57 protein-coding genes (1 of these 57 cut by a window edge) are annotated in these 57,112 nt (G+C 55.5%); 38 read left to right on the top strand and 19 right to left on the bottom strand.

Annotated features, from left to right (window positions below; genetic code table 11):
* On the bottom strand, positions 1-475 hold the 5' portion of the coding sequence (locus PT964_RS18900; RefSeq protein ID WP_274364904.1) for a hypothetical protein. The gene continues 2 nt to the left of window position 1, outside the view; the window shows 475 of its 477 coding nt (coding positions 1-475); the start codon lies at positions 473-475; the stop codon is cut by the window's left edge — 1 of its three bases falls inside, at position 1.
* 7 nt (positions 476-482) lie between these two features.
* The gene (locus PT964_RS18895; RefSeq protein ID WP_274364939.1) at positions 483-806 is read right to left on the bottom strand and encodes a YtrH family sporulation protein; all 324 of its coding nucleotides are present in this window, start codon (positions 804-806) and stop codon (positions 483-485) included.
* A 160-nt stretch (positions 807-966) separates the two neighbouring features.
* Here PT964_RS18895 and PT964_RS18890 point away from each other — a divergent pair, with 160 nt between their 5' ends.
* The 8 genes from PT964_RS18890 to ppk1 all read left to right on the top strand — a co-directional run bounded on the left by PT964_RS18890 (position 967) and on the right by ppk1 (position 12,220).
* The gene (locus tag PT964_RS18890) at positions 967-4,716 is read left to right on the top strand and encodes a DNA polymerase III subunit alpha (protein ID WP_274364938.1); all 3,750 of its coding nucleotides are present in this window, start codon (positions 967-969) and stop codon (positions 4,714-4,716) included.
* A gap of 80 nt (positions 4,717-4,796) precedes the next feature.
* Entirely contained in the window at positions 4,797-5,285 is a 489-nt protein-coding gene (locus tag PT964_RS18885) for a phosphatidylglycerophosphatase A family protein (RefSeq protein WP_274364903.1), read from the top strand.
* A gap of 362 nt (positions 5,286-5,647) precedes the next feature.
* Complete coding sequence (locus PT964_RS18880; protein ID WP_274364902.1) at positions 5,648-5,836, top strand: glutamate decarboxylase; 189 nt, start codon at positions 5,648-5,650, stop codon at positions 5,834-5,836.
* An 83-nt stretch (positions 5,837-5,919) separates the two neighbouring features.
* A complete protein-coding gene (gene accD, locus PT964_RS18875; protein WP_274364901.1) occupies positions 5,920-6,789 on the top strand; it encodes an acetyl-CoA carboxylase, carboxyltransferase subunit beta in 870 nt (289 codons plus the stop codon).
* Entirely contained in the window at positions 6,779-7,741 is a 963-nt protein-coding gene (gene accA, locus PT964_RS18870; RefSeq protein WP_274364900.1) for an acetyl-CoA carboxylase carboxyl transferase subunit alpha, read from the top strand. Before accD ends, accA begins: the two co-directional genes overlap by 11 nt.
* Positions 7,742-7,858: 117 nt before the next feature.
* Positions 7,859-9,613, top strand: a complete 1,755-nt coding sequence (pyk, locus tag PT964_RS18865; protein ID WP_274364899.1) for a pyruvate kinase — start codon at positions 7,859-7,861, stop codon at positions 9,611-9,613.
* A gap of 65 nt (positions 9,614-9,678) precedes the next feature.
* Positions 9,679-10,119, top strand: coding sequence for an acyl-CoA thioesterase (locus PT964_RS18860; RefSeq protein WP_274364898.1), 441 nt, complete (start codon positions 9,679-9,681; stop codon positions 10,117-10,119).
* 7 nt (positions 10,120-10,126) lie between these two features.
* Positions 10,127-12,220, top strand: a complete 2,094-nt coding sequence (gene ppk1, locus PT964_RS18855; protein WP_274364897.1) for a polyphosphate kinase 1 — start codon at positions 10,127-10,129, stop codon at positions 12,218-12,220.
* 5 nt (positions 12,221-12,225) lie between these two features.
* Here ppk1 and PT964_RS18850 read toward each other — a convergent pair whose 3' ends face one another.
* On the bottom strand, positions 12,226-13,746 hold the full coding sequence (locus PT964_RS18850) for a Ppx/GppA phosphatase family protein (RefSeq protein ID WP_274364896.1): 1,521 nt from the start codon (positions 13,744-13,746) through the stop codon (positions 12,226-12,228).
* Positions 13,747-13,951: 205 nt separating this feature from the next.
* Between PT964_RS18850 and citZ the strand changes: the two genes are divergently transcribed.
* The 9 genes from citZ (at position 13,952) to PT964_RS18805 (ending at position 24,819) form a co-directional block, all read left to right on the top strand.
* Entirely contained in the window at positions 13,952-15,067 is a 1,116-nt protein-coding gene (gene citZ / locus PT964_RS18845; RefSeq protein WP_274364895.1) for a citrate synthase, read from the top strand.
* 114 nt (positions 15,068-15,181) lie between these two features.
* Positions 15,182-16,483: an NADP-dependent isocitrate dehydrogenase gene (gene icd / locus PT964_RS18840; protein WP_274364894.1), complete on the top strand. Its 1,302-nt coding sequence runs from the start codon at positions 15,182-15,184 to the stop codon at positions 16,481-16,483.
* A 41-nt stretch (positions 16,484-16,524) separates the two neighbouring features.
* Positions 16,525-17,466, top strand: a complete 942-nt coding sequence (gene mdh, locus PT964_RS18835; protein ID WP_274364893.1) for a malate dehydrogenase — start codon at positions 16,525-16,527, stop codon at positions 17,464-17,466.
* 639 nt (positions 17,467-18,105) lie between these two features.
* Complete coding sequence (locus tag PT964_RS18830) at positions 18,106-18,540, top strand: hypothetical protein (protein ID WP_274364892.1); 435 nt, start codon at positions 18,106-18,108, stop codon at positions 18,538-18,540.
* Positions 18,541-18,648: 108 nt separating this feature from the next.
* Positions 18,649-18,867, top strand: a complete 219-nt coding sequence (locus PT964_RS18825) for a hypothetical protein (RefSeq protein ID WP_274364891.1) — start codon at positions 18,649-18,651, stop codon at positions 18,865-18,867.
* Between the two features lie 69 nt (positions 18,868-18,936).
* A complete protein-coding gene (locus PT964_RS18820) occupies positions 18,937-20,481 on the top strand; it encodes a fumarate hydratase (protein WP_274364890.1) in 1,545 nt (514 codons plus the stop codon).
* A gap of 1 nt (position 20,482) precedes the next feature.
* Entirely contained in the window at positions 20,483-22,273 is a 1,791-nt protein-coding gene (gene pnpS / locus PT964_RS18815; RefSeq protein WP_274364889.1) for a two-component system histidine kinase PnpS, read from the top strand.
* Between the two features lie 66 nt (positions 22,274-22,339).
* Positions 22,340-23,059 carry a response regulator transcription factor gene (locus tag PT964_RS18810; protein WP_274364888.1) on the top strand — a complete coding sequence of 240 codons (720 nt, stop codon included), beginning with the start codon at positions 22,340-22,342 and terminating at the stop codon, positions 23,057-23,059.
* A gap of 170 nt (positions 23,060-23,229) precedes the next feature.
* Positions 23,230-24,819, top strand: a complete 1,590-nt coding sequence (locus PT964_RS18805; protein ID WP_274364887.1) for a methyl-accepting chemotaxis protein — start codon at positions 23,230-23,232, stop codon at positions 24,817-24,819.
* 73 nt (positions 24,820-24,892) lie between these two features.
* On the opposite strand, the gene cyoD is transcribed toward PT964_RS18805, so the two are convergent.
* The 5 genes from cyoD to PT964_RS18780 form a co-directional block, all read right to left on the bottom strand.
* On the bottom strand, positions 24,893-25,216 hold the full coding sequence (gene cyoD, locus PT964_RS18800; protein ID WP_274364886.1) for a cytochrome o ubiquinol oxidase subunit IV: 324 nt from the start codon (positions 25,214-25,216) through the stop codon (positions 24,893-24,895).
* A gap of 1 nt (position 25,217) precedes the next feature.
* On the bottom strand, positions 25,218-25,829 hold the full coding sequence (gene cyoC, locus PT964_RS18795) for a cytochrome o ubiquinol oxidase subunit III (RefSeq protein ID WP_274364885.1): 612 nt from the start codon (positions 25,827-25,829) through the stop codon (positions 25,218-25,220).
* Positions 25,829-27,802, bottom strand: a complete 1,974-nt coding sequence (locus tag PT964_RS18790) for a cbb3-type cytochrome c oxidase subunit I (RefSeq protein ID WP_274364884.1) — start codon at positions 27,800-27,802, stop codon at positions 25,829-25,831. The genes cyoC and PT964_RS18790 overlap by 1 nt, the downstream gene beginning before the upstream one ends.
* A 23-nt stretch (positions 27,803-27,825) precedes the next feature.
* On the bottom strand, positions 27,826-28,794 hold the full coding sequence (gene cyoA, locus PT964_RS18785; protein ID WP_274364883.1) for a ubiquinol oxidase subunit II: 969 nt from the start codon (positions 28,792-28,794) through the stop codon (positions 27,826-27,828).
* A gap of 216 nt (positions 28,795-29,010) precedes the next feature.
* Complete coding sequence (locus PT964_RS18780) at positions 29,011-29,292, bottom strand: hypothetical protein (protein WP_274364882.1); 282 nt, start codon at positions 29,290-29,292, stop codon at positions 29,011-29,013.
* Between the two features lie 245 nt (positions 29,293-29,537).
* Between PT964_RS18780 and PT964_RS18775 the strand changes: the two genes are divergently transcribed.
* From PT964_RS18775 to PT964_RS18745, 7 genes are all read left to right on the top strand, one after another.
* A complete protein-coding gene (locus PT964_RS18775) occupies positions 29,538-30,509 on the top strand; it encodes an AAA family ATPase (protein WP_274364881.1) in 972 nt (323 codons plus the stop codon).
* 6 nt (positions 30,510-30,515) lie between these two features.
* Positions 30,516-31,616 carry a DUF58 domain-containing protein gene (locus PT964_RS18770; protein WP_337995050.1) on the top strand — a complete coding sequence of 367 codons (1,101 nt, stop codon included), beginning with the start codon at positions 30,516-30,518 and terminating at the stop codon, positions 31,614-31,616.
* Complete coding sequence (locus tag PT964_RS18765) at positions 31,613-32,941, top strand: DUF4129 domain-containing protein (RefSeq protein ID WP_274364880.1); 1,329 nt, start codon at positions 31,613-31,615, stop codon at positions 32,939-32,941. The genes PT964_RS18770 and PT964_RS18765 overlap by 4 nt, the downstream gene beginning before the upstream one ends.
* 33 nt (positions 32,942-32,974) lie before the next feature.
* A complete protein-coding gene (locus tag PT964_RS18760) occupies positions 32,975-33,580 on the top strand; it encodes a pentapeptide repeat-containing protein (RefSeq protein WP_274364879.1) in 606 nt (201 codons plus the stop codon).
* A gap of 478 nt (positions 33,581-34,058) precedes the next feature.
* Positions 34,059-34,448 (top strand): hypothetical protein, encoded by a 390-nt coding sequence (locus PT964_RS18755; RefSeq protein WP_274364878.1) that lies wholly within the window; start codon positions 34,059-34,061, stop codon positions 34,446-34,448.
* A gap of 16 nt (positions 34,449-34,464) precedes the next feature.
* On the top strand, positions 34,465-35,100 hold the full coding sequence (locus PT964_RS18750; protein WP_274364877.1) for a gluconate 2-dehydrogenase subunit 3 family protein: 636 nt from the start codon (positions 34,465-34,467) through the stop codon (positions 35,098-35,100).
* The gene (locus tag PT964_RS18745) at positions 35,100-36,677 is read left to right on the top strand and encodes a GMC family oxidoreductase (RefSeq protein ID WP_274364876.1); all 1,578 of its coding nucleotides are present in this window, start codon (positions 35,100-35,102) and stop codon (positions 36,675-36,677) included. The genes PT964_RS18750 and PT964_RS18745 overlap by 1 nt, the downstream gene beginning before the upstream one ends.
* Positions 36,678-36,743: 66 nt before the next feature.
* Here PT964_RS18745 and PT964_RS18740 read toward each other — a convergent pair whose 3' ends face one another.
* A complete protein-coding gene (locus PT964_RS18740; protein ID WP_274364875.1) occupies positions 36,744-37,784 on the bottom strand; it encodes a phosphotransferase enzyme family protein in 1,041 nt (346 codons plus the stop codon).
* An 831-nt stretch (positions 37,785-38,615) separates the two neighbouring features.
* Here PT964_RS18740 and PT964_RS18735 point away from each other — a divergent pair.
* From PT964_RS18735 to PT964_RS18720, 4 genes are all read left to right on the top strand, one after another.
* Positions 38,616-39,146 carry a GNAT family N-acetyltransferase gene (locus PT964_RS18735; protein WP_274364874.1) on the top strand — a complete coding sequence of 177 codons (531 nt, stop codon included), beginning with the start codon at positions 38,616-38,618 and terminating at the stop codon, positions 39,144-39,146.
* Positions 39,143-39,985 (top strand): DMT family transporter, encoded by an 843-nt coding sequence (locus PT964_RS18730; protein ID WP_274364873.1) that lies wholly within the window; start codon positions 39,143-39,145, stop codon positions 39,983-39,985. The genes PT964_RS18735 and PT964_RS18730 overlap by 4 nt, the downstream gene beginning before the upstream one ends.
* 21 nt (positions 39,986-40,006) lie before the next feature.
* Positions 40,007-40,975 (top strand): D-2-hydroxyacid dehydrogenase family protein, encoded by a 969-nt coding sequence (locus tag PT964_RS18725; protein WP_274364872.1) that lies wholly within the window; start codon positions 40,007-40,009, stop codon positions 40,973-40,975.
* A 67-nt stretch (positions 40,976-41,042) separates the two neighbouring features.
* The gene (locus PT964_RS18720; RefSeq protein ID WP_425262767.1) at positions 41,043-41,489 is read left to right on the top strand and encodes a DUF441 domain-containing protein; all 447 of its coding nucleotides are present in this window, start codon (positions 41,043-41,045) and stop codon (positions 41,487-41,489) included.
* Here the strand turns inward: PT964_RS18720 and PT964_RS18715 are convergent.
* Complete coding sequence (locus PT964_RS18715) at positions 41,466-41,888, bottom strand: cupin domain-containing protein (protein ID WP_274364871.1); 423 nt, start codon at positions 41,886-41,888, stop codon at positions 41,466-41,468. The two genes, PT964_RS18720 and PT964_RS18715, sit on opposite strands and share 24 nt — an antisense overlap.
* Before the next feature lie 182 nt (positions 41,889-42,070).
* Here PT964_RS18715 and PT964_RS18710 point away from each other — a divergent pair, with 182 nt between their 5' ends.
* From PT964_RS18710 to PT964_RS18680, 7 genes are all read left to right on the top strand, one after another.
* Positions 42,071-42,520: an Hsp20/alpha crystallin family protein gene (locus PT964_RS18710; RefSeq protein ID WP_274364870.1), complete on the top strand. Its 450-nt coding sequence runs from the start codon at positions 42,071-42,073 to the stop codon at positions 42,518-42,520.
* Between the two features lie 67 nt (positions 42,521-42,587).
* Complete coding sequence (locus PT964_RS18705) at positions 42,588-43,007, top strand: hypothetical protein (protein ID WP_274364869.1); 420 nt, start codon at positions 42,588-42,590, stop codon at positions 43,005-43,007.
* A 128-nt stretch (positions 43,008-43,135) separates the two neighbouring features.
* Entirely contained in the window at positions 43,136-43,717 is a 582-nt protein-coding gene (locus PT964_RS18700) for a TetR/AcrR family transcriptional regulator (RefSeq protein ID WP_274364868.1), read from the top strand.
* 18 nt (positions 43,718-43,735) lie between these two features.
* The gene (locus PT964_RS18695; RefSeq protein ID WP_274364867.1) at positions 43,736-44,248 is read left to right on the top strand and encodes an HXXEE domain-containing protein; all 513 of its coding nucleotides are present in this window, start codon (positions 43,736-43,738) and stop codon (positions 44,246-44,248) included.
* Positions 44,249-44,332: 84 nt separating this feature from the next.
* Complete coding sequence (locus tag PT964_RS18690) at positions 44,333-44,962, top strand: bifunctional 4-hydroxy-2-oxoglutarate aldolase/2-dehydro-3-deoxy-phosphogluconate aldolase (RefSeq protein WP_274364866.1); 630 nt, start codon at positions 44,333-44,335, stop codon at positions 44,960-44,962.
* A 2-nt stretch (positions 44,963-44,964) separates the two neighbouring features.
* On the top strand, positions 44,965-46,440 hold the full coding sequence (locus tag PT964_RS18685; protein ID WP_274364865.1) for a sialate O-acetylesterase: 1,476 nt from the start codon (positions 44,965-44,967) through the stop codon (positions 46,438-46,440).
* 178 nt (positions 46,441-46,618) lie between these two features.
* Entirely contained in the window at positions 46,619-47,512 is an 894-nt protein-coding gene (locus PT964_RS18680; RefSeq protein ID WP_274364864.1) for a peptidylprolyl isomerase, read from the top strand.
* A 186-nt stretch (positions 47,513-47,698) separates the two neighbouring features.
* Here PT964_RS18680 and PT964_RS18675 read toward each other — a convergent pair whose 3' ends face one another.
* The 6 genes from PT964_RS18675 to PT964_RS18650 all read right to left on the bottom strand — a co-directional run bounded on the left by PT964_RS18675 (position 47,699) and on the right by PT964_RS18650 (position 50,573).
* Positions 47,699-47,995 carry a spore coat protein gene (locus PT964_RS18675; RefSeq protein ID WP_274364863.1) on the bottom strand — a complete coding sequence of 99 codons (297 nt, stop codon included), beginning with the start codon at positions 47,993-47,995 and terminating at the stop codon, positions 47,699-47,701.
* Positions 47,992-48,207 (bottom strand): hypothetical protein, encoded by a 216-nt coding sequence (locus PT964_RS18670; protein WP_274364862.1) that lies wholly within the window; start codon positions 48,205-48,207, stop codon positions 47,992-47,994. The genes PT964_RS18675 and PT964_RS18670 overlap by 4 nt, the downstream gene beginning before the upstream one ends.
* Before the next feature lie 21 nt (positions 48,208-48,228).
* A complete protein-coding gene (locus PT964_RS18665) occupies positions 48,229-49,365 on the bottom strand; it encodes a zinc-dependent alcohol dehydrogenase (RefSeq protein ID WP_274364861.1) in 1,137 nt (378 codons plus the stop codon).
* Positions 49,362-49,748 (bottom strand): spore coat protein, encoded by a 387-nt coding sequence (locus PT964_RS18660; RefSeq protein ID WP_274364860.1) that lies wholly within the window; start codon positions 49,746-49,748, stop codon positions 49,362-49,364. Before PT964_RS18660 ends, PT964_RS18665 begins: the two co-directional genes overlap by 4 nt.
* A 13-nt stretch (positions 49,749-49,761) precedes the next feature.
* Positions 49,762-50,007 (bottom strand): spore gernimation protein GerQ, encoded by a 246-nt coding sequence (locus PT964_RS18655; RefSeq protein WP_274364859.1) that lies wholly within the window; start codon positions 50,005-50,007, stop codon positions 49,762-49,764.
* Positions 50,008-50,129: 122 nt separating this feature from the next.
* Positions 50,130-50,573, bottom strand: coding sequence for a spore coat protein (locus PT964_RS18650; RefSeq protein WP_274364935.1), 444 nt, complete (start codon positions 50,571-50,573; stop codon positions 50,130-50,132).
* 235 nt (positions 50,574-50,808) lie between these two features.
* On the opposite strand from PT964_RS18650, the gene PT964_RS18645 reads away from it, so the two are divergent.
* A complete protein-coding gene (locus PT964_RS18645; protein ID WP_274364858.1) occupies positions 50,809-51,897 on the top strand; it encodes a PRK06851 family protein in 1,089 nt (362 codons plus the stop codon).
* A gap of 34 nt (positions 51,898-51,931) precedes the next feature.
* Here the strand turns inward: PT964_RS18645 and PT964_RS18640 are convergent, their stop codons facing one another.
* From PT964_RS18640 to PT964_RS18630, 3 genes are all read right to left on the bottom strand, one after another.
* The gene (locus PT964_RS18640) at positions 51,932-52,165 is read right to left on the bottom strand and encodes a hypothetical protein (protein WP_274364857.1); all 234 of its coding nucleotides are present in this window, start codon (positions 52,163-52,165) and stop codon (positions 51,932-51,934) included.
* A 172-nt stretch (positions 52,166-52,337) separates the two neighbouring features.
* Complete coding sequence (locus tag PT964_RS18635) at positions 52,338-52,859, bottom strand: DoxX family protein (protein WP_274364856.1); 522 nt, start codon at positions 52,857-52,859, stop codon at positions 52,338-52,340.
* A 109-nt stretch (positions 52,860-52,968) separates the two neighbouring features.
* Positions 52,969-53,862, bottom strand: coding sequence for a proline iminopeptidase-family hydrolase (locus tag PT964_RS18630; protein WP_274364855.1), 894 nt, complete (start codon positions 53,860-53,862; stop codon positions 52,969-52,971).
* A gap of 299 nt (positions 53,863-54,161) precedes the next feature.
* On the opposite strand from PT964_RS18630, the gene PT964_RS18625 reads away from it, so the two are divergent.
* The gene (locus tag PT964_RS18625) at positions 54,162-55,865 is read left to right on the top strand and encodes a sigma-70 family RNA polymerase sigma factor (RefSeq protein ID WP_274364854.1); all 1,704 of its coding nucleotides are present in this window, start codon (positions 54,162-54,164) and stop codon (positions 55,863-55,865) included.
* Positions 55,859-56,977, top strand: coding sequence for an ABC transporter substrate-binding protein (locus PT964_RS18620; RefSeq protein WP_274364853.1), 1,119 nt, complete (start codon positions 55,859-55,861; stop codon positions 56,975-56,977). The genes PT964_RS18625 and PT964_RS18620 overlap by 7 nt, the downstream gene beginning before the upstream one ends.
* Positions 56,978-57,112 lie beyond the last annotated feature (135 nt).

Genomic DNA, 57,112 nt, shown 5'->3' with positions numbered 1-57,112 from the left:
AATTCGCTACCACCTGGGTTGCCTTTACGAACACTCTCAGCTCGGTCTGATTGACCGACAGCATCGTGACCCGTACGCGGTATGTCGAACCGTTGATGTCCCGATACTCATGCCCGTCGACCAGCGCCCTGTACACGGTAGGGTCGATGCTGGCGGGATTGCCTACGGCGAATTCGAGATTTTGCAGTATTCTTGCCTCGAGCTCGCTGGCGATTTTTCTTTCCAAAGCCTCCCCCTCAAAGGTGACGCTTGTTTTTTTAATGACATACCGTCTGTTTTTCAGCTTTTCCAGATTGGCGACATCTTCTTGCAAACGGCTGTTTTCCGCCTGCAGTTGGATGTTTTGCTCGATTACGATTTGGTAGTTGTTCGATTCGACGATCATCATCGCGACGGCTCCTACGACAATGCCTGCCAGCACCAAGCCGACCGCCTGCATGAAGCCGGGCGAACGGCCGAAATTCGGAACTCTCAACGGCCGCTCACCCGCCCCGGCACAACCACTTCACGAGCTCCGTGCCTGAGTAGGCGCCCGCGAACGCGCATAGAATGAGCAAGATTTGCTTGAAGGCAGGCGATAAATATCCTTCTTGCATGTTGTATTCGATCATTCGGATCGGATCGATGGTTCCGCCGACCGCCACGACAATCGCCCATATTTTGACGTTCTCGGCCAGCATGCGCATCGTTGTCGCAGGCGGCTGCATCGTCAGGATCGAGCTGACGCCCGCCAGCATCGCAGCGCCGAATACAACGCCAAAGGCGACGAAAAAATCTTGCACGGCCTTCGTCAAAAAGTCCGTAATTCCCATCGGTTCCACCTCGAATCCAGGTCTCTCTACTAAATCTATGGGACAAGGCGTCGCCGTATGCCCTAAACTTCGAATGCACCCTTTAACCCGAATTCGCAATAAAAACTTCCTTTGCGGGAGCTTTTCTTTTACAATGGAAAGAGGTGATGCGAACATGGGTTCCTTTGTTCATTTGCATGTGCACAGCGAATACAGCTTGCTCGACGGCGCGGCTCGGGTGAAAGATTTGGCCAAGCGGGCGGCTTCTTTGGGCATGTCTGCGCTGGCGCTCACGGATCACGGCGTCGTTTACGGGGCGGTGCCTTTTTATAAGGCTTGCCTGGAAGCCGGCGTAAAGCCGATCTTGGGCTGCGAGTTTTATGTGGCCGGGACAAGCATGAAGGACAAAAGTCCGCGAGAAGACAATCCGACCTACCATTTGGTGCTGCTTGCGAAGAACAACGAAGGCTATCGAAATTTATTGCGGCTTTGCTCTGCGGCGCACTTGGACGGGTTTCATTATAAGCCTCGAATCGATTTTGAGCTGCTTTCGCGCCATGCGGAAGGGCTTGTTTGCTTGAGCGCCTGCCTGAAGGGCGAGGTGCCTCAGAAGCTGTTGGCCGGGAAAAAGGATGAAGCGCTGGCGACGGCGCTGCGATATAAGCAATTGTTCGGCGAAGATTATTTTATTGAGCTTCAGGATCACGGGCTGCTGGAGCAGCGGAAGTTGCTGCCGCAGCTTGTCGAAATTTCCCGGGAAAGTAACGTACCGCTCATTGCGACGAACGACGTTCATTATATCGAACGCGAGGATGCGGCCGTGCAGGATATTTTGATGTGTATCGGCATGGGCAAAAATGTGGACGATCCGGCGCGGTTTCGGTATAACACGGATCAGCTGTATATGAAAAGCGAGGAAGAAATGTCCGCTTTGTTTGCCTACGCACCGGAAGCCGTATCGAATACGGCGGCGGTGGCTGAGCGCTGCCAAGTGGACTTGGAGCTGGGGCGGAGCATTTTGCCCGCCTTCGAGCCGCTTCCGGAAGGTACGGATGCGCCGGCATACTTGAAGGCATTGTGCGATCGGGGGCTGCTGAAGCGCTACGAAGAAGATGCGCGCTGGCGGGAGGAGACGTTCCGCGCGTCCGCCGCGGATCGGCTTGCTTATGAGTTAGAAACGATCGAACGGATGGGGTATGCGGATTACTTTTTGATCACATGGGACTTCATTCGTTACGCGCACAGCCGCGGCATCATGACCGGACCGGGAAGGGGATCCTCGGCAGGGAGCTTGGTGGCGTACGTGCTCGGAATTACCGATGTCGATCCGCTGCGGTACGGGCTGCTGTTCGAACGGTTCTTGAACCCGGCGCGCGTAACGATGCCGGATATCGATATCGACTTTAACGATGAGCGGCGCGACGAGGTTATCGATTATGTCGTGCGGAAATACGGCCGCGACCGTGTGGCGCAAATCATTACGTTCGGCACGATGGCGGCGCGGGCTGCAGTCCGCGATGTCGGGCGCGCGATGAATTTGTCGTACGGCGACGTCGATCGTGTGGCGAAGCTTATTCCGAATGCGCTCGGCATGACGATCGAGGAGTCGCTCCGCACCGTGCCGGAGCTGAAAGAATGGGCGGAGCGGGACGCGAAAATCGGCGGTTTGGTGAAGATGGCGCTGAAGGTGGAGGGGCTGCCGCGCCATGCGTCGACGCACGCGGCCGGCGTCGTCATTTCGCGCGATCCGCTGACGAATGTCGTCGCGCTGCAGGAGGGTACCGCCTCCACGCCGCTGACGCAGTTTTCGATGGAGCATTTAGAGGCGATCGGGCTGCTGAAGATGGACTTTCTGGGCTTGCGGACGCTGTCCATCATTGATCGGACCTTGGAGTCGGTTCGCGAGCTGCGCGGGATCGAGTTGGATTTGCGCTCCGTGCCCGACGACGATCCGGCGACGTATGAGATGCTAGGCTCCGGGGGGACGACGGGCATTTTCCAGCTCGAGTCTGCGGGAATGCGCCGCGTGCTGAAGGAGATGAAGCCGACGCATATAGAGGACATTATTTCGGCGAATGCGCTGTTTCGTCCCGGCCCGATGGAGTTTATTCCGAAATATATCGCCGCCAAGCACGGGCGCATTGCGGTGGAGTATCCTCACCCGACGCTCGAGCCGATTTTGAAGGATACGTACGGGATCATTGTCTATCAGGAGCAGATCATGCAGATCGCATCGGTGATGGCGGGCTTTTCGCTTGGGGAAGCGGACTTGCTGCGGCGCGCCGTATCGAAGAAGAAGCGCGAGGTGCTCGACGAGCAGCGCGCGAAGTTCGTGGCGGGCAGCCTGAAGCAAGGGTTTACCGAGCATGATGCGAACGTCGTTTACGATATGATCGTCCGCTTTGCGGATTACGGCTTTCCGCGCGCTCATGCGACCGCGTATGCGGTGCTGGCGTTTCAGACCGCTTATTTAAAGGCGCATTACCCGGTCGAGTTTATGGCGGCGATGCTGACGGCCAATATGGGCAACCACCGGAAGGTGGCGGAGTATGTCGACGAGTGCCGCCGGATGGGCGTGCCCGTGCTGCAGCCGGACGTGAACGAGAGCGGCGTGCTGTTTTCGCCGGTCGTGTCGGCTGCCGCGGCTCGAACCGATGCTGCCGGTGTGCCGAATGCGATTCGGTTCGGACTGGCCGCCGTGAAAAATGTCGGCACGCAGGCAATTGAGGCGATTTTGGCCGCACGTTCGTCCGGAGGGCCGTTCGAGGATTTGATCGATTTGTGCCGCCGCGTCGATTTGCGCGTCTGCAACAAGCGGGTGCTGGAGTCGCTGATCGCCGCGGGTGCCGCGGACGGGCTTCCGGGACACCGGGCGCAGCTGCTCGCCGTCCTTGACGAGGCGGTGGACGCGGCGGCGAAGTGGAAGAAGGAGCGGGAGGACATTCAAATTTCGCTGTTCGGATTGTCCGAGCATACGAACTGGACGGTAGAGCTGCCGAACGTGCGGGAGATGACCCGCATGGAGCAGCTGGAGCACGAGCGGGAGCTGCTCGGCTTGTATGTGACGGGCCATCCGCTGGACGCTTACCAAGATTGGTACGAGAAGTGGGATATGCTGCCGATTCACCGGCTTCACGAGCTGGCGGAGGGCACCGAGGTCGTCGTATTCGGCATGGTGCTCTCGGTGAAGCCGATCGTTACGCGCAAGGGGCAGCAGATGGCGTTTGTAGAGCTGGAGGATCGCGTGCATAAGGTGGAGGTCGTGCTTTTTCCGGAGACGTGGAAGCAAGCGTCCTCCATCGTCGGCAAAGGCGTTATTGCGGCGATGACCGCCAAGCTTCAGCACGGGGACGAGGATGTGAAGCTCATTGCGTCGCATGTGTTCGCCATGGACGATCCGGCGTTGATGGCGCGGATTCGCGGCGGGACGGTCAGAGCGCCCGCGCGGCGTTCCTCGTATTCCGCCGGGTCCGTGTCCGGCAGGAGAGACGGCGGCGGTTCCAATGGCACTGATGGCGCTAAATCCGGCGGTTCGGCCGATTCTCGCGCCCCGGCAAGCGGCGCAGGGATCGCGGCCTCCCGTCCTCCGGCGGGCGGCGCTGGGACGAGGCGCTGGGAAACGATGGCGAACGGTCAGCTCGCCCGGGCCGGCGCGGAGACCGATGTGCCCGGACTCAGCAGGAGGCAGCATGCCGGCGACCAGACGTTATTTATCAAAATCGCGGAAGACAAGGAGACGCCGGGCAATTTGAGGCGCCTTCAATCGCTGCTGAAAAAACACCCGGGGCGCGTCAACGTGGCGCTGTTCTATGAGAAAAACTCGCGGCTGCTCGAGCTTAGCGTCGATTACCGTGTGGACGCGGAGCCCATTCTATTAAAGCTGATCGAACGTTTGCTAGGAGAGGGTACGACGAAAATAAAATAGATTGTAAGAACATTTTCCTCCTTAGGCGCATACACTTCTAGTCAGGACCGGCACACGATTGCGCTTAAGGAGGATGATTCATGCCGCCAATTTGGGTCGTTGATATGCTTCGCAAACGCGGAATCGAAATTGAGATGATCGGCGAAATCGTATACAACCTTCAAAAACCGTATAATCCCGATTTGCAATTGGAAGATTGCAACGATAGTGTGAGAGTCGTACTCGAAAAGCGCGAGGTTCAGTATGTGCTCTGCACAGGGATCGCGCTCGACGAGCTGGCGGAGAAGCGGCAGCTCCCCGAGCCGCTGCAGAGCATCCTGGATTGCGACGAGTCTTTGTACGGCGTCGATGAAACGCTCGCCCTCGGGATCACGAATGTGTACGGGATGATCGGATTGACGAGCTTCGGTTATTTGGACAAAGTGAAGCCCGGCGTCATCGGTGAGCTGAACAACCGAAAGAACGGCGTGCACGTGTTTTTGGACGACTTGGTTTCCGGCCTTGCCGCCGCGGCATCCGCCAGAATCGCGCACAACGATCCTAAGGCGAAGACGTATGGCGTTGATTAGAAGGCGGCGTTGCTGCGGCCGGTTCCGGTGACGGGCCGGCCGCGGTTCGGTGGAATGGGAGTCCCCAAAATTTCCGTTGGAGGCGGTCGGTAAGGCGGCGCGGTAGAGTACAGTGGAACAAAGTTCCGATTGATGTGCAAGCGGAGAAGCTCCATCTACCGGACCGAGCAGACGGCGAGCGGGTGCTGCCAAGCGGAGTATGACTGTTCGGCCGCCCCCGAAAGCGGACAAGCGCTCGCTTCCTTGCCCAGAAATCCGCGAATATGTTATGATTGTGCCGTTGCATATATTTGTTTGGATCAGGCAAAGGACGCACAGGCCCACAAGTTGTACAGGCTTACCGACGTCGGGAGGTTGCCACGATGTGGACGGTTATATATATTGCCCCCACGGCAAAAATTGCGGAACGAATTAAAACCAAATTAACGGAAGAAGGTTTTCTTGTTCAAGTCCGCGCAATCAACTTGACGAAGCAGCAATATGAAATATTAGTGCCGGAAGGCGAGTTGGACGAAGTGCAAGAGGTGCTCAGCACCATTCTGCACATGTAATACATGGTTTAGCGTTGACAAAGCCGGGCGCCTTATGGCGCCTATCGGGCTTTGAAGCGAAGAACGCTATAGTGAGGTGTACCGTGATCAGAGATTGGTTTTCACACAAAAAGAAATATGCGACTGTCCCCTCTCCCAACTCGAAACGCGACATACCCGAAGGAATTATGAACAAGTGTCCCAAATGCGGCACCATTCAATTCAGCAAAGAATTCGAAAAAAACTTGAAAGTATGCTCCTCTTGCGGCCATCATTCGAAGCTTAACGCTTTTGAACGCATCCAAATGCTGATGGACGAGGGGAGATTATTTGAATATGACGCCGATATGATTTCGGAGGATCCTCTTAACTTCCCCGATTATGCCAAGAAGCTCGAGCAGCAGAAGGAAAAAACGGGCCTTCTGGACGCTGTCGTAACGGGTGAAGGAACGATAGGCGGTTTTCCCGTAGTGCTGTGCGTCATGAGCTTCGATTTCTTTGCAGGCAGCATGGGCTCCGTTGTAGGAGAGAAGATTACTAGGGCGATCGAACGGGCAACCCAGAAGGATTACCCGCTCATCATCGTATCCGCCTCCGGCGGCGCGCGGATGCAGGAAAGTATTCTGAGCTTGATGCAGATGGCGAAGACTTCGGCTGCCGTTCAACGTCACAGCGACCGCGGAGGTCTTTATATTTCGGTCTTGACGGACCCGACCTTCGGGGGCGTGCCTGCAAGCTTTGCGATGCAGGGCGATATTACTTTAGCGGAGCCTGGGGCTATTATCGGCTTTACCGGCCGCATTGTCATCGAGCAGACGATCCGGCAGAAGCTGCCCGACAATTTCCAGACCGCGGAGTTTAACTTGAAGAACGGGCAAATCGACAAGGTCGTTCACCGTAAAGATTTGCGCGCGACGCTGACGCAGCTGCTTGACATCCATTCGGTGAAGGAGGAATCGGCGTATGGCGGGTGACATGCCGTTCGAGCGTCCTCTCGCAGAGCTGCGGAAGAAAATTGACGAGTTAAAGGCATTCGGCAAAGAGCGAAACATTGACTTCAGCGACGAAATTGCAAGACTCGAAGAACGTTACGCGAAGCTGGAGCAGGAGTTGTACGTCAACATAACGGCGGCCGACCGCATGCAGCTGGCCCGCCATCCGCAGCGTCCGACGACACTTGATTATATTAATCACATTTTTACGGATTTCATAGAGTTTCATGGTGACCGGCTGTTCGGCGACGATTTGGCCATTGTCGGCGGAATCGCCAAGCTGAACGGAGTTCCGGTGACGGTCGTAGGGCATCAGAAGGGGAAAGATACGAAAGACAACATCGCCCGCAACTTCGGCATGCCGCATCCGGAAGGCTTCCGTAAAGCGCTCCGGCTCATGAAGCAGGCGGACAAGTTCAACCGTCCGATCGTTACGTTCATCGATACGCCCGGCGCATATCCGGGCGATGCGGCGGAGCAGCGCGGACAGTCGGAGGCGATCGCCAGAAATTTGCTGGAGATGGCCGGTTTGGGCGTTCCCGTCATCGGCGTTGTGATCGGCGAGGGCGGCAGCGGCGGCGCGCTTGCATTGGGCGTAGCCAACCGCGTGCTTATGCTGGAGAATGCGATTTATTCGGTCAGCTCGCCGAACGCGGCGGCCTCAATCCTATGGAAAGACGCATCCCGTGCGGGGGAAGCGGCCGAAGTAATGAAAATCACGGCGGAGGACATGCTCGGCTTTGATATTATTGAAGAGATTGTCCCGGAGCCGAAAGGCGGCGCCCATCGTGACGTCCAGGAGACGGCCGCGGCCATAAAAACCGCTATCGAGAATCATCTTGCCCGGCTGAAAGGATTGACGGCTGAGGAGCTTCGCCAAGATCGATATAATAAATTTAGGAAAATAGGCAAATTTACCTATATACAACATTGATCCATCGCCGCCGCGGGGGGCGATACCATTATTCTCTCCCGGCGTTCTTTTGTGCGTAAAAGCCCTTCGGGGTTACATATAAACGCAGCACGAATGGATAAGGGAGGAAATCATACTATGCGTAAAACAAAAATCGTCTGTACTATCGGCCCGTCTTCCGAATCTCCGGAAAACATCAGGAAATTGATCGAAGCCGGCATGAACGTCGCCCGCCTTAACTTTTCCCACGGTGATTTCGACGAGCACGGAGGGCGCATCAACACGATCAAAAAAGCCCGCGAAGAGCTGGGCAAAACGGTCGCCATATTGCTTGATACGAAAGGTCCGGAAATCCGGCTCGGCAAGCTGAAAGAGGAGCCGATCGAGCTTGTTCAGGGCGATCGCATCACGCTTACGACCGAAGATATTCTCGGCGACAGAAACCGCATTCCCGTCAGCTACAAAGGCCTTGCGGACGATGTAAACCCAGGCTCTACGATTTTGATCGACGACGGTCTGATCGGCCTGCGCGTCGATGAAGTCCAAGGCACGGAAATCCACTGCACGATCGTAAACAGCGGACCGATTAAAAGCCGCAAAGGCGTTAACGTTCCGGGCGTGCGCATCAACCTTCCGGGCATTACCGAGAAGGACGCGAACGACATCGTGTTCGGCATCGAGCAGGGCATCGATTTTATCGCCGCCTCCTTCGTCCGCAAAGCAAGCGACGTATTGGAAATTCGGGCCATTCTCGAAAAATATAACGCAACGCATATTCATATCATTTCGAAGATCGAAAACCAGGAAGGCGTAGACAATCTCGCGGAAATTTTGGAGGTGTCCGACGGCCTGATGGTGGCGCGCGGCGACCTGGGCGTAGAAATTCCCGCCGAAGAAGTGCCGCTTGTCCAAAAGCGCATGATCGAAATGTGCAACCGCGCAGGAAAGCCGGTCATCACCGCAACGCAGATGCTGGATTCCATGCAGCGCAACCCTCGTCCTTCCCGCGCGGAAGCGAGCGACGTCGCGAACGCGATTTTTGACGGCACCGACGCAACGATGCTATCCGGCGAAACGGCCGCAGGCAAATATCCGGTCGAATCCGTCCTTACGATGGCTCGCATCGCCGAACGCACGGAAGCGGCGCTCGAATACCGCGAAATTTTCTTGAAGCAAAGCAACGCGCAGCAAACGAACGTAACCGAAGCGATCTCTCAAGCGGTTGCCAATGCGGCGCTCGATCTTGACGCGAAAGCGATCATCACGTCGACCGAGAGCGGTTATACGGCGCGCATGGTATCGAAATACCGTCCGAAAGCGCCGATTATCGCCGTAACTCCGGACGAATCCGTTATGCGCAAGCTGTGCCTCGTATCCGGCGTCATTCCGGTGAAGGGCGAGAAGGTGCAAAATACGGACGAGATGATCGAGATGGCGATTCAGTCCGCTCAACGGATGGGCCTCGTGAAGCTCGGCGATCTGATCGTCATTACGGCCGGCGTCCCGGTCGGACGCTCCGGAACGACCAACCTGATGAAAATTCACCATATCGGCGAAATGCTGGCCAAGGGCCAAGGCATCGGAACGCAAAGCGCTACCGGCAAAGTCGTGTTCGCTCGTTCCGCGAAGGAAGCGTTGGACAAGACGACGGAAGGCTCCGTGCTCGTAACGGTTTCCACCGATAAGGATTATGTCCCGGCATTCGAAAAGGCCGCCGCGGTCATTACCGAAGCGGGCGGCATCACTTCCCACGCGGCCGTCGTAGGCGTAAGCCTCGGCAAACCGGTGATCGTAGGCGTGGACAAGGCGATGGAGAAGCTGTCGGAAGGAGCCGAGGTTACGGTGTATTCCGAGGTCGGCGTCATTTATTCGGGAAAAGCGAACATTTTGTAATCAGACGATAGCATTAAAAAAAGGCGGCGCCCTAGAGCGCTGCCTTTTTTGGGGAGGAGAACGAGTTGACCCGACAAAGCGGCTGGCATACGCACCGATTGCGCGTACGGTATGCCGAAACCGACCAAATGGGCGTCGTGTATCACGGGAACTATTTAACTTGGTTTGAAATCGGCCGCACCGAGTTTATTCGGGACCGGGGGCTAGCCTATAAACAGGCGGAGGAGCTTGGCTTGCGCATGCCGGTTGTGGACGTTCATGCACGCTATCATGCGCCGGCCAAATACGACGATCTGGTCGAAATCCATACCCGGATCAAAGACGTCGGCGCGGTGAGGATGTTATTCGAATATGAGGTCCGGCTGGCGGACGACCCGAAAACTCTGCTTGCGACGGGTGAAAGCGAACACGTCTGGGTGGATGGAGACTGGAAGCCGGTGCGCATTGCGAAGGCGGCCCCGGACATTCACCGAATGCTTCTTGCAATGACGGAAGAGGTGGGGTGACTCGTTTATGGCGAAACATGACGGATCGAGCGCGAACGCGGACAACCCGTATATCAACCGCGAGCTGAGCTGGCTGCACTTTAACCGCAGAGTGCTGGAGGAGGCGCAGGACGACGAAACCCCCTTGCTGGAACGGGCCAAATTTTTGTCGATCGTATCCTCGAATTTGGACGAATTCATGAGCGTCCGCGTCGCGGGCGTGATCGATCAAATCAAAGCGGGCTATCAGAAGAAAGATTTCTCCGGCTTTACCCCCTCGCAGCTTGTGAAGCGCATCATGAAACGAACGGAAGAGCTGGTGCGCGACCAATACCAAACGTGGCGCGAGTTGCGGAAGCTGCTGGAGAAGCAGGGCATTTGTTTCGTCGACTCGTTCGACGAGCTAAATGTCGTTCAGCAAAAGGCGATGGACCGGTTTTTCCACGATATCGTCTTTCCGGTGCTGACGCCGATGGCGGTCGATCAGAGCAGGCCTTTTCCGCTTGTCCATTCGCACGGCTTGTATTTGGCCGTCGTGCTACATAAGGACGGGGACGGGCCGGAGGAAGAGCCGTACTTCGCTTTGGTTCAGGTTCCTTCGAATTTGCCGCGGTATGTTCAAGTTCCCCAGCGGCTGAACAGCAGGAAGAGCGAATTTATGCTGATCGAGCAAGTGATCGAGCGTCACATCCCTGCGCTGTTTACCGGGTATACGCCGATTTCGGTGAACGCCTTCCGGCTTACGCGCAATGCCGATATGACGTTGAACGAGGAAGGCGCGGAGGATTTGCTGGAGGAAATCGAGAAGGAGCTGCGCAAGCGAAAATGGGGCTCTCCGGTACGGCTTGAGATCGAACGGGGCATGCATCCTTATGCGCTGGAAATGCTTCAATGGGAGTTTGAAGTACAAGAAGGCGTTTTTGAGTTCGACGGGCCGCTCGATTTAAGCTTCCTAATGAAATTCGCCGATTCGCTGCCCGGGCGCGACCAGCTTCGCTTTAAGGACTTCCAGCCGGTATACCCCGAAGAATTGACGGCGCAGGACGAAGAACAGCCCGACCTGTTCGGCGTTATCGCGAAGCGCGACGTGCTGGTCCAGCATCCGTTCGAATCGTTCGATGCCGTCAGCGATTTTATTACGCAGGCTGCCCATGACCCGAAGGTGCTTGCGATTAAGATAACCTTATACAGGGTCAGCGGGAATTCGCAGCTCGTCCGATCGCTGGCGCTCGCGGCCGAGGCCGGCAAACAGGTGACGGTCGTGGTAGAGCTGAAGGCGAGATTCGACGAAGAGCGGAACATCGCTTGGGCGAGGCGGCTGGAGAAGGCCGGCTGCCATGTCGTGTACGGGCTTGTCGGGCTGAAGACGCACTGCAAAATCACGCTCGTCGTGCGTCAGGAACCGGGCGGATTGCGCCGATACGTCCATGTCGGCACCGGGAATTACAATGACGCCACCGCCAAGCTATATACGGACGTAGGGCTGTTCACGAGCCATCCGGTGATCGGCGAGGACGCCTCCGCACTGTTCAACGAAATGACAGGGTATTCGGCCCCGAGACATTGGAAGGCGTTCGCCGTGGCGCCGGCCGATCTGAGAGAGAAGCTGTTCGAGCTGATTCGGGCCGAGGCCGACAATGCGCGGGCGGGCAAGAGCGCTAGGATTGTTGTAAAAATTAACTCTTTGTCTCATAAAGAGATGGTTGACGAGCTGTATGCGGCTTCCCAAGCGGGCGTCAAAGTCGACCTGATCGTCCGAGGGGTATGCTGTCTCCGGCCCGGAGTGCCGGGACTCAGCGACAATATCCGGGTCATCTCGATTGTGGACCGGTTTTTGGAGCATTCGAGAATTTATTATTTTGAAAACGGCGGCGACCCCAAAGTGTATATTTCGAGCGCCGACTGGATGACCCGGAATTTGACCCGGCGCATCGAGCTGATGTGCCCGGTGTTTGACCCGAGGCTGCAGGAAAGCCTAATCAATACGCTCCACTTGTGCCTCGAAGACAACGTGAAGGCTCGTGAGCTTCAGCCGAGCGGCGTTTACATCCGTCTGCGGCCCGGCGATACGCCCAGAAGAAGCCAGTTTGCGCTTGCCTTGAACAATTGGAAGCTGCGGTAGGCGAATTAATTTTCGGATACGCGCAGCTTTAATTTCCATATTTTATTGAAGTCCTTCTCAAGCGATGCGACCTCTCTTCGTTCAATGTCCCAGCTGCGGCGCGCGCCGGCGGTTAAGACAAGCTCTTTGTCTTTGATTTTGACCGAAAGCATCGAAATCGGCTGCGTTTCGCTCCGGTCGAGCGCCGCCGCAAGCTGAAGGAGAGAGCCGAGGCGAACGATCAGGCCGGCATCTCCTTCTTCAAGCAAATCTCGATATTGAGCAATGTAGGGCTTGGACCGCTTTTCGCTCTTATACGATGCAATGAGCGCGCACAGGACAATCTCTCTATGGGTCAAGCCGTCGATGCGCGAGTGTGCCAGCAGGTAATACGTATGGGCGTGAAAGTTGTAATAGTTGATGGATATCCCGATGCGATACAGCAGCGAGGCGGCGTGAAGGTACACGGAGGCGGCATCTTCCATTCCATGAATGTTCCGCAGCTCGCCGAACAGCTGATGGGCGATCCGGTTGACCTGACTGACGTGCTTGAGCGAGACGGCAGGGTGAAGCGACAATATATTGCCGATGCTATGTTCCAGCACGCTGCTAAATTGCGGCTTTCCCGGCCGCAGCAGCTCGAAAAATACGCCGTCCCGCAGCCCGGCGCCGCTGATGATGCAGCTTGCGGCGTTCACTCTTTTATAAACGGTATGGAGAATATGCAGGCCGGGAACAATAATGTCCGCACGGTCTTTTGACAATCCGTCTATTTTTTTCCGCTGGTCCAGCGGCGTCTTTTGGAGCGAATCGAGCACGGCTTCCAAGTCTTCGCCGGCCATTCGGTAGTTGTGGGTAATGGGCAGGCTGTATTTTTTGCGCCGCTGATCGATTTTACATAAGCTGCGAACGGTTCCGCCGAGGCAGACGAGCGGCAGTCCCATATGCTGCGCGATCCACGGCTCCGAAGCAAGCGCATCTTGAACGATCGTGCGGATCGACTTTGCGCCTTGCTCGTCCAGCTCGCCGTTTTTGCCGAACCGTTTCATCATGTTGACCGCTCCGAACGGAAACGAAACGCTTCGAAGGAGGCGGCGGCCGAGAAACAGCGTAATTTCCGTGCTCCCTCCTCCGATATCGATAAGCAGCCCGTCATCGACGGCGATGGTGTTGATCATCCCGAGAAAACCGTAGCGTCCCTCTTCCTCGCCGGAAAGGACGTCGATAGCCAGCCCCGATCGTTGCTTTAAGGCTTCTATGATGTGCGGCGAGTCGGCGGCGTTTCGGATGGCCGCGGTGGCGACGGCGCGGATCCGGTTCGTTCCGTGTACGGAGCAGAGCGCGCTGAAGCGGCTTAATATGCCGGCGATATAGTCGAGGTCTTTTTCGGAAATGCGGCCGTTGCCGTCCAACCGCTCGCTTAAACGGGCGCTTTCTTTGCTCTCGTCGATGACACGGTAAGCGCCGCTCGAGGTGATCTCGTAGATGACGAGGCGAATGGAGTTGGATCCGATATCGATGATGCCCAAGCGTTCAGAGTTGTCCATAATTCCTCCCGAATGCGTAAGAAAGAGATTCAGTCAGCTATATTGTATCCGAGTCCGCAAGCTAAAAAAATAGTTGTGATAAATCCAATTTTGAGCGTGATAATGAACTTTTATGCCCGAATTTGTTTCTTTCGCAACTCAATATAAGGTATCATGAAGTAAGTTAATCATTCAATTTGAAGATTTGCGCAAAGGAGTGTGCCCCATGACGGTCACCAAAGGACTCGAAGGCATTGTCGCAACGACATCTTCGGTCAGTTCCATCATAGACGGTGTTCTTACGTACCGTGGTTACAACATTGACGACCTGGCGGAGAACGCGAGCTATGAAGAGGTTGTTTACTTGCTCTGGCATGGCAAGCTTCCCAATAAAGCCGAACTTGAAAAGCTGGTTGACGATTTGAGCAGCAATGCTCCGGTTCCCCAGCAAATTATCGATCAGATCAGCTCCTGCCCGAAGGGCGCCAATTCGATGGCCGTGCTTCGTTCGGCCGTTTCGGCGCTTGCGCTGTTCGACGAGGAAGCGAACGATATGAGCATCGAAGCGAACTTGAAGAAGGCTGTGCGTCTTCAAGCGAAGCTGCCGACGATCATTGCCGCGTTCTCCCGCATCCGCCAAGGGCTTGAGCCTGTAGCGCCGAAGGCGAAAGCCAAAGTGGCCGAGAACTTCCTCTACATGCTCACGGGCAAGGAGCCGGAAAAAATCGCAATCGAGGCGCTCGATAAGGCGCTGGTGCTTCACGCGGATCACGAGCTGAACGCGTCCACCTTCGCGGCGCGCGTAACGGTAGCGACGCTGTCGGACATTTACTCCGGCGTCACTTCCGCGATCGGCGCTTTGAAGGGCCCGCTGCACGGCGGCGCGAACGAAGCGGTCATGGCGATGCTCGAAGAAATCGGCAGCCCCGAGAACCTCGAGAAATACATTCAGGACAAGCTGGATAACAAAGAGAAGATCATGGGCTTCGGTCACCGCGTGTACAAGAACGGCGATCCGCGCGCCAAGCATCTGCAGAAGATGTCTTACGAGCTCGGCAAGCTTACGGGCAATATGAAATGGTACGACATGTCCGTAAAAATCGAAGAGATCGTAACGGGCGCGAAGGGCCTCAAGACGAACGTCGACTTTTACTCCGCTTCCGTATACACGGCGCTTGAAATTCCGCGCGACCTGTTCACGCCGATCTTCGCGATTTCCCGCGTATCCGGCTGGACGGCGCACATTCTCGAGCAGTACGAGAACAACCGCCTCATCCGCCCGCGTGCGGAATATGTCGGCCCGACGGATCAGAAGGTTATTCCGATCGAGAAGCGCGCGTAACAAGGCATAGCATTGCAATACAGCTTATTGAATAGCGGGACGTTCGTGCCGGAAGACGTGTACGGACTCCCGCTCCCTTTTGAACTTTAATTATCTTTTAGGAGGAAATGACACATGGTGAAATTCGAACAGTATTCTTTACCTACGGAAGGCGAGCGCATTACGATCGAGGCGAACGGCAAGCTGAACGTTCCGAACCGCCCGATCATCCCGTTCATCGAAGGCGACGGCACGGGTCCGGACATTTGGGCGGCTTCCCAGCGCATTCTTGATGCGGCGGTAGAGAAAGCATATAAAGGCGAGAAAAAAATTGCGTGGTACGAAGTTTTTGCAGGCGAGAAAGCATTCAATAAGTTCAACAGCTGGCTTCCGGCCGACACGCTGACGGCGATCCGCGAATACATCGTAGCGATTAAAGGTCCTCTTACGACTCCGGTCGGCGGCGGCATCCGTTCCTTGAACGTGGCGCTTCGCCAAGAGCTTGATCTCTACACTTGCTTGCGTCCGGTCCGTTACTTCCAAGGCGTCCCTTCGCCGGTGAAGCGTCCGGAGCTTGTCGACATGGTTATTTTCCGTGAAAACACAGAGGACATCTATGCAGGTATCGAGTACCAAGCAGAGTCGGCCGACGTGAAGAAAGTGATCGAGTTCCTCCAGAACGAAATGGGCGTCAAGAAAATCCGCTTCCCGGAAACGTCCGGCATCGGCATTAAGCCGGTTTCCAGAGAAGGCTCCACTCGACTTGTTCGCGCAGCGATCGAATACGCGATCAAGCACGGCCGCAAGAGCGTTACCTTGGTACATAAAGGTAACATCATGAAGTTTACCGAAGGCGCGTTCAAAAACTGGGGCTATGAGCTCGCGGAAAAAGAATTCGGCGACAAAACGTTCACATGGGCGCAATACGACCGCATTAAAGAAGAGCAAGGCGCAGACGCGGCTAACGCGGCACAGAAGGCTGCCGAAGCGGAAGGCAAAATCATCGTTAAGGATGCAATCGCCGACATCGCTCTGCAGCAAGTATTGACTCGTCCGAAGGACTTCGACGTCATCGCGACGCTGAACCTCAACGGCGACTATTTGTCCGACGCGCTTGCGGCGCAAGTGGGCGGCATCGGCATCGCACCGGGCGCGAACATCAACTATGTAACGGGCCATGCGATCTTCGAAGCGACTCACGGCACGGCTCCGAAATATGCCGGTCTTGACGTAGTTAACCCGGGCTCCGTAACGCTCTCCGGCGTTATGATGCTTGAGCACCTCGGCTGGCTTGAAGCTGCGGATCTGATCTACAAAGGCATGGAAAAGACGATCGCCGACAAGACGGTTACGTATGACTTCGCACGTCTCATGGAAGGCGCTACGGAAGTAAAGACGTCCGAATTTGCAAACCTGCTCATCAAAAACATGGACTAACGGACATACTATATCAATCTATGTAAGGAGGAACCTTAATCATGGCCATTCGACGCGCGAAAATTACCATTGTCGGCGCCGGCTTCACCGGTGCGACAACGGCCCTTATGCTTGCTCAGAAACAACTCGGCGACGTTGTACTCGTCGACATTCCGCAGCTTGAGAATCCGACGAAGGGAAAAGCGCTCGACATGCTTGAGGCTTCCCCCGTACAAGGATTCGACAGCAACATTATCGGCACGTCTTCCTACGAGGACGCGGCCGGCTCCGACGTCGTCATCATCACGGCCGGCATCGCGCGCAAGCCGGGCATGAGCCGCGACGATCTCGTGAACACGAACGCAGGCATCGTGAAATCCGTCTGCGAGCAAGTGAAAGACAAGTGTCCGAACGCATATGTCATCATCCTGTCCAACCCGGTAGACGCGATGACCTACGTTGCATATAAAACGCTGGGCTTCCCAAGAAACCGCGTCATCGGCCAATCCGGCGTGCTTGATTCGGCACGATATCGCACCTTCATCGCGCAAGAGCTGAACGTGTCGGTGGAGGACGTTACCGGCGTCGTGCTCGGCGGACACGGGGACGACATGGTGCCGCTCGTGCGTTACACTTACGCCGGCGGCGTGCCGATCGAGAAGCTGATTCCGCAAGAGCGGATCGACGCAATCGTGCAGCGCACCCGCACCGGCGGCGGAGAAATCGTCAACCTGCTCGGCAACGGCAGCGCGTACTATGCGCCGGCCGCATCGCTCGTGCAAATGACCGAAGCGATTCTTAAGGACAAGAAGCGCGTTCTTCCGGCGATTGCTTTCCTTGAAGGAGAGTACGGCTACAACGACCTGTTCATGGGCGTACTCACGGTAATCGGCGGCGACGGCATCGAGAGGATCGTCGAGATCGAACTGACGGACGCCGAGCGCGCGGCGCTTGATAAATCTGCGGTGTCCGTCCGCAACGTGATCAAGATCGTTAACTCTTAATCGAATTGACGGAAACGTACTATAGCCGGCCTCATCCGCATGCAGCGGACGGGGCCGGTTTTGTATTGCCCCTGCGGTGCTTACGGACATCACAGACGCTATTTGGCCAATTTGCCCGCCGTCATTCCGTTAACGGACACCACAGACGCTATACCTTGATTTTTGGCGCTGATCCCTGCTTTTTCGAGGCAAAAGCTGCAGTGGTGTCCGTTAAAACTGCAAGTTTCGTTCAAAACGCCGAATAACTGCATCTATGACCGTTAGAACGAGCCGTCAACCATCCGAAGCAGGAGCAACAATCTCAGGTATCGTACCCATCAGCATATTATCACCATAACTCCGGCAGCCGTTTTTCCATTATTGGGTTGGAAAGTGAGGAAAGTAAACCGGAGTCATGTATATAAATGGTTTGAAAGTGAGGAAAGTGAACCGGAGTCATGTATATAAATGGTTTGAAATACGGTTTGCTCCCCAAAGTACGAGAAAAAAGCGTACACCGCACCCACGCATGAAATAAGGCGAAAATAGTACAAATGCCGTTCCCTCGGCTTTGCGGGCGCACGAAAAATTGTACTGGTCCCGCGAGTCGGATATACTTAAGGCTGGAACATTTTTCACATTGGATGGAGGGTATCGGTCGTGAACTACGTACTGTTTCTGCATGTACTCGGAGCCGTCGCTGTCGGATTTTACTTGCTGCTGCCGTTCGTCGCGCCTCGGCTCGCCAAACTCGAAGGCGGCAATCAAGTCGGATTGGCTCAAGGGCTTTACGGCTTCAATCGTGTCGGTCAATGGCTGCTTGTCGTCCAGTTTTTGACCGGAGGCTATTTAATCAGCAAATATGATTTGTCGGTTGCTTGGATGGTCGTCGTCATCGTCGTGTTCATCGTGCTCGGAGCGATGGCGGGGATGCTCGGCGGACCGCTGAAGCGCATCATCTCGGCAGGCGGCAAGCAGGATGCGAAGAAGGACCTCTCCAAGTTTTCCGCGTTCAGCACGATCGCAGCAATATTGCTGTTCGTCCTGCTCATTCTGATGTACTTGCCGCGTTTCGGCATTTGGGGTTTGGAATAAACGAAATACTGCGTGAAGGGCTGCCTTTTTGTTAGCACAATGTTAACGGGAGGCGGCCTTTCGTGTATACTAGGGGATGTGAAATTCCATACAAGGAGTGAGGTCGTTATGGCGGCAAGCAAGGCGCAGAAGCAGCGCAGAAAGGCCGAGCGGGAAGGCCGAATGAATCCCGAGTCGTTGCGGGCGCAGTGGAACGGAGTAAATCCCGTGTCGAGAGCGACGCCGACGAAGGCGGAAGCATTGCGGAAACAAATATCAAAGCACAAATTGAAGCGGAACGGTTGTCCATATGACGACGGTTCCGTTTTTTGTTTCAAGGCGGGATAAAGAATTTGCAGGGCGTTTTGTGATATGATAGCTTGTGTAACAGTTTTTTGGGAGAAGGGGACGGACAGGATGAAGCATTTCGAACAAAGCATGTACGATTTAATTGTTGAGACATCCACCAATTTGCCGGCAGACGTCCGCCGGGCGATCAAAGAGGGCGCGAAGCGCGAGAACACAGGCACCCGTGCGGCGCTGTCGATGGCTACGATTGCAAACAATATTACGATGGCGGATACCGGCGTATCTCCGATTTGCCAAGATACCGGCATGCCGACCTTTATCGTTCATACGCCGATCGGCGCAAACCAAATCGAGATGAAGAAGGCGATCCGCAGCGCGATTTCGCGGGCCACGAAGGAAGGAAAGCTTCGCGAAAATTCCGTCGATTCGCTCACCGGCGCGAACAGCGGCGACAATCTCGGGCCGGGCACGCCGGTCATTCATTTCGAGCAGTGGGAGCGCGACGACATCGAGGTGAAGCTGATCCTTAAGGGCGGCGGCTGCGAAAACAAAAACATCCAATACAGCCTCCCGGCGGAGCTTCCGGGACTCGGCAAGGCGGGCCGCGATTTGGACGGCATCCGCAAGTGCATTATGCACGCGGTTTACCAAGCGCAAGGCCAAGGCTGCAGCGCCGGCTTCATCGGCGTAGGCATCGGCGGCGACCGCACGAGCGGCTACGAGCTCGCCAAGCAGCAGCTGTTCCGCAAGGTGGACGACGTAAACCCGATCGAGGACCTTCGCAAGCTGGAGGATTACGTTCTGGAGAACGCCAACAAGCTCGGCATCGGCACGATGGGCTTCGGCGGGGAAGTAACGCTGCTCGGCTGCAAAATCGGAGTCATGAACCGGCTTCCTGCGAGCTTCTTCGTATCCGTCGCATACAACTGCTGGGCGTTCCGCCGTCAAGGTGTGCTGATCGACGCGGCGAGCGGCGGCATTAACGAATGGGTTTACGAACGCGGCTCCGCGGTTTCGATGCAGGACGACGGCGACGCGGCTCAGAAGGCGGCGACGGCTAAAGATGCGGATCGGCGCGAGGTCGTGCTTACGACTCCGATCACGGAAGAGCAAATTCGCCGGCTTCGGGTCGGTGACGTCGTCATACTGAACGGGCGCATGTTCACCGGACGCGATGCCATTCATAAGCATCTGATGGATCACGACGCTCCCGTCGATCTGAACGGCGCCGCGCTGTATCACTGCGGCCCGGTTATGCTGAAGGACGAAGCGGGATGGCATGTGAAGGCGGCCGGTCCGACGACTTCGATTCGCGAGGAGCCGTATCAAGGCGACATTATCAAGAAGTTCGGCATCCGGGCGGTCATCGGCAAAGGCGGCATGGGAGCGAAGACGCTTAAGGCGCTTCAAGAGCACGGCGCGGTGTATTTGAACGCAATCGGCGGCGCGGCGCAATACTATGCGGAAACGATTAAAAGCGTGGACGGTGTCGATTTTATGGAGTTCGGCATACCCGAAGCGATGTGGCATCTGAGCGTGGAAGGCTTTGCGGCGATCGTCACGATGGACTCTCATGGAAACTCGCTGCATGCGGATGTGGAAAAAAGCTCGCTCGAAAAACTGGAGACGTTCAAGGAACCGGTATTCAAATAATATGAATATGTTTCGCAAACGATTAACGATAATTTTTATCATTATCATCGGCCTGTCGAATATAGCGGCAGGCATTTTTACCATGTCGGTGCTGCGCGACTCCCAAGTCCGTTCCATGGAGGACAGCTTGAAGGAACGGCTGCGGGTGTATTTGTCCACCGTCGATTGGGAAACGGTAATGCACCGCTCGATCGGCGGCGAAGCGTTCGCCTATGAGGCGAAACGCACGGCTCGAAAGGTCGGCTCGCGGGTTACGTTCTTCGATAAGAACGGCAATGTGCTGGGGGACTCGGCCGGGCTTGCGCCGACGAAAGGCGGGGAAACGGAAGCGTCGCCGGAGTTGAGAGACGCGGCTTCGGGAGACTACGGCATCGATATTCGCCCGTCGGAGGACGGGAAGGAAAATATTATGTACGTAGCCGTACCTACTGCGTTCGGAGCTTCCGGGGTAGGCTTCGCCAGGTTCGGGGAAAGCATGGACCATCTGCACCAGGAATGGTTCCGGAGTGCGACCGTGCTGCTGATCGGGCTGCTGATCCTGCTGCTTCTAACCGCTATCATCGCGTACCGGATCTCGCAAGGCTTGACCAAGCCGCTTGAGAAAATTACCCGTGTCGCTTATCAAATTACGAACCTGAATTATAAGGCCCGGGTTTCGATAAAAAATCAAGATGAAATCGGCCAGCTCGGTCAAGCGATCAATACGATGGCGGAAAGTCTCCAATATCAGATGAACCAAATCCAAGAGGACGAAAGGCGCCTCAAGAGCGTGCTGGAAAACATGCTGAGCGGCGTCATTATGATCGACAAGGACGAAACGGTCGTATTGATGAACCGGTACGCCGAGGAGCTGATCGGCATTGCCTCGTCTGAGCTGCTGGGCCGCCGATATACGGCGGTGAAATCGCAATACGAGCTGCTGCGGATGATCGAGGAATGCCAGGAGAAGAAAGAAAACATTCGGGACGAGGTTGTATTTTATTATCCCGAGGAACGGACGATCGACATTCATCTCGTGCCGATGATGTACGGGGAAGAGTACGCGGGCATCGTCATCGTGCTGCACGACATATCCGCCATTCGGAGGCTGGAGCGCGTGCGCAGCGAGTTTGTGGCGAACGTCTCCCATGAATTGAAGACGCCGATCGCAGCCGTCAAAGGGTTTGCGGAAACGCTGCTTGCCGGCGCGCTGAACGATCCCGACACGGCCAAAACGTTCCTGCAAATCATCTACGAAGAAAGCGAGCGCCTGAACCGGTTGATCGCCGACGTGCTCGATTTGTCCCGTATCGAATCGAAGCGCATCCCGCTTCATTTCTCTCCTGTGGAGCTGAAACCGTTCGTCCAGCGTGTCGTTAGCATGATGAGCACCGAAGCGGCCAAAAAGCATATAAAGCTCGAGCAACGCGTCGGAGAACACTTATTCATCGAGGCGGACGAGGACCGGCTCCGCCAAATCATTATAAATTTGATGGCCAACGGGATCGGCTATACGCCGGAAGGCGGTACGGTGAGAGTCATCATTGAGCCTGTATACGGCGAAGAGGAAGAGCACGACAAAATGCGGCTCATTGTCGAGGACACGGGGGTCGGCATCCCGAAGAAGGATCTCAGCCGCATCTTCGAACGGTTTTACCGCGTGGACAAGGCGCGGACGCGTACGTCCGGCGGCACGGGACTGGGCTTAAGCATCGTGAAGCATCTGGTGGAGCTCCATAAAGGAACGATCCGAATTGAAAGTACGGTCGGCGTCGGATCGCGGTTTATTATCGAGCTTCCCGTGCTTCATTAACTCGTTTGACGCTATACGAGTATGGTAAGATGGATCTAATAATGTCTTCCTGGGTTGGGGGTATCCATGTCACAACGAATATTGGTCATCGAAGACGAACCGACCTTATCCCGCCTCCTGTCCTACAATTTGACGCAAGAGGGGTATATCGTTCATACGGTTGACGACGGCAGCGAAGGGTTGCGGGAGGCGCTTCGCGGGCAAACGGACCTGATTATACTGGATATAATGCTCCCCGGCTTGAACGGACTGGAGGTGCTGACGAAGCTCCGGCAGAAGGGCCGCCAGACGCCGGTCATCATTCTGACGGCCCGCAACGCGGAGAATGACGTGGTGCAGGGGCTGAAGCACGGAGCGGACGATTACATTACGAAGCCGTTCGGCGTCGCCGAGCTGCTTGCGCGGGTTAGCGCCGTCCTGCGGAGGACTAAATCTTCCGTCGATGAAGACGATGCGGAAACAGGGGCGGAAGCGCCTCACGAGAAAGTAATCACAGCCGGCGATCTGAGCATTTACCCGGAGAAATACGAGGTTTATGTCGCAGGCGAATCGATTCCTCTCCGGCCTAAGGAGTTCGAAGTGTTATTGTACCTCGTGCAGCGACCGGGCATGGTCATTACACGCGACGATTTGATGAACATCGTGTGGGGCTTCGACTATGTAGGCGGACAGCGTACGGTCGACGTGCACGTCAGCTCCTTGCGCAAGAAATTGGAAATGAGCCAGCAAAGCGTGCATATCGATTCGATTCGCGGAGTCGGCTATAAGCTGGTGATCGGGAAGTAATGAAGTAATAAACCGCGAGCTTAGGCGAACGCAATCCCCGGCGGAAGATATTTATCCGCTGCGGGATTTTTTTACGTGCTCCGAAATATACATTCGCGCGTTTCAATTTCAATTTACTGTCGAAATTTGTCATATATAATGAGTGATAAACATCAAGAGGGGTGCTTATCATGAAATGGTTTTACAATATGAAAACGTCAACAAAACTGATCTCATCTTTTGCTTTCATCGCCATTCTGTTGGCGGTCGTCGGTTTTTACAGCTTGAGCAACACTAGTAAAGTGAATCAACAATTGAACTTGATGTACGATGTTAACGTAATTCCTCTTACCTATTTATCCGATGCATCGGTCTCCTATCAGCAAATTAGAGCGGTTATACGCGATTATAATTTCCTGTCCACAACGGAAGAAGAAAATAAAAATTATGAATCCCAAATACAAGATTTAATTGATAAAGTCGACGAGTCGATTCGCCTATACAGTAATACAAAATTAACGAAGCAAGAGGAGGATTTGCTCGGCGAATTCCATACCGATTGGGACGGTTATCGGGAGGTGTTGGATCAATCGATTGTAACCGCACGCTCCAACGATCTCGAAGGGTTCCGGGACATATTGCCCGAGATCGGAAAGCGGGGACAAAAGGTGGACGGAGTATTGAAGGAGCTCGTTGCCTTTAACGTCCAGCTGGCAAATAGCCGAAAAGCGGAAGCGGCTCACGTGTATTCCTTATCCCGCTCCATCACCGTTGCGGTCATAGCTGCGGCTTTGCTTTTGAGCATCGGCTTCGGGTATTTCATATCCCGCGTCATTTCGCGGCCGCTGAACCGTATGGTGCAATTGGCCGGTAAGGTTGCGAACGGCGATTTAACCGAAACGACCGACATCGATACGAAGGATGAGGTCGGAAGGCTGGCGAGTTCGATGAACGGCATGGTGCTGAACCTGCGAAAAACCGTCTACGGAATATTGGCGTCGGCAGAAAGTGTTTCCGCAGCGGCTCAGCAAATATCGGCCAGCACCGAGGAGATCGCCGGAGGAACGACGAATCAAGCATACGCGGCTCAAACGATGAACGAGCTGTTTAAAGAACTGTCCACCGCCATCAACTCGGTGGCGAAAAACGCGGAGCAGTCGTCGGAGTTGTCCAACAAAACGCTCGACATTGCACAGGTCGGAGGCAAGGTGGTACGCTCCTCCATCGACGGCATGAATCAGGTGAACAATCATATATCAAAGCTGGAGCAGGATTCGAACCGGATCGGTGAAATTATCGAGGTGATCGACGACATTGCCGAGCAGACGAACCTGCTGGCGCTGAATGCGGCGATCGAGGCTGCCCGTGCGGGAGACCAGGGCCGCGGCTTTGCGGTAGTGGCGGATGAAGTGCGAAAGCTGGCGGAGCGCAGCGGCGAAGCTACGAAGCAAATAACAGCCATCATTAGAGGCATGCAGGAAAATACGAAGCAAAGCGTGAAGTCGGCTTTAGAGGGCGTTGCGCAATCGCAGGAAACGGGCGAGGCATTCGAGCGAATTGTCGTTATGGTGAACCAATCGGCAGATAAGGCTGCGGAAATTGCCGCGGCGAGCGAGGAACAGGCAGCTCAATCGGGCGAGGTGCTCACCGCAATCGAAAGCATTTCGGCGGCTGCTCAGGAAGCGGCGGCAAGCAGCGAAGAGACGGCTACTACCGCTCAGTCGCTCGCCCATTTGGCTGACGAATTGAATCGTTCGATGTCCAGTTTTAAACTGAGCTGAGTTTAAAGTACACAAAAGGCTGCCTCGGTCAAACGTTGACCGGAAGGCAGCCTTTGTTCAAAAATCGTAATCGTTAATGCGCGACCTGGTTGTACATCATAATCCAGATGGAACCGGCAACGATCGTCACCAGGATGACGCCCCCAAGAACAAGAGCCGTCATGTTCCATTTGGAATCTTCGCCTTCCTTCAAGTGCATGAAGAAGACGAGCTGCACGGCGAATTGGAGCACGGCCATCACGAGGATGAGAACCGTCGCCGCCGTTTTATTCAGCATGCCGCCGAGCACGACGACGAGCGGAATAACGGTCAGCACGATCGACAGTACGAAGCCGATGACATAAGATTTCAGCGAACCGTGAGCTTGAGCCTTCGAGCCGTGGTTTGTTCCGGTCATCTTACATCACCCCCATCAAATATACGACTGTAAAGACGAAGATCCAGATGACGTCAAGGAAGTGCCAGTATAGGCTGAGCACCGTAACCTTGCGCTTCGTTACCGAAGTGATGCCGCGTTTGTTAAGCTGGAACATCAGTCCGATCATCCAAACCAAGCCGATCGATACGTGCAGTCCGTGCGTTCCGACGAGCGCATAGAAGCCGGACAGGAAGGCGCTTGTCGTGATCGCCGCGCCTTCGTTCACCATGTGCACGAATTCCGTCAGTTCAAGAGCGATAAAGGCGGCGCCCAGCAAAGCTGTAACCGCCAGCCAGCCGATCAACTGATTTTTTTTGCCTTGATGCATGGCCAAAACCGCAAGGCCGCTTGTAAAGCTGCTGGTAAGCAGGATGAACGTTTCCGCGATGATGCCCGGCATCTGAAACAGCTCGGAGGCTGTCGGACCGCCGCTCGTGTTGTTATGAAGCACGACATAGGTTGCAAACAAGGTGGCGAACATGAGTGCGTCCGTAATCAGGAAAATCCAAAACCCGAGTATTTTCAAAGACTCCTGATCGTGATGCTCATGGCCGTGATGATGGTCAGCCGTATGAGAAGCCGTGTGCGCCATTATACGTTCGCCTCCTTATACCCGGCAGCAGGCAGCTTAATATCCTCTACCGGAATGTAATAATCGTCGTTGTACGTGAAGGAGCGAGCCAGCATGCAGATGGCGATGCCGATCATCGCCGGAATCGTCAGCCACATCCAGTTCCATACGAAGCCGAAGCCCGCCAAGAACCATAGGAACGACTTGATGAACGGGATTCCCGAGTTTTTCGGCATATGAATCGGCTCCAGCGGCGGAACCGGTGCGGGCGGATTGCCTTGCGCCAGCCGCTGCTTTTGCTCCCACCAGTCGTCAACCTCGGAAACTTGCGGAATAACCGCGAAGTTGTAAACCGGCGCGGGCGACGGAATGGACCATTCCAATGTACGGCCGTTCCATGCGTCCCCCGTTACGTCCTTCTTATGGTGGAAGATGCTGTAGGCAATTTGCCAAACCTGGAACAGGAAGGCAAGCCCCATCAGGAAGGCGCCGACCGTCGAGATCAGGTTGAGCGGGCCCCAGCCCATGTCGAAATCGTACGTGTACACGCGCCGCGTCATGCCCATCAAGCCGAGCACGTATTGCGGCATAAAGCAGACATAGAAGCCGATGTTCCAAAACCAGAACGCCCATTTGCCGATCCGCTCGTTCAGCGTAAAGCCGAACATCTTCGGCCACCAGTAGTAGAGGCCTGCGAAGTAACCGAATACGACGCCGCCGATCAGCACCTGATGGAAGTGCGCGATCAGGAAGTAGCTGTTATGGAACTGGAAGTCTGCCGGAGCGACCGACAGCATGACGCCCGTCATTCCCCCGACGACAAAGCAGAAAATAAATGCGACCGTCCACATCATCGGCGTCGTGAACGTAATGCGGCCGCGGAACATCGTAAACAGCCAGTTAAATATTTTTACCCCCGTCGGAATCGCGATAATCATCGTCGTGACGGCGAAGAACGCATTGACGTTGGCGCCGGAGCCCATCGTAAAGAAGTGGTGAGCCCAGGTGAAAAAGGACAAAATACTAATGCTGATCATGGCCCAAACCATGGAGGAGTAGCCGAACAGCTTTTTCTTCGCGAACGTGGCGACGACCTCGGAGAAAATACCGAAGGCCGGCAAAATAACGATGTACACCTCGGGATGTCCCCACATCCAAATCAGGTTAATGTACATCATCGGGTTCCCGCCGCCGTCCAGCGTAAAGAAATGCGCGCCGAGGAAGCGGTCCAGGAACAGCAGCGCCAAGGTGACGGTAAGAATCGGGAATGCAAAAATGATCGTGATACAGCTGGAAAGCACCGACCAGGAGAACAGCGGCATCTTCATCAGCTTCATGCCCGGCGCGCGCATCTTTAGAATCGTAACGATAAAGTTGATGCCCGTCGCCAAGCTTCCGATCCCCGATATTTGAATGCCCCATATATAGAAGTTCTGTCCGAGGCCCGGGCTGTGCGACAGCTCCGATAACGGGGTATAAGCGAGCCAGCCCGCATCCGGAGAGCCGCCGATGACGAACGAAACGTTAAACAGCATCGCGCCCCAGAAAAAGAGCCAGAAGCTAAGCGAGTTCAAGAACGGGAACGCTACGTCGCGCGCGCCGAGCTGCAGCGGCACGACGATGTTGAACAGACCGAACATGAGCGGCATCGCCATGAAAAAGATCATGATGACGCCGTGCGTCGTAAATACTTGGTTATAGTGCTCCGGCTGCAGGAACTGCATATTCGGCATGGCGAGCTGCAGTCGCATGAGCAGAGCGTCGACCCCGCCGCGGAACAGCATAAGAATTGCACAAATAATGTACATGATGCCGATTCGTTTATGGTCGACGGTCGTGATCCATTCGCGCCAGAGCCAGCCCCACTTCTTAAAGAAGGTGAGAACGAACACGACGGCGACGAGCGTTAGCGCGATGGCGACCTGCGCTCCAAGGATCATCGGGTCCCCGGTCACGAAAAACTCGGAGGAAAACTGTTTTATTTTATCCCACATATAAGGTCTCCTTTCTCGGCCGGTTAATGACCGGTATGCGCATCGTGCGTCATGGTAGATTCCATTTCCGTATTTTCGGAAGCTGAGGATTGCATATTGTCATCTTCGCTTTGGGCGGGCGCATGGTGGTGACCGTGGCCTCCCGGGGCATATTTGGTTACAACCTTTTCAAACAAGCCTTTCGGGAACGAGGAGTACTCGGTTTGATCGGAAATGCCCGGCTCGGCAAGGGCGGTGTAACCTTCCAACGTCAACGCCGGCGCGTCTTGCTTCACCTTGTCAACCCAAGCGTCAAACTCTTTCTCGCTTGTCGCGTGTACGTCGAACCGCATGTGGGCGAACATCTCTCCGGTAAAGTTGGCTCCGCTGCCGAAATAGACGCCCGGCTCGTCGGCTTGCAGGTAAAGCGTCATGGCCATGCCGGACATCGTGTAAATTTGGCCGCCGAGCTGCGGGATCCAGAACGAGTTCATCGGCGCATCCGAGGTGAGCTCGAATTTTACCGGCACGTCTTCGGGTATATAAAGGTAATTGACCGTTGCGATGCCCTGCTCCGGATATTTGAACAGCCATTTCCAATCGAGCGACGTCACTTGAACGACTAAAGGCTTCTTATCCGATTGAATCGGCTTCGAAGGCTCCAGCGCGTGAGTGTTCTGCACCGTGATGACGGCGAGTATCCCGATAATAATGACCGGAATCGCCCACCAAGTCGCCTCCATTACCGTGTTGTGCGACCAGTTCGGGCGGTAAGCCGCCTTGCTTCCCGGCTTGTCGCGATAACGATAGACGATGAACCCCGTGAGGGCGAACACCGGAATCAGAATGATCAGACAAAGAATCGTAGTTACGATAATCAGATCCTTCTGAGCCTCGCCGATCGGGCCTTTCGGGTTCATGACGATAATCTGCTCGCTGCAGCCTGAAAGTAAGACGGCCGCAGTCAAGATGAGAAGACCGAGTGTGAGCCATCTCATACTTCTTTTGCGCATGCTAATCCTCCCCTTGCTAACGCTAACGTTTCGCTCGTTTTTCGGTTGCCAATAGCTGTGAATTAGTTCACTAATAGCATATCAGCTTCGTAGCGAAAGTTCGCCCCACTTCACAAATACGTTAAGATGTCGCCTTATTTCGTTAAAAGAAAAGTCACATAAAAGACAACAACCCCCCAAGAGAGGTCTCTTGGAGGGTTGCACCGCGTTAGTAAGCTATCGGTTGACGCCGCCGTCGGGCGTTTCGGATCGTTCGGACCGGGCGTGTACGAGGTGAATCGCAGTCCGGATGACATAAATGTGAACGCTGGCGACCATAAATCCGACTCCGACCATCAGCGAGGCGTTCTGATCGCTGAAATGATTAATATTCCATAAGCTAAGAACGAGTCCGATGATCAATGCGGCCCAAGCCGCTCCGGTCATCAGCTTGACGAGGCGCTTGACGCTTGCTTTCTTATCGGTTTGTTCGCGTGCCCGAAATACGTTCGTCGTCATATTTATACACATCCCTGTAAGTGCTTTCGTACATCCAGTATACCACGAAACGAGCGGATTGTTCAAAAAATATTCAAAAATTAGACATAAGGCGTTCAAAAGTTTGAGCAGGTTAAGGCGTACGGCGCGGCAACAGGCATGATTGTTTTGACGGTTACCGGAATTTATTTGTCTGTACAGCCCGTCGCGATTTGGTAAAATGGGGTCAGTCGTAATTTCCCTACCATTAACAAAGGCGGTGCTTCATGGAACTGAACCAAATCGTGCGTTGGATCGGCGGCATCAGAGATTCGATCGGCAAGGTCGTCGTAGGCAAGGACAATGTGGTGGATCTGCTGCTTTCCTCGCTGCTCTCCGGCGGTCATGTGCTGCTGGAGGACGTGCCGGGAACGGGAAAGACGCTGCTTGCCAAAGCGACGGCCCGTTCGCTGGACTGCACTTTTAAGCGCATACAATTTACCCCGGACCTTCTTCCCTCGGATTTGAGCGGGATTAACTATTTCAATCAAAAAAGCGGAAATTTCGAGTTTCGGCCCGGTCCCGTGTTTGCGAATATTTTGCTCGCGGATGAAATCAATCGCGCGACGCCCCGCACGCAATCCTCTCTGCTTGAATGTATGGAGGAGAGGCAGGTTACGATCGACGGCGTGACGCATCGGCTGGAGGCTCCGTTCTTGGTGATCGCCACTCAAAACCCGATCGACAATCAGGGCACCTTTCCGCTGCCGGAGGCGCAGCTCGACCGGTTTTTGATGCGAATTTCGATGGGCTACCCCGACAGCGAGGAATCGGTCGGCATCTTGAAACGGTTTCGCGCCGCAAATCCGCTGGAGTCGCTTGAGCCGTCGGCCACTGCGGCGGAGGCGGTGGAGGCGTCGGCGTTCGCGGCGAACGTATACATAAGCGACGAGCTGCTCGGATACATCGTGCGAATCGCCGAAGCGACGCGGACGCATCCCGAAGTGGCGCTCGGCGTAAGCCCCCGCGGCTCCCAGGCGTTAATGAAGGCGTCGCAGGCTTATGCGCTCGTGAAGGGCCGGGATTTCGTGACGCCGGACGATATTAAAGCCGTCGCGGTTCCGGTGCTGGCCCACCGCATACTGCTTCAGGGAGCGATTCGCGGAAGGGAGCGCCGGTCGGAGGAAGTCGTGCGAAAGCTGCTGAACGAGCTGGAGGTTCCGGCGGAAGCCGCAGCCGGCGCGGCGGCGCGAAGGTAGTCGTTTATGCGGATCGAGCTTCCTTGGCTGCTCGTATATTTGGTGCTCGTTCTCACCTTCATCGCTTGGATTTACCGCCGCAATGCGCTGAAGAAGGTGGCGTATTCGCGGCACTTCTCCAAAGCGTCCGCCTTCGAGGGAGAAGAGATCGAGATGGTCGAACGAATTGTGAACCGAAAGCTGCTGCCGCTTCCGTGGGTTCGGCTTGAGTCGCTCATCCCGCGCGGGCTGCTGTTCGGCAAACAAGCGAATTTGGATGTGCGCAGCGGCGAGCTTTACCAAAATCATATCAGCCTGTTCAGTTTAAGGTCTTATCGCCAAATTATCCGCAGACATAAAGTCAGGTGCGCCCACCGAGGGTATTACCGCCTGGATACCGCTACGATGACCGCGGGTGACCCTGTCGGCCTTAACAGCGTTTCGAGGCGGTTTCCGCTGTCGCTCGAGCTTCTGGTCTACCCGTCCGCCGTCGCGCTTGAGGAGCTGCCGCTGCCGAATCACAGCTGGCTGGGCGAGCTTGCGGTTCGCAGGTGGATCGTGGAGGACCCGTTTCTTTCGTCGGGCGTTCGCGAATATCGTCCCGGCGACCCGCTGCAATCGGTCAACTGGAAGGCGACGGCGCGCACGGGTGCGCTGCAGGTGCATAAGAAGGACTACACTGCGGACCACCGGCTGATGATCTGTCTAAATTTTGAAACGAGCGAAACGATGTGGAAGGCGGTCATCGATCCGCCGCGCATCGAGCTCGGCATTCGCTATGCCGCTTCGGTGGCGGCGTATGCGATCGGGAACGGGATTGAAACCGGGCTTCTTTGCAACGGCCGGATAAAGACGGGGACGAAGGAGGCGGTACGAATCGATCCGTTCGGCGGCTCCGGCCAATTGACCGATTTGCTTGCGGCGATGGCGAAGCTGGAGCTGGAAACGGCCGCCGCGCTGGACTGGCTGCTGGAACAGGAAGTCCGCAGCGGAGCGCAGGATACCGACTATTTGATCATCACTTGCCATCGGGGAGAGAAGCTGCTGCGCCGGGCGGAGGAGCTTCGGCAAGCCGGCAACGGGGTAGAGTGGATGATGATACCGGAAATCGGGGAGGGCGGCCAATGAGCGAGCATCGAAGTTCAGTGTGGAAGCATGCGGGCGCTCTATGGCTCGCAAGCGCGGTCGAGCTGCTCATGCTTCTGCCCGCCTGGCTGCTTGTCGACGCCTATTCGGCGCCTCCTCAGGCCGCGCGTCTTTGGATGCTCGGGCTGCCGGCGGTGTCGCTTGCAGGAGTGCTGTTAACCGCATGGCTCCCGATCGAAGCGGTCTGGAAGCGGATTGTAACCGCCGCGCCGGTCGCCGCTCTGTTCGCGCTGCTGACCGCGTACGGAGCGGAATGGCTTTACTGCATTCCCATGTTCGTCGCCGGCTTTACAGCGGCAACGCTTAGCTTCACAGTGTACCACCGGATGTGGGAGTCGAAGCTGTATTGGTTCGGTCTCGGCTTTTATTTTGTCGCGTCGATTGTTTTCGGCTTAATGCCTCAGCTCAGGCCCGATGTGCCGCTGCTTACCGCCGCCGGCTGCTTGAGCGCGGCCATTACCGTGTTTGCGTCCAACGGCGCGGTGCTGCGTCAGGCGACGCTGGCTACGGGCCGCAGGCAAGCCGTTCCCGCGCAGCTGCGCACGCATAACCGCACCGTCGTCCTTGGCCTGCTGCTTCTTTCCGCGGCACTTACCGCCGGGCTCGGCGATACGATCGGACGCTTCGTGCTGGGCGTCATCAAAGCGCTGCTGGGGCTGTTGCTGCGGGATAAACAGCCGGAGCTCCCGCCGCCTCCTCCGGAGGAGAAGCCTGCGCCGATGCCGCAGCTTCCTCAGACGGATGCGGGCCCCAGCCTGTTGATGAAAATATTGGATATGGTCTTTTACATTATCGGGTATGCGCTGCTGGCCGGTTTGGCCGCCGTCCTGCTGTATTGGCTTTACAAGAACGGCGGAGGCATAGTGCGCCGGTGGATGCGCGCTCTTCTTGCGTGGCTTCGAAGGTCCGCTCCGGCGGAACAAGGCGAAGAATATACCGACGAGGAGTCGGACGTGCTGACGTGGGAGTCGGCGAAGCGAAGCTTGTCGGGCGGCTTGCGCATGCTGGAGAGGATCGCTTCCGCGCTGCGGCCCGAACGGTGGGAGACGATGAACGGCCGCGAGCGCGTACGGTTCCTATACCGGCGATGGCTGCGCCCGCTGGCGGGCCGCGGATATGAAGCGAAGCGTCATCTGACTCCGGCCGAAACGGTCCGCGACGCCGCAAGCTGGGCCGAGCGCGCGGGCGTCCGCATCCAAGGCGATGACCGGCGGCTGATCGAGCTTTATAATAAAGCGAGATATTCCAACGCCGACATTACGAAGGACGAGGCGGAGGAGCTGCGGCGGAGCATGAACGGCACGTGACATCAGCCGCAAAGAGGAGGCACCGCGACAACAATGTATCAGCACATCGACGAAACGTTCGAGGGAAAAGATTTCAGCGGCGCCGACCTTAGTATGGGGGAGCTGCGCAATTGCAGGTTTACGAAATGCAGGTTTCGCGGGACGGATATGAAAGAGGCGGCGGTTTCGGGCTGTCAGTTCGTCGACTGCGATTTTACGAATTCGAGCATGAACGGCTCCGTATATACCCATACCGCTTTTACGAACTGCCGATTCGCGGGAGCGAATTTGTTCGTGGCGAAGTTCGAGCAGTGCAAAATGACCGGCTCCGATTTTAAAGAGGCGAGACTGGACGGAGTTTCGATCGCCGGCGGCGATTGGTCGTATACGAATTTGCGGCACGTCAACTTAGCCAAACAAGACTTGCGCGGCGTCCGCTTTCTTGAGGCGGATTTGTACGAGTGCAATTTGGAGAAGGCGGATTTGCGGAACGCGGATTTGACGAAGGCTCATTTGGCGAAAGCGAAAGTGAGCGGCGCGGACTTCAGAGGCGCGGTTATGGACGGCATCGACTTTAAGACGATCGATCTGAAGGGAGCCCGGCTCGATATGCTGCAGGTTGCCGCATTTGCCCGGTCTTACGGGATCAAAATCGATTAACGGAATAAACCTGCCGTGGAGAAAGCCTCGCGTCAGGTTTTTTGTTTACAGTGCTAACGGACACCACAGACGCTATATCGCCGATTTGCCTACCGCCATTCTTCTAACGGACACCACAGACGCTAAACCCCGATTTTTGACGCTGATCCCTGCTTTTTCGTGGCAATAACTGCAATGGTGTCCGTTACAACTGCAAACTCCGTTCAAGACGCCAAATAACTGCATCCCTGTCCGTTACGTTAGAGCAGCCACCGGCCATCCGAATTTGATAGGTCCGATACCGAGATTGCCGCTCCAAACCACAAAGTCCTCTGTTTGCCGGATTGCGCAGCACGCGGCGCCGTTAGGCGGCTTTTTTATCACGGCAGCCTTTTCAAAAAATATTGCGCGGGGCTCCTTTTAATAGAATGAGGCGAACGTTACATAAAAAAGGACATGGTGGAAATCATATCCGAAAAAGGGTTTGGGAGGCGTGCACATGAATTGGCCGGGATGGCCGCTTGATCGCGTGGTCATTTTGTTCGTGGGATTGGCGTTTTTGCTGGTGGGAATCCAAGTGGCGCTGCTGCATTACAGGCAAAATTTCCACCATAAGGCGATGTGGTCGCCCGTGATTTCTTCGCCTTTGTTGTTTGCCGGTGGCATTTTGCTAGCGTTCTATAACACGGGGTGGACCGTTAATCTTTTTATGATTCTAATGGGAATCGGAGCGCTCATCGGATTGGGAGGCTTTTATTTCCACTGGCGGGGCGTGGGGGTTCGGGTCGGAGGGTATGAGCTGCGAAACTTTTTGATCGGGCCGCCTATTGTTATGCCGCTGCTGTTTACCGCTCTCGGCGTGCTCGGCATATTGGCCGTGCTATGGTGATGGGGGGCGGGAGCATATGAGCAAAATATTGCCGACGAAGACGCATTACAGCAGCTATAACGTAATGGATGAGCAGGAGCATTGGGACGACCACACCCGCGGGATTGTGAACAGCCGTCTGGAGCCGGGGGGGTCGTTACAGTTTTTTACGGAGAAAGAGGCTGAGAAAATGTTCTCCGTATGCATGCGTTTGACAGGTGACGAGCGAGGGGACATCATCCGGTACATCGTGTATCATGCGGACCAGACGCTGAGCAACACAATCGGCGAGAGCGAACGGAAGACGAACGTCCCGAAAGGGGAGGAGCTTGTACGAAGCGGGCTGTCCGCGCTGGAGCAGGCTTCGCAGGAGCTGTTCGGACGCCCCTTCGTCGATGCGGAAGCGCAGCAGCAGCGGGACTTGCTGGCGGGCATCAGCGAGGAGCGGGGACAGCCGGAGCATGCGTGGGCGAGCGTTCCGCAAAAGCCGTTCTTCAAGAAGCTGCTGAAGCTTGCGGTCGAAGCTTATTATTCCCACCCGGTCGTATGGTCGGAAATCGGCTACGGCGGCCCGGCTTATCCGCGCGGTTACGTACGCACCCAGTTGGGACAGCTGGATCCGTGGGAGGCGCATCGGGACAAGCCTGAACGGAAAGAGACGGGTGATGCGTGATGCTGCAGCGTAAATATGCGGGTGAAGAAGCGGACGTCGTCATCGTCGGGGCCGGAGTGGCGGGCGGAATCATCGCCAAGGAGCTGGCCGAGGCGGGGATGAAGGTTGTCCTGATCGAAGCGGGGCCGTTCTATGATCCGCAGGACGATTTCGCCAGCGACGAGCTGTCGATGCAGCGGCTGGGTTGGCAGGAGACGCGCATCGTCGACGGGCAAAACCCGCTGAAGATGGGTCATAACAACTCGGGCCGCGGAGTCGGGGGCACCAGCCTTCATTGGACGGGCGTGTCGCTGCGGTTTCACAACGCCGATTTCAAGGCGAAGACGATCGACGGCGTTGCGGACGATTGGCCGATCGACTATTGGAACTTGGAGTCGTATTATGACCGGATCGAACGGGAAATCGCCGTTTCCGGCCCGAAGCATTTCCCTTGGGGCGAGTTTCAAGGCCCTTATCCGTATCCGGAGCGGGAGCCGTTAAGTCCGAACGCATACTTGTTCCGCAACGGCTGCGAAAAGCTCGGCATCCGCTCGGTCGTCGCGCCGCTGGCGATTTTGTCGGCGCCATTCGAGGGCAGGCCGCCTTGCATTAACCGAGGCTTTTGCAATCAGGGGTGCATGCCCAACTCGAAATACAGCTCGCTGATCGTGCACATCCCGAAGGCGCTGCGCGCGGGGGCGGAGCTGCTTCCGGAATGCATGGTCACTTCGATCGATATGGGCAAGGACGGGAAGGCGAAGGGCGTCACGTTCGTCCATAAGGGAATCGAATATCAGCAGCGGGCGAAGCTTGTCGTCGTTTCGGCCTACGTCGTCGAAACGCCGCGGCTGCTGCTGAACTCGGCGACCTCGGCATTCCCGGACGGACTGGCGAACAGCAGCGGCTGGGTCGGCAAAGCGGTCATGACGCACAGCAGCTACGACGTGTACGCTTGGTTCGAGGATGAGATCCGGTTGTACAAGGGGACGCCGGTGCTTGCGACTACGCAGGAGTTTTACCGCACCGATCCGGCCAACGATTTTGTGCGCGGGTATACGCTGCATGCGCACGGGGCGCGGCCGGTCGCTTTCGCAAGCGCGATCTCCCAGCACGAAGGCGGCATGCTGTGGGGCGAGGAGCTGCGCCGCACCGCGCTCGATTACAATCACTACGGGCGCATTACGATGGTCGGAGAGGTGCTTCCGAGCGAGAAAAACACGGTGACGCTGTCGCACGAGAAGGACGAGCTCGGGCTGCCGCGGGCGAAGGTGACGTTCAGCTACGGCGACAACGATTTGAAGCTGATCGACCACGCGGTGAAGACGATGAGCTCGATTATGGAGGCGGAGGGCGGCAGGGTCGACTTTGTCGTCTCCGACACCGCTCATCTGATGGGAGGCTGCCGGATGGGGAAGGATCCGCAGTCGTCCGTGGTCAACTCGTACGGTCAGACGCACGACATTCCGAACTTGTTCGTATGCGACGCAAGCGTGTTCGTCACTTCAGGGGCGGGCAACCCTACGGAGACGGTGATGGCGCTTGCGCTGCGGACGGCGGATCATATTAAGGAGAAAGCGGCGCGGTTCGAGCTTTCTTGAGGAGGGCATAGACAGAGGTTCAGACGGAGTTAGTTTGAACCTCTATTTTTTTGCCGTGCGCCGAGTTTAGGCGAATGCTTCCTGCCATCTGTCTAATTCACTTACGATCCGAAGGGCCCACTCCACTTCATCCAGCATGTTCGACGCGTGACGCTGCGCGGCTTCCTCATCGTCCAGCGAGGCAATCCACCCGCCGATCGACCATAACGGCTGCCGTGCGATCGCAAGCGGCAAAGCCCGACGTTCCGCCGACGACAGCCTCTCCCCCAAACCCGAATCGTATGCATCGGTAAGACTCCGTAATTTACTCAATCGTTCCTCAGTTACGGGTTCGATCGAGCAATCGAAATAATAGAGGGTCAAGGCGAGGTCGTCGATGCGTGCGCGCTCGCCCATATAATCGAAATCGTTGACGAGCACTACACGGCCGTCGCGAAAAAATACGTTGTTGTGCCAAAAGTCGCCGTGCGTCATCTGCCGTGGAAGCGAAGAAACCGGCTCCCACTCCGCGGCGGTGACCCGTCGGGCGAGCTCCTCTGCCGCTTCCGCAAGCTGACGATAGTATGGCGACGCATTCCACCCACGCAGGCGTTGAATGCCTTCCAACGACTTGCTCAGCGCTTTCTGCGGCTCGATGTGATTCGCAAAGAGCGGGTACCTGCCGTCATTGCTGAAAGGCGCACCTTTAAGCACGGTATGAATCCGACCGAGCAACGGTAGTCCGGTCATCAAGCGGTCCCAGGAATCCATGAAGCCGTCGTGCTCTACATACCGTTCAACCTCCACAAGCCGGCCGTCGAACGTTAGCCATTGCCGTCCGTCCGATGTCGGCAGCGCTTCCGCCGATGGGACTCCGCCGGCATTCAGCATTTGGCGGGCGAGCTGAATATCGGAGAGCCTTGCTTCGGTAACGTACGGGCGGTATACACGAACGACATAGCGGCCGCGCTCATCGGTAACGAGCAGGTTAAGGCTCGACGATCCTCCGAGGTCGATGCCGGATTCCAACCTGTCAATCCCGTATGCATCGGCTACTGCCCGGAACAGCTCCTCCGAGGGAGACGCACGCAACCCTCGCAATCCGCCGCCTGCATTATCCTTCTGCACGTATATGCCTCCTTTGCATTGACTGCTTATATACCGAAACCGATTGAGTAACCCATTTTCCACGATGCATATTCTAAGTACACTGTACCAATTTTTTATTTTTTTGACGATATTTGCTTTTCGGATTGCGAGGTCGATCCCTTTGATGCCGATTTTACCTCATTACAGGCTCCCATCCCGCCGCATGACCGAGTTAGCACCCAAAAATGTTACAAACATTGCTACTATCCCACCGCACGACCGAGTTAGCACCAAAAAACTTTCATACCCATGCGGACACCACTGACGCGAATCGCTGTGGCGCTAACGGAACCGGATGACCGCTAATTTTGTCGAAACCGGGTAAAAGAGCTCATTAGCGGAACCGAATGTCCGCTAATTCGCATGAATCGCCGGTAATTGGCGGTTTTCGGGCGATTAGCGGACAACTTGTTCCGTTACTTCGCAGCTTGGAGGGGTGAGGCGGTTTTTAGCGGTCAAGTTGGTCCGTTAATTCGCAGCTTTTAGGGGTGAGGCGGTTTTTAGCGGTCAAGTTGTTCCGTTAATTCCGGCATCGCAAACCGAATGACGTGGACGCTCCGGCGTTAGCACCAAAAGTTGGTGCTAACGCCACATGGGCAGCCGGCCTAGCCGGAGTCAGCGCCAATATATTTGAGGAAGCGGGTCTTTTAATGCTGGAAACGTATCCGTGCCTAACCAAGTTACAAACGCTGCTACCATAACCGCCGCATACTTCAAAGCATCTTACCGCCGCACGCCAATTGGTATACAATGATCCATAATCAGCACAGCACAGCACAGTATCCAGAGACCTTAAAGGGGAGAGAGACGATGGAGGAAAGCGGCGTACTGCTTGTAAAACCGGCGATCGAATGGAGAGAGCCGTACATAGCCTTCTACCGGGAGTGGAAGGACAGCGGCGAGCGAATGGTGCCGTGGGTTATCGGCAAAGACCCGTCCGATTTCCCGGCGATGCTGCGGTTTCTTAGCGACAATGCGAACGGGATCAACCTACGGGAAGGATGGGTGCCCGATTCTACTTACTGGCTTGTGAACCAAGACGGCAGCAAAGTATTGGGAGCCGTCAACATCAGACATGGGCTGACCGGCTATTTGTTCGACCGGGGCGGGCATATCGGCTACGGCATCCGTCCTTCCGAAAGACAGAAGGGCTACGCCAAAAAGCTGCTGGCCTTGTCGCTCGGCATAGCCAAGGAGCTGGATATTCGCAAAGCGTTGGTAACTTGCGACGACACGAATGCGGCATCCGCCAAAACGATCGAACGAAACGGCGGAGTCAGGGATACGGATTACATCGAGGAGAACGGCAACGTCGTACGCAGATACTGGATCGACACATGACGGCGGCCGTTCTGCTCGTTCTCTCCTCCGGCTTTCTGCACGCGGTTTGGAATTTATTTACGAAGAAAAGCGTAAATAAGAGCGCGTTTTTGTGGTGTTGCCAGCTGGTCGCGATCGTCGTGTTTCTGCCTTGGGCCATCTCCGACCTCGGCAAAGCGCAATCGGTTCCGCCCGCTTACTTACTGCTCGCCGCCTCGATGCTTCTGCACGGGACATACATGGTGCTGCTTGCCAAAGCGTATACGCTGGGAGACTTGTCCCAAGTTTATCCCGTTATGCGGGGCATGGGTCCGCTCCTCGTTCCGATCATCGCCGTGCTGTTTCTGAATGAGCGTCTCGCCGCCGCAGGGTGGGCCGGAGTACTGCTCATCGTATCCGGAATCGCGGCCTTAAGCAGGCACGGAAGCAATGCCGCCGCGTCAAAACGGGCCGTAGCTGCGGCGCTTGCCGTCGGCATCTGCATAGCGTTCTATATTCTCGTCGATAAATTATCGTTACAATATATGCCGGCTACCGTTCTGAACGAAGCTACGAATATTGCCAATTTATTGGCGTTGTCGTACCCGGCAGCGGCGTCGGGCGCTCTTCGGAGCGAGTGGAAGGCGAACTGGAGAACGGTGCTGCTGGGAGGCGTGGCCGCACCCGGCGGATATTTGCTGTTTCTGTTCGCCCTAACGTTGGGGCAGGCCGCCATGTTAACGCCGATTCGGGAAATCGGCACCGTCTTCGGTACGCTAATGGGCATATACATCCTTAACGAGCCGCAAGGGGGGAAACGAATCGCCTCATCGATACTGATCGCCGCAGGAGTCGTGCTGCTCGCTTTTACCCCAAACTAACCAAAGGAGAGATCCGAATCTATGAAGCAAAAGCTGAAGTGCGCCATCCTGGACGATTATCAAAATGCCGCATTAACGATGGCAGACTGGTCCAAGCTGGAGGATCGGGTGGAGGTGAAAGCTTATCGCGAGCAACTTGCCGATGAGGACGACGTTGTCCGGAACATAAAAGATTGCGAGATCGTCGTCATTATGCGGGAAAGAACCCCGTTTCGCGCGTCCTTGCTGTCGCGGCTGCCGAAGCTGAAGCTGCTCGTAACGACGGGGATGCGGAACGCGTCGATCGATCTGAAAGCGGCGGCGGAGCTCGGCATCACCGTGTGCGGCACGGGCAGCCGCACCGAACCGCCCGTCGAGTTGACGTGGGCTCTGATTCTCGGCTTGGCGCGCAAAGTGGCCGCGGAGAATGAGGCGATGCGCACGAACGGCCCGTGGCAAAGCACGATCGGAACGGACTTGTACGGGAAGCGGCTCGGCCTGCTCGGTCTCGGAAAAATCGGCGGCAAAGTGGCGCGGATCGGCCAAGCGTTCGGGATGGAGGTGGCCGCGTGGAGTCAAAACTTGACGCGGGAGCGGGCGGACGCCGCCGGAGCCGTATTGGCATCGTCGAAGGAAGAGCTGCTTCAGAGCAGCGATATCGTATCGATTCATCTCGTGCTAAGCGAGCGGACCAGGCATCTGATCGGCGCCAGGGAGCTGGAGCTGATGAAGCCCACGGCATATCTCATCAACACTTCGCGCGCCGGAATCGTCGATCAGGCGGCGCTGCTGCAAGCGCTCCGTAACGGACGCATCGCCGGAGCGGGACTCGACGTGTACGAGCGGGAGCCGCTGCCGCATAACGACCCGCTGCGCACGCTGCCGAACGTGCTGGCGCTGCCGCACCTCGGATATGTGACGGAAGGCAATTACGGCGTCTATTTCCGCGAGGCGTTGGAAAATATCGAGGTTTTCTTGCTGGGGGAACCGATCAGGAAGCTGCAATCATGAAAGAACCCCTTTTTGGAAAAGCTAGCCGCAAACGGCACCATAGCCTATTCCGAAAAGGGGTATTCGCTTGTTCGACATTCCGCTTCTGATTCTGCTCGCTATCGCCGCAATAGGAGTCGTCGGCAGGAACGTGACGGTGACCGCGGCGATGCTCGTGCTGGCGCTGCTGCGCGTATCGGGCTTTCATCGCGCGTTCCCCCCGCTGGAGAAGTACGGGATCACCGTCGGCGTCATCATACTGACGGCGGGCGTCATGGCTCCGATCGCCGGCGGAAAAATCGGCGTGCAGGACATCGTGCGGACGTTCGCTCACTGGCAGTCGCTCCTTGCAATCGGCGCCGGCATGCTGGTCGCCTACCTCGGCGGACGGGGAGTTTCGCTCATGTCCTCCCAGCCTCTTGTCGTTACCGGGCTGCTGCTCGGCACGATCATCGGTGTGGCCGCCTTCCGGGGCGTGCCCGTCGGCCCGCTCATTGCGGCGGGCATTCTCTCATGGATCATCGGTACGAAATAGACGCTTCTCCAGCTCCGGCAGCAGAACGACGCTTTCCTGCTCGTTCGGGTCGGTGCGCGCGATAATGGCGGTGCAGCTTTCCGTTTCGCTCGGATTGTACGGGAGATGCGGCATGCCGGCCGGGATGTAAAGAAAATCGCCGGCTTCCGCCTCCATATGATGCTCCAGGTTTTCCCCGTACCACATCGCGGACTTCCCTTCCAGCATATAAATCGCCGTTTCATGCTCCTCATGCAGATGCGCCTTGGCACGAATGCCGGGGGGCAAGGTCAGAATGAGCATGCAAATCCCGTCGGCGCCGACGCTCTCTCTTGAAATCGCCTCTCCGTAATCGAACCCTTGTTTCCCCGCGTACACTCTTGAGGAACGAATCCTTTTGCAATCTTGACGGCTGTTCATGGGTTTCACCACTCTATTCTTTATAAAATTTCGAAGGAATGAATCCTCAGGATAAAAATATTTATTACAGTAGAAGGCGAACCGATCAAACCGTCCCTTAAAGTCTATTATTAAAAAATATACGAATTACGGGCTGTACATATTCTCAATACCGGTATTGCAGGAGGGGGGGCTCGCGCCGCATGGACCGCTTGAAGGAATGGCTTGAACTCGCGCAAAAATTTCACGGCAAAGATTTCTGGACCTCCGTCTTTGATCAGGAATATGCGAAGCAGTTTCTCGGCGACATGATGAATTCGAATCGGACAGACGATTCGGATTTCCCCCGCGTCGACGTATTGAAGAGCGAGAACGAATTGATCGTCTTGATCGACATTCCCGGCATTAATAAAGAAGATGTCCAGCTGTCCATCAACGACGACAACTTGCATATCAGAGGAAACGCCAGACAGCCGTATCCGGGGGCGCAGCGGCATACCTCCGAAAGATTCAGCGGACCGTTCGAACGCACGGTGAAGCTTCCGGAGAAGGCCGGTTCCGGAGGAAAAATTTCCGCGAGGTTCAACAACGGGCTGCTCGAGGTGCGAATCTCGCGCGTTCAACGTCCGAGGCATACGATCAAGATCGATTAGAACGCTTTTTTTTCTTGGACGAGTTGTCTATGCATGCCAATAAACTACGGAAATCGGGGGTGGCTCGGTGCCTTTCAGCCATATTGCAAGCTGGTTCGCGAAGCGGCACGGCACGCCGCTCGAGCGGCGGTTCCAGGCTGTCGACCGAAAAATCGCGGAGCTGGAAAAAGAACTGTCGCTGCTGAAGAAGAAAGAACAGGAAGAGGAAGTCCCCCAAAGCCCTAAAGAGCATTATCCCGTCATTATTGAAAACATCCAAATCGATCAAATCGTCGTGGAAAAGGTCGAGTATAACAACAATTTCGGCGCCCTGGGCATTAAAGAGCTTACAGGCAGGCTGAATATAGGAGCAAATTATCACGGATTCCGGGAAACGTGCGAGGCGGCCGTTTCTCCGAAACCGAACGGGAAGGCCGTTTCTCCGAAACCGAACGAGAACGCCGCGCCGCGCGAAGGCCCCAAGTATGTCATCCGCGCAAAGCCGTAATGAATGCCGGAAAGATTATTTTTCTGTACAAGCCTAAAACCGATTGACAAACGAACCATCCGGGCGTAAAACTAACTCATTAGTTATATAACTTTTGAGTTAGTTTTTTACTTTTGGAGGAAATCGTCATGGAGCGAAACCGTAAGAAAAAAGGCGAATCCAGCCGTGCCCGCCTGCTTGAAGCGGCCATGCGGCAGTTTGCCGAGAAGGGATACCGGCCGACGAAGGTCAGCGACATCGTAAAGGCGGCAGGGCTGACGCAAGCGGCGTTTTATTTGTATTTTCCGAGCAAAGAAGCGATTTTATCGGAGCTGGCGGCCGAATATAAGGAGCGCTTGAACGAGCTGGCGAACGCCGGACGGCTGGTGACGCCTTTGCAGAAGGCGGAGGCGCCTATGCAGGTGAAGGAGAACCTTCGGAGCGTGCTTCGCTTCTTCCATGCGCATCCGCAGCTGACGCGGATCGCCCTGTTCGAATCGCCTGACGGGGAAGCGATGAAACGGGACATTCATGCGATGATCGCGCAAAATCTTCGCAGCAACCAGCAGGCAGGCCTTGTGCGAAGCGGTCTTCCTGTAGAGACGGCGGCGGAATGCATCGTTGCGGTGATCGAGCTGACGGTGAAAAAGCTGCTCGCCGGCGAGGCGCTTCCGGAGCAGCTGGCGGACGAAACGGCGGACGTTGTGTCCTATGGAATATTGGCGCAATGACATGAAGGGGGGAGACCGATGAAGAAGAGGATGTTGAACTTATTGGATAAGGTGCCTTTTCGCACCCTGCTGTGGCTGTTTCCGGTCGTCGTGACGATCCACAACATCGAGGAAGCGGTTTGGATGCCGGCATGGGCGCAAAGCGCGATGCCGATGCCCGTCCGAATCGAGGACAAGGCGTTCTGGTTCGGACTTGCAGTAGCTACGCTGCTGGTCTACGCGATTACATACTACGGCTCCAAAAGTCGAAACGAAAGCGGAAGCGCCTACCTGTTAACGGGAGTAATCGCCATCGTGTTTTTAAACGTATTTTTCCCGCATGTGCTGGCGACGATTTTGTTGCGGGAATACGCTCCCGGCGTCGTAACCGGCGTGCTGCTTACTTTTCCGGTTACTTTATATTTGCTCTACAGGGCGCGGCGGGAACGCTTTATCGACCCGGGAAAGCTGAAGCGAGCGACAGCCTTTGCGGCGGTCGCGGCCGTTGCCGTCATTGCTCTGTCGTTTTACGTAGGCAGCATGGTGCTGTAAAACTTAATTTTGTTGGAGACACGACCGTTCTTTTCTCTTAAAATATAGCAAAGGCCTATGAAAAAGGGGAAGTGAAGGAACGGCATGGATTTGCTCAAACGGTTGACGGAAGAGAAAATAATTGCCATCGTGCGCGGCATCCCCGAGGAGAAAGCGGACGCGGCGGCTTCAGCCTTGTACGAGGGCGGCATACGTCTGATCGAAGTGACGATGAACACCCCGGGAGCTTTGGACTTTATCCGCAGATGGCGAAAGCTGTTCGAGGGGAGCATGCTTGTCGGAGCGGGCACGGTGCTCGATGTGGAGATGGCGAAGGCGGCGGTGGCGGCCGGCGCGGAATATTTGGTTACGCCGAACGTGGACGAAGCCGTCATTCGATACGGCGCAGCGAATTGCGCGGGCGTCTTCCCCGGAGCGATGACGCCGACGGAAATCGTCCAGGCATGGAAACACGGAGCCGCGGCCGTTAAGCTGTTTCCGACCGCCTCTCTCGGAGCGAAGTACATACAGGAGCTGCAAGGCCCGTTGTCCCATATTCCGCTGATCGCGACGGGCGGCGTGGACATCGGCAACATGGAGCAGTACGCCAAGGCCGGAGCGAAGGGCTTCGGTTTGGGCAGCAGTTTGCTGAATAAGCAATGGATCCAAGAAGGAGACTTTGAGCGGCTGAAAAGCAATGCGGCCGAATACGCCGCAGCTGCAAGGAGGTTGTGAGCATGACTGTGAAGCTGAAGGCGGCCCCGATTTTTTCCGATCGTATGGTGCTGCAAAGGGATACGTCTGTGTTTGTATGGGGCACCGGCGCGGAAGGCGCCGTCGTTGCCGCGCAAGTCGGCGGTAACCGGGCGGAGGCGACGGTGAAGGACGGACGGTGGTGGCTGTCTCTTCCGCCGATGCCTGCAGGCGGGCCGCATGAGCTTACGCTTTCCTCGGAGGAGGACCGTATCGTCTTTACGGACGTCTTATTCGGCGACGTATGGCTGGCCGGCGGTCAATCCAACATGGAGTGGAGCCTGCGCGATGCGGCCGAGTCGAAGGATGCGATTCCGAACGCGGAGCATCCCGACATCCGGCTGCTTCACGTCCCTCGCATTTCCTACGAGGAGCCCGGCGACGAAGATGCCGCGATGACTTGGCAAGCGTGCACACCGGAAAGCGCCGCAGCGTTTTCCGCCGTCGCCTACTTTTTCGGCGGCGAGCTGCAGCGCGAGCTTGGCGTGCCGATCGGCTTGATCAGCTGCAACTGGGGCGGTACGTCCGCCTCTTGCTGGGTGGATCAGAGCACGCTGCAAGGCGATGAAGAGCTGCGCGTATACTGGGACGAGCATGAAGCGCGGATGAAGGATTTTACATGGGAAGCGTATGAGCAGGCGGACCGGGAATATCAGCAAGCCGTGAACGATTATGTCCAAAGGGAGCGGGAGGGCAAGACGGGCGAGGAGCTGGGAGCCTATCCTTGGCCGCCGGTGTACGGCCCGAAGGTGTTTTATCGTCCGTGCGGACTGTATGATACGATGCTTTCGAAAGTGTCTCCGTACCCGTTGAAAGGCTTCATCTATTATCAAGGAGAATCGGACGCGCACCGGCCTGCCTTGTACGACAAGCTGCTTGAGGCGTTGATCCGCAAGTGGCGCAGCGACTGGGAGGATGCGGAGCTGCCGTTCCTGTTCGTCCAGCTGCCCTTCTGGGATAATGAAGGACACCCGGACGGCGAGGCGTGGCCGCTGCTGCGCGAATCTCAGCAGAAGGTTGCGGACCGCGTGCCGCATACGGGCATGGCTGTCGCGCTCGATTGCGGGGAGGAGCGGGACATTCACCCGCGGCGAAAGCAGCCGATCGGGCACCGGCTCGCCTTGGTCGCCCTGGAGAAAGTGTACGGCTGCAACGTGCAAAGCTCCGGACCGAAGCCGGCGAGCGCGCGCGCGGATGGAAATAAAGCCGTTATTTCCTTTGAGCACGCAGGCAGCGGATTGGGTTCGGGCGGCGCCCGGCTCAAGGGCTTCCATATTTGCGGCGAAGACGGAGCGTTCTTGCCTGCGGAAGCCGCGCTTTCAGGGAATACCGTCACGGTTTGGAACGAGAACGTCTCGAAGCCGGCGGCGGTGCGTTACGGTTGGGCGAATTATATGGAAGCGAACCTGTACAACAGTCATGGGCTTCCGGCCGCGCCGTTTCGAATGACGTTAAGCTAGACCGCACTTGCAGCAGATCCGCCGGGCGCCGTTAGGAATCGGATGGCTGTTTTGGCCAAGTCCGGCGGATTTTCTCATTTTCAGGTTATTTTCAGCTTTTTCTCATTTTCATTTCAGCTTTGGCCGTCATACTGTGTACAAGCCTTATGTAAATTATCGTTGTAGAAGGAGCCGAAGGATGAACTTTATTAGAGAACGAATTTGGATGTTGATTGCTGTTATTTTGCTGATCGTATTGGTGGGCGTCGTTTGGTTGAACCCGTTCCAAAAGCAAGGGTCGGCGGGGCTCGGCGGCGCCGTAGCCAAGGTGAACGGCGTTTCGATCAGCAAGGAGCAATTATACGATGAAATGTATGCCTTGGGCGGGGACCAGACGCTCCAAAATATGATCGATGAGGAACTGATCCGCCAGGAAGCGGAGAAGGCCGGAGTAACGATTACGGATGCCGACATCGATAAAGAGATCGACAAGGTGAAATCCTCCTTCGGCTCGGACGAGGAGTTTGAATATACGCTCGCTTCCTACGGCATGACGCTGGACAGCTTGAAGGAAAATATGAAGACGCAGGTACAGCTCCGCAAGCTGCTGGAGCCTCAAGTTACCGTCACGGATGACGATATTAAAGCTTATTTCGATGAAAATCTCGAATCGCTCCAAACGCCGGAGCAAATGCGCGCTTCGCATATTTTGGTCGAAACGAAGGAAGAAGCGGAAGCGATTTTGAAGCAGCTGAAGGAAGGCGCCGACTTCGCCGAGCTCGCCAAGGAGAAATCGACGGATACTCAAACGGCGCCAAGCGGCGGGGATTTGGACTTCTTCGAACGCGGCAGGATGGAGCAAGCGTTCGATACGGCGGCGTTCGCGCTGAAGCCGGGAGAGCTGAGCGATATTGTGGAGACGAGCTACGGCTACCACATTATTAAAGCGACCGACCATAAGGATGCGGTGACGCCGACGCTGGACGAGAAGAAGGATGAAATTAAGGAAACGCTGGTCAGCTCCAAAGTGTCCGAGATGTCCATGAGCTGGATAGACGAGAAAAGACAAGCTGCGAAAATCGAACAATTTTAAACGGAAATAAGAAAAGCCGCTGCTTGAGCGGCTTTTCTTATTTGTGCTAACGGACACCACGGACGCTTAATCGCCAATTTACCCGTCGCCATACCGCTTGACGAACGCTAAACCCTGATTTTTGGCGCATTAGAGCGAGCTGCCAGCCATCTTGTCCGAATTCAACAGCCCGGTCAGGAGTTTTTCTTAGGTTGGGATGCTTTGGGCGGTTTGCATGTTTTGCAGATCGAGATTGATTTGCGCCTGCAGGTCGTAAGGGTGGTACAGGTTGTGCCGAATTGCATAGTCTGCAATTTTTTCGTACGTGTCGATCGCTTCTTCGAGCTGTTTGGCCAATACCGCTTTGATCTCCGGAGTCGCGCACTCCGTAACGGCCATGGCGTAGTTTCTTACGCCGCTCTTGGCCGTGATCAGAAAATCCATCGCGATCACTTGGTCCGTCATGTCATTGAGCCCGGTCAGCCGCTCCAAAATAAAATTCATACTTGCAGCCCCCTCGCCGGCGCATTCGACAGCAGGGCGCCAAGCTCCTCAAGCTGCCTTGCGGTCAGTGCGACATCCTCTTGCAAAATTTGCTTTAGCTCGGGGTCGGAGATGAGCATCTGCATCGTCTTCGATTTTGTCATACAAATCGTTTTGAACGCCGCAATCTCGTGCGTTTCCAATATTTCATGCAATGCGTAAGGCGAATTCATATCGTATGCATCCTCCCTTGCTTAAGGCTTCAGAACGACCTTGATGCAGCCGTCCGTCTTCGTGTCGAATTTCTCATAGCCCTGCTTGGCTTCGCTTAGCGGAATGACGTGCGTCACAATGTCGAACGGATCAATCTTCTTGTTCACAATAAGCTCATACATATGCGGCATGTAATGAATGACGGGAGCTTGTCCGGTACGGATATTGACGTTGCGTTCAAACACATCCCCGAAAGGAAAACCGCTGTAACGTCCTCCGTAAATGCCTGTAACCTGAATGATTCCGCCCTTACGGACGGCTTGGGAGGCGATGACGAACGCGTTGATCGTTCCCCCCTGCAGTCTCATGCCGGTTGCAAGAAATTCGAGGTTGCTCATCTTGCCGTCCATGCCCACAGCATCAATGACAACGTCGGCGCCGCCTTTGGTGATCTCCTTCAGGTGGTTGCCGATGTCGGCTTCCTTCTCAAAATTAACGATCTCTACACGGTTCGTGCGTTTCGCATGCTGCAAGCGGTAATCTACGTAATCGACCGCGATGACCCGTTTGGCACCCTTTATCCAACAAAACTTTTGAACCATCAGCCCGATCGGTCCGCAGCCGAGCACGACGACCGTGTCACCGTCCTTGACCCCGGCGTTATCGACGCTCCAGAAAGCGGTCGGCATCACATCGGCGATCAAGCAGAGCTTTTCATCAGGCTCCTCGCAGCTCTCAGGTATTTTAAAGTGCGTGAAGTTCGCAAACGGAACGCGCAAATATTCCGCCTGACCGCCGGCGTACCCGCCGGTTGTGCCGCTGTATCCGAAAAAACCGCCCATATCCCCGTTTTCGTTTGCATTGTCGCACTGGCTTTCCAGATGGTTTTTGCAATAAAAGCATTCGCCGCACGCAATATTGAACGGAATAATGACGCGGTCGCCCTTTTTCAAATTTGTTACGCCGGTTCCGACCTCTTCGACGATGCCCATCGGTTCATGGCCAATCACATAGTCCTCTTGCAAATTCGGGATCAAACCGTGAATGAGGTGCAGATCGGAGCCGCATATGGCCGTACTGGTCACTTTAATGATCATGTCGTCCGGCTTTTCGATTTTCGGATCGGGCACCTCTTTGACGACGACGTTTTTAATGCCCTGATACGTTACCGCCTTCATGCCCGATGCCTCCCCATATGTTCGTCCGGCGTCCGGTCGAACATCCCTTTGCGCGACGTATCGTCCGGAAACAAATTCATATTAGCGATCATCATCGTATTTTTTGCGGAAAGCTGGTCTAGCTTGTATTGCTCGTTCAGCTCGTACGGGTGGAACCATTTTTTGCGGATCATGAGCTCGGTAATTTCCTGGTGCAGCGCAAGCGCCTCCCTCAGTTGATTGCGAAGCAGCGCTCTAGCTTCCGGAGAGGCGGTTTCGGTAATGGCGATCGCCGTGTTCCGCACCGCTTCTTTCGCCCGAACAAGGAAATCCATGGCGAACGTCATATCCGCCATTTCCGGCATGTTCAGTGAGTTAATCGGGTCTAAGTAATCGTGATTCATAGGATGTCCACCTTCAGTTTAATATGGGGGTCGGACGCATTTCGGGCACGGGCGAGCGGAACGGCGCTTTTGCGTAGACGGCTTGAAGCTGTTCGACGGCGCGCTTGGATTGCTCCACGTCCTTTTGCATGAGCGCCCTAAGCTCCTGGTCGAATACGAGTCCCTGCATCAGCTTCGATTTCGCCAGGCATAGCGTCTTAAAGTTAAGCGCCTCGTGCAGCTCCATCGACTCGTGCGGCGCCAGCGTTTGCGGATTCATGACGGAATCATCACCCTCCGGTTCATTGGAATGGTTTCTCAGTGCTATGGTTCCCTAGCGAAATCGGAGTATGCGCATGAAGAAAAGCCCGGTTTCCCGGGCCAAACGATTGCGTACATGCGTTACATTTCCAACGCTTTCGCCGCATTTTTCGTGTCGAGCGCCAGCAGCCTCTCCAGGTCATAGGCCGGATACAAGCCGCGGTCGTACATAAATTGGAACGCCTTGCCGTGCAGGGCGATCGCGGCGTTCAGCTGCTTTTGCAGCGTGCCTCTCAGCTGCGGCGTCGCCGTTTCGGTGATGGCGATCGCGTAATTTCGCACGGCCGTTTTGACGAACCCGAGCAGGTGGGCCGCATAAAAGGCGGTCATATCGCCGTCGCTGCTTTTTCTCATGCCGACCGGCGCTTGAGGATAGTAGCGAAGCAGCTCGTGCAGGTTTTGCTCGATGCCGTGAATCGTTTCGGCGTATAGAGCGTGCAGCTGCGGGTCCTTCACATCCGTAAGATGCATTTTGAAAGCCATTAAGTGGTTGGACTGAAAGGCGACGAGCTCGTGCAGCTCCATCGTTTCGTGCCAAGCCAGGTGCTTCGGCTGTCTATTGGCTGAATCCAAAAAAAATCCCTCCAGAAACGTGATGGTATAGCATATGCCTATCGGAACGAAGCGGTTGATTGTCTCACGCCTTTGTTTGTAAAAGCGAAGGATGCTTTTTTCGGGACGGATGCACCAATCGGGCGTTCGAATAATACGATGAAACCAGAGGTACCCGTGACAAATGCCCAAAGAAAGGTGTGGCGGTATGGCTGGTTTCATTACAAACTTCTATGCGGGCGGCAACACGGCAAGAGGCTTTGCCAATTTGTTCGACTCGTCGCTGCAGGACTTGAATCGTCTTTATATTTTGAAGGGCGGACCCGGAACGGGGAAATCGTCCTTGATTCGCTCGGTCGGCAGCGATTTTGCCGCCCGCGGCTTTGATATTTGGTACATTCATTGCGCTTCGGACAACGAGTCGCTGGACGGACTCGTCATTCCGGCGCTCAAGGCGGGGATCGTCGACGGAACGTCTCCGCATGTGATCGAACCCCGGCTGCCCGGTGCGGTGGAGCAGTACGTAAATCTGGGAGAGGCGTGGGACGCGTCCCGGTTGAGCCTTCGGAAGGACGCGATTTCAGGCTTGAACAAGCGGATTCAAGAAGCGTATGCGAAGGCTTATGCCGGCTTCGCCGAAGCGCTGCGCATTCATGACGAGTGGGAGGCCGTTTATATCCGCAACATGGATTTTTCCGCGGCGGATGAAGTAACGGAACTGTTTATTAAGGAGCTGTTCGGCGGACTTAGCGCTCCAAAAAGCAGCCGCGTCGACCATCGTTTCTTGGGGGCCGCGACTCCGAAAGGAGCGGTCGATTTTGTACCGAACTTGACGGAAGGCTTGAACAAGCGCTATTTCATTAAAGGCCGCCCGGGCTCCGGAAAGTCGACGATGCTGAAGCGGCTGGCTGCTGCGGCGCAGGAACGCGGCTTCGACGTCGAGATTTACCATTGCGGCTTCGATCCGAACAGCCTGGATATGATTATCGTCCGGGAGCTCGGCTTCGCGTTGTTCGACAGCACCGCCCCGCACGAGTATTTCCCGGAGCGGGAATCGGATGAGGTGGTCGATATGTATGCGCGATGCATCAAGCCGGGTACGGATGAGGAGCATGCGGACCGCCTGGCCGGCATTCAGGAAAAATATTCGGGCAAGATGAAGGAGTCTATCTCTTATTTGGCGGAAGCGAAGTCGTTCCACGACGAGCTCGAGCAAATTTACGTGCAAGCGATGGATTTTTCCGTGGTCGATCGGATGAAGGCGCGGATTGTCGGGGAGCTCGAGGATCTGATTTAATAAGCAAAACCGGACCCCTACAGGGTCCGGTTTTTTAGTCGTTGTAGTCTTCCGTTGCCGACGTTTCGATAATTTTGTTGCGTATGAGCCAGGGCTTTAGCTGAGTAAGAATGCTGAATACGATGAAAAAATCGATAACCCAGACGAGCGTTAAGTAATAAAGGTTGGTAAAATGAATCGACGTGTAACCGTTAAGCTTCATGACGATCAGCGACTGTACGTAAAGCAGCACGAATCCGAGAACGGTGGAAGCGGCAAAGCGAATCATAATATCCCTCCGCATGCATCAGAAGAGAAGCGGCAAGCCTTCTTCGGTAATATGCTTCACATTATAACTCCGTTGCAAAATTGGGGCAATATTGTGAACGAAACTCAGGCTTTTTATGGGATAAAAAAAACCGCCCCGAAGGTCGGGGCGGTAGTTCTTCAAAGCGTATCGGTTAAGCCGCTGCTGTGTTAACGGTTTTCTCTTTCGGTTTTAAGCCGAACAGCTTGCGCAAATACGGAAGGACGTAGCGGTCGGCGCCGAAGGCGCCGGCGTTGGCGCCGGCCGTCAGGACGATGAAGCCGAGCAGTACGAGCCAAGGGTTCGTGCTTACGGTGCCGGCAAACATGAACATGAAGTTCATCATGAGTCCGAAGAAGGCGGCGGCGGCGGTCAAGCAGCCGAGGATGAGTCCGAGTCCGACCAGAAATTCGCCGAGCGGGATCATGACGTTGATCAGCTTCACGTTAGGGAGCGCGAAATTATGGACGAAGGCGACAAAGTTCGGGTAGACGAGCTCGCCTGTCGCTTTGTCCAGCACCGGGTTCGCCGCCGCGTTATTTAAAAATCCGCCGGCGTCGAAGCCGCCCGTCAGCTTGTGCCAACCCGCGTTCATCCACGTGTAGCCGAGATAAACACGGAGGAAAAGCAGCAATCCCGCGGCATACTTGTTATTTCTGATCCATGTGTTCAACATATCGACCAGCTCCTTTGTTCTTTATGGCTTTAGTATAACTCGGGAGCGGGCGAATGGTTGTGAAAAAAATCACAAATTAATGAACATTCGTTGTGAAGCGGAGCCGCGGTCAGTTTTCCTTCCGGCTCAGGAATGCTCTGACCGCGTTCACGTACGCCTCCGGCTCTTCAAAATAGCTTAGGTGAGCACTGTTTTCGAATACACGCAGCTCCGCCCCCGGCACGAGGCTTTGATAGTAGCGCGTCGCCTCGGGTGTCGCTTCGTCGAAGCGTCCGCACAGAAATAACGCAGGAATGTCGATTTCGTGCAGCCGGCCGGTGCAGTCGTATGTTTTTAAATTGCCGGTCGGGCAAAACTCGGACGGACCCCACATCGTCATGTAAACCTCCTTGTTCGAGGGAGGCAGCGGTTGAGCCAGCTTAGGCGGCCACGGAATTCGGCGAACAAAGCTGCTGTAGTAAACATCCATCGCTTGTTGATATTCGGACGAGCCGGTCGTTCCTTCCGCTTCGCAGCGCCGGATCGTCGCTCGCGTATCCTCCGGAAGCGAGTCGATCAACCGGTCGGCATCCTCCTTCCAGCGCATTGCGCTGAGACACGGGCTGGAGAAGATGACGCTCTTTACCTGAGGCGGCTTGCGCTCCAGCAGATACGAAGCGGCGAGCATCGTCCCCCACGAATGCCCGAGCAGGTGCAGCTCGGTAAGATGCAGCGCGCGGCGGACGCATTCCAGCTCCTCGACGAATCGGCCGGTCCGCCAAAGCACCGGGTCGGTCGGCTTGTCCGAGCGTCCCGAGCCGAGCTGGTCGTAGAAGATGACAGGTCGATCCGCCGCCAGAACGCCCAGCGATATCTTCAGCAGGTCGTGGGAATTGCCCGGGCCGCCGTGAAGAATTAGCAGCGGTGTATTTCGGTTGGTCGGCTCTCGCTCCATTTTGCAATACCATACCCGGCCTCCGGGCACTTCGATGTAACCTTCCGTTATGTTTGTTTGTGGATCCATAGGTATATGAACCTCCTCCGGCGCGATAACAAGCAGTCCATTTATTTTACAATATTCGGCGGCTCGGCGGGAGTAATCGCGGAAAGCCTGCGATCCTATGAATAAAGGAAAGAGCGGTACGAAAGCGAATGTAATACGAAAATCAAAAAGTTATCGATAAACGAAAAAAGTTGTTCAAATAAACTGCGTGTCAGGCATCTATCCTATTGGGGCCGAAGAAAGGGTGAGCGGGGGAAGTGGGAGGCGACGCTGAAAGTGCCGGAACGAAAGCAATAATGTCCGTTGGAGATCGGGAACTGGTGGAGCGCGCACGACTAGGGGATACCGAAGCGTTCGGCGAACTTATTGAGCAGTACCGCGGCAAAGCGCACGATTGGGCGGAACGGTTGACCGGCGATCCGTATATGGCCGACGATGTTGTGCAAGATGCGCTGATTCGCGCCTTCTTGCATCTAGGCTCGCTCGCCGACACAAGCCGGTTTCTACCTTGGCTTCATCGAATCGTCCGAAATCAAGCCAATATGCGATTGCGCCGGGGAGGAGTCCACCGGAAGGAGCTGCCGTTTTCCAGATTGGGCAATGCAACCGAGGCGGATCGTTCGAAGGTGGATTGGAGGGATCTGGACAGTATTCTGTACCATCTGTCCCGTTCGGCGGCGGATGCTGCGATGCGAGAGCAGGATCCGGCGGAGCATCTGCTGCGCAAAGAGCTGTATGAGACAATTCATGCACTGCTGCATTGTCTTAACCGTAAGGAGCAGGGCATCTTTAAGGCTTATTTTTTTCGCAGCCTGAGCCCTGAAGAAATCGCCGCCATGTACCGAATGCCGATCGGCTCCGTCTACACGTATATTCACCGATCTCGGCAGAAGCTTCGGAAGGAGAACATTCGCGCCTCACTCGGTCTAGTATCGGAAAAGAGGGAGAGAAGCGGCATGATGACGCACAAGCTTCTTCCGACGCCGGGAGGACCGGCCTTTACCTTTACCGGATTAACGTTTGTAGACAGCATCCGGCGTATGTTGAATACGCTCGGCGATCGAACCGATGAAGCAAAGCTGATGGGGATATCCGGCTTTGCCTTCCGCATGAAAATTTCGGACAAAACGACGTTCGCCGACGGCATCTATGTGTTTGATTGGCGAGAGACTCTGCAGCAATTGATGAAAGAGCTCGGCTATGAGACGACGTTGCTGTGCGGCCAGCTTGCCGACGGCGTTCCGCTGCTCGGCGCGGTGGAGCGCTTTCCGGTGGTGCTTCCGATCGAAGAAGCTGTTATTCCGTTCGTAAGAAGGCATATCGATGCCGGCAAGCCCGTATTGTACTTCGATACCCTGGCTTCAAAGCCTTATGTGCACGAATGGGCGGTCATCTTCGGATACGATGACGCGGAGCGCGTTGTGCATCTTACCGACCCGATGCGGCATGAAGGCAAGAAGATCTCTTACGATGATGTCGTTTACAATCCGATCCGTTTCCTTGCCGGCATCGACGGCGTGAAGAAGCAATCATCGGGAGAAGAGCATGAGCAAGCGCGGCGGACGATTCGCTTCGCCATTGACTATGCAAGGAAAGGCTGCGGATATAAACCCCGAACTTCTTACTTAAGTTATACTTCGGGTCTTGCAGTCTACGATCGCTGGATCGGTCATTTGCGAAACAGGCATATCGCGCCTAACCGGTACGGTATGGGTCAATTGTTCTTCGTCTATGCGCAGGCGAAAAAGTATGCCGCCATGTATTTGCGACGCGCGCCTCTTGAAGGGGAATCGATGCGGCTCGCGCTGCTGGCTTCAGATGCTTATGAACAAGCGTCGGAAGCTTTTGAGGAAATGAGCGGGAAATTGCCTTTCATCCGTTCACCGGAGGAATTGTCGCCGGAAATGCGTGAAGAATGCGTCGTCCTTTTAAGCAAAGCCAAGACTTTTGAAAGTGCGGCAATCGGGTATTTGGAGAAAAGTTTAGCCGTTATGGCTAGGGAGGCGGGAGAAGAACGATGGTAGAGTTGCGGTTTGTAACGGAAATTCAGCATTATATGCATGTCGTGCAAGAAGCTAAACAATCCTTTGAACGGCTTCACCCGGACGTGAACGTTCAAATTCAGCTTGCGGTTGACGGCTTCGAAGCGGCGAAAGCGCTGGAATCGGAAAATCCGCCGGATATTATTGAACTGGGCGGGTTCCAAGCCGGTAATCGTGACGAGCTGTTCATCGATTTGACCCCCTATGCCTCGGAAATCGAAGGGCTATGGGAGGACTGGTATCCGGGGTTACGGCAGGCTATTACTCATGGCGGCGTTTTGCCGGGGTTGCCGCTGGAAATTATGATGCCGCTCATTATGTATAATAAGGAAATGTTCGACCGGGCAGATGTCCCTTATCCGACAGACGATTGGACGTGGGACGACTTTATCGAGCTCGGGAAAAAGCTTACGATCCGCGATGCCGAGGGAAAAGCATCTCAATACGGACTGGGGATCGGCATCGATATCGAATGGTGGGAGCCTTTCATCCTGCGCAACGGCGGGCGCTATGTGTCGCCGGACGGGTCAACGGCGCATAAATACGTCGACAGCCCTGCAACGATGGATGCATTCCGAAAGCTGATCGATGCCTTCCGTTTGCATAAAATCGTCCGAATGCCGAACGAACCTTCCCGATTACCGGAAGGACGGGAACACGAGGAAGCGGCTATGAACCTCATGTTCGGCTGGCACTTCCTCCATCAACAACACCCGGATCAAAAATATGCCGTTGTCGGCTTGCCGAAAATGCCGGGCGGGGTCGAAGCCAATATGATTTATATGGCCGGAGCGCACGTCACGAAGAAATCCGCGAACCCGCGATTGGCATGGGAATTTTTACGCCATTACATATTGGCCAGCCGCTATTGGGTTCTTCCGAATACGAAATCGCAGGCGATCGCTCAGGGATTGACGGAACACCCGGTATGGTACCGTTACCTTCAGGAGTTGGAGTATATTCAGCTTGGCGCCTTCTTCTTGAATCGAAAATGGAACGCCAGCCGCCAATTGATCAATGATGATATTTTACGAATGATCATCGACGGTGCGGACGTAGCGCAAACGCTGCGTTCATGGACGAGATTTGCTTAACAACCTGTATGTTGCTTGCAACGAAATAGCAACACTGCGAGTGGCTATTCGCCTGTTTTCAGGGCAGCGCGAGAAAATAAGCACACTACGAGCACTAGCCTTGCATAAAAGTTGGGGAGAGCACGATGGTGGATC

This window comes from Paenibacillus thermotolerans (genome assembly GCF_028745515.1).
Taxonomy (GTDB): domain Bacteria; phylum Bacillota; class Bacilli; order Paenibacillales; family YIM-B00363; genus Paenibacillus_AE; species Paenibacillus_AE thermotolerans.
The sequence above is the reverse complement of the archived record's forward strand: the minus strand, read 5'-3'. Positions and strand labels throughout refer to the sequence as shown.

Coding starts and splice junctions, on each gene's coding strand:
- PT964_RS18890 (WP_274364938.1), top strand. CDS start 967: ATGGGTTCCTTTGTTCATTTGCATGTGCACAGCGAATACAGCTTGCTC.
- PT964_RS18885 (WP_274364903.1), top strand. CDS start 4,797: ATGCCGCCAATTTGGGTCGTTGATATGCTTCGCAAACGCGGAATCGAA.
- PT964_RS18880 (WP_274364902.1), top strand. CDS start 5,648: ATGTGGACGGTTATATATATTGCCCCCACGGCAAAAATTGCGGAACGA.
- accA (WP_274364900.1), top strand. CDS start 6,779: ATGGCGGGTGACATGCCGTTCGAGCGTCCTCTCGCAGAGCTGCGGAAG.
- pyk (WP_274364899.1), top strand. CDS start 7,859: ATGCGTAAAACAAAAATCGTCTGTACTATCGGCCCGTCTTCCGAATCT.
- ppk1 (WP_274364897.1), top strand. CDS start 10,127: ATGGCGAAACATGACGGATCGAGCGCGAACGCGGACAACCCGTATATC.
- PT964_RS18850 (WP_274364896.1), bottom strand. CDS start 13,746: ATGGACAACTCTGAACGCTTGGGCATCATCGATATCGGATCCAACTCC.
- citZ (WP_274364895.1), top strand. CDS start 13,952: ATGACGGTCACCAAAGGACTCGAAGGCATTGTCGCAACGACATCTTCG.
- icd (WP_274364894.1), top strand. CDS start 15,182: ATGGTGAAATTCGAACAGTATTCTTTACCTACGGAAGGCGAGCGCATT.
- mdh (WP_274364893.1), top strand. CDS start 16,525: ATGGCCATTCGACGCGCGAAAATTACCATTGTCGGCGCCGGCTTCACC.
- PT964_RS18825 (WP_274364891.1), top strand. CDS start 18,649: ATGGCGGCAAGCAAGGCGCAGAAGCAGCGCAGAAAGGCCGAGCGGGAA.
- PT964_RS18820 (WP_274364890.1), top strand. CDS start 18,937: ATGAAGCATTTCGAACAAAGCATGTACGATTTAATTGTTGAGACATCC.
- pnpS (WP_274364889.1), top strand. CDS start 20,483: ATGAATATGTTTCGCAAACGATTAACGATAATTTTTATCATTATCATC.
- PT964_RS18810 (WP_274364888.1), top strand. CDS start 22,340: ATGTCACAACGAATATTGGTCATCGAAGACGAACCGACCTTATCCCGC.
- PT964_RS18805 (WP_274364887.1), top strand. CDS start 23,230: ATGAAATGGTTTTACAATATGAAAACGTCAACAAAACTGATCTCATCT.
- cyoD (WP_274364886.1), bottom strand. CDS start 25,216: ATGACCGGAACAAACCACGGCTCGAAGGCTCAAGCTCACGGTTCGCTG.
- cyoC (WP_274364885.1), bottom strand. CDS start 25,829: ATGGCGCACACGGCTTCTCATACGGCTGACCATCATCACGGCCATGAG.
- PT964_RS18790 (WP_274364884.1), bottom strand. CDS start 27,802: ATGTGGGATAAAATAAAACAGTTTTCCTCCGAGTTTTTCGTGACCGGG.
- cyoA (WP_274364883.1), bottom strand. CDS start 28,794: ATGCGCAAAAGAAGTATGAGATGGCTCACACTCGGTCTTCTCATCTTG.
- PT964_RS18780 (WP_274364882.1), bottom strand. CDS start 29,292: ATGACGACGAACGTATTTCGGGCACGCGAACAAACCGATAAGAAAGCA.
- PT964_RS18775 (WP_274364881.1), top strand. CDS start 29,538: ATGGAACTGAACCAAATCGTGCGTTGGATCGGCGGCATCAGAGATTCG.
- PT964_RS18770 (WP_337995050.1), top strand. CDS start 30,516: ATGCGGATCGAGCTTCCTTGGCTGCTCGTATATTTGGTGCTCGTTCTC.
- PT964_RS18765 (WP_274364880.1), top strand. CDS start 31,613: ATGAGCGAGCATCGAAGTTCAGTGTGGAAGCATGCGGGCGCTCTATGG.
- PT964_RS18760 (WP_274364879.1), top strand. CDS start 32,975: ATGTATCAGCACATCGACGAAACGTTCGAGGGAAAAGATTTCAGCGGC.
- PT964_RS18755 (WP_274364878.1), top strand. CDS start 34,059: ATGAATTGGCCGGGATGGCCGCTTGATCGCGTGGTCATTTTGTTCGTG.
- PT964_RS18750 (WP_274364877.1), top strand. CDS start 34,465: ATGAGCAAAATATTGCCGACGAAGACGCATTACAGCAGCTATAACGTA.
- PT964_RS18745 (WP_274364876.1), top strand. CDS start 35,100: ATGCTGCAGCGTAAATATGCGGGTGAAGAAGCGGACGTCGTCATCGTC.
- PT964_RS18735 (WP_274364874.1), top strand. CDS start 38,616: ATGGAGGAAAGCGGCGTACTGCTTGTAAAACCGGCGATCGAATGGAGA.
- PT964_RS18730 (WP_274364873.1), top strand. CDS start 39,143: ATGACGGCGGCCGTTCTGCTCGTTCTCTCCTCCGGCTTTCTGCACGCG.
- PT964_RS18725 (WP_274364872.1), top strand. CDS start 40,007: ATGAAGCAAAAGCTGAAGTGCGCCATCCTGGACGATTATCAAAATGCC.
- PT964_RS18715 (WP_274364871.1), bottom strand. CDS start 41,888: ATGAACAGCCGTCAAGATTGCAAAAGGATTCGTTCCTCAAGAGTGTAC.
- PT964_RS18710 (WP_274364870.1), top strand. CDS start 42,071: ATGGACCGCTTGAAGGAATGGCTTGAACTCGCGCAAAAATTTCACGGC.
- PT964_RS18700 (WP_274364868.1), top strand. CDS start 43,136: ATGGAGCGAAACCGTAAGAAAAAAGGCGAATCCAGCCGTGCCCGCCTG.
- PT964_RS18695 (WP_274364867.1), top strand. CDS start 43,736: ATGAAGAAGAGGATGTTGAACTTATTGGATAAGGTGCCTTTTCGCACC.
- PT964_RS18690 (WP_274364866.1), top strand. CDS start 44,333: ATGGATTTGCTCAAACGGTTGACGGAAGAGAAAATAATTGCCATCGTG.
- PT964_RS18685 (WP_274364865.1), top strand. CDS start 44,965: ATGACTGTGAAGCTGAAGGCGGCCCCGATTTTTTCCGATCGTATGGTG.
- PT964_RS18680 (WP_274364864.1), top strand. CDS start 46,619: ATGAACTTTATTAGAGAACGAATTTGGATGTTGATTGCTGTTATTTTG.
- PT964_RS18675 (WP_274364863.1), bottom strand. CDS start 47,995: ATGAATTTTATTTTGGAGCGGCTGACCGGGCTCAATGACATGACGGAC.
- PT964_RS18670 (WP_274364862.1), bottom strand. CDS start 48,207: ATGAATTCGCCTTACGCATTGCATGAAATATTGGAAACGCACGAGATT.
- PT964_RS18665 (WP_274364861.1), bottom strand. CDS start 49,365: ATGAAGGCGGTAACGTATCAGGGCATTAAAAACGTCGTCGTCAAAGAG.
- PT964_RS18660 (WP_274364860.1), bottom strand. CDS start 49,748: ATGAATCACGATTACTTAGACCCGATTAACTCACTGAACATGCCGGAA.
- PT964_RS18655 (WP_274364859.1), bottom strand. CDS start 50,007: ATGAATCCGCAAACGCTGGCGCCGCACGAGTCGATGGAGCTGCACGAG.
- PT964_RS18650 (WP_274364935.1), bottom strand. CDS start 50,573: ATGGAGCTGCACGAGCTCGTCGCCTTTCAGTCCAACCACTTAATGGCT.
- PT964_RS18645 (WP_274364858.1), top strand. CDS start 50,809: ATGGCTGGTTTCATTACAAACTTCTATGCGGGCGGCAACACGGCAAGA.
- PT964_RS18640 (WP_274364857.1), bottom strand. CDS start 52,165: ATGATTCGCTTTGCCGCTTCCACCGTTCTCGGATTCGTGCTGCTTTAC.
- PT964_RS18635 (WP_274364856.1), bottom strand. CDS start 52,859: ATGTTGAACACATGGATCAGAAATAACAAGTATGCCGCGGGATTGCTG.
- PT964_RS18630 (WP_274364855.1), bottom strand. CDS start 53,862: ATGGATCCACAAACAAACATAACGGAAGGTTACATCGAAGTGCCCGGA.
- PT964_RS18620 (WP_274364853.1), top strand. CDS start 55,859: ATGGTAGAGTTGCGGTTTGTAACGGAAATTCAGCATTATATGCATGTC.